Annotated in this window: 53 protein-coding genes (2 of these 53 running past the window's edge); 15 read left to right on the forward strand and 38 right to left on the reverse strand. The window is 64.1% G+C overall.

The genetic code is table 11. From position 1 onward, the window contains the following. Both J2X44_RS10110 and J2X44_RS10115 read left to right on the forward strand, forming a co-directional pair. A protein-coding gene (locus tag J2X44_RS10110) for an acetyl-CoA C-acetyltransferase (RefSeq protein WP_310083297.1) crosses the window boundary here: on the forward strand, nt 1-977 show its 3' portion. Its footprint begins 274 nt before the window's first position; the window shows 977 of its 1251 coding nt (coding positions 275-1251); its start codon lies beyond the left edge, outside the window; the stop codon is at nt 975-977. Between the two features lie 3 nt (nt 978-980). Then, the gene (locus tag J2X44_RS10115) at nt 981-2111 is read left to right on the forward strand and encodes a CaiB/BaiF CoA-transferase family protein (protein ID WP_310083300.1); all 1131 of its coding nucleotides are present in this window, start codon (nt 981-983) and stop codon (nt 2109-2111) included. 104 nt (nt 2112-2215) lie between these two features. On the opposite strand, the gene J2X44_RS10120 is transcribed toward J2X44_RS10115, so the two are convergent. Next, nucleotides 2216-2911 (reverse strand): acyl-CoA dehydrogenase family protein, encoded by a 696-nt coding sequence (locus J2X44_RS10120; protein WP_310083303.1) that lies wholly within the window; start codon nt 2909-2911, stop codon nt 2216-2218. After that, nucleotides 2908-4047 carry an acyl-CoA dehydrogenase family protein gene (locus tag J2X44_RS10125; protein WP_310083305.1) on the reverse strand — a complete coding sequence of 380 codons (1140 nt, stop codon included), beginning with the start codon at nt 4045-4047 and terminating at the stop codon, nt 2908-2910. The genes J2X44_RS10120 and J2X44_RS10125 overlap by 4 nt, the downstream gene beginning before the upstream one ends. Nucleotides 4048-4097: 50 nt before the next feature. Between J2X44_RS10125 and J2X44_RS10130 the strand changes: the two genes are divergently transcribed. Both J2X44_RS10130 and J2X44_RS10135 read left to right on the forward strand, forming a co-directional pair. Further along, complete coding sequence (locus tag J2X44_RS10130; protein ID WP_310083308.1) at nt 4098-4901, forward strand: crotonase/enoyl-CoA hydratase family protein; 804 nt, start codon at nt 4098-4100, stop codon at nt 4899-4901. Nucleotides 4902-4903: 2 nt separating this feature from the next. Continuing rightward, entirely contained in the window at nt 4904-5686 is a 783-nt protein-coding gene (locus tag J2X44_RS10135; RefSeq protein WP_310083312.1) for a tyrosine-protein phosphatase, read from the forward strand. A 106-nt stretch (nt 5687-5792) separates the two neighbouring features. Here J2X44_RS10135 and J2X44_RS10140 read toward each other — a convergent pair whose 3' ends face one another. Genes J2X44_RS10140 through J2X44_RS10180 form a run of 9 tightly spaced genes read right to left on the reverse strand, consistent with a single transcriptional unit; the run spans nt 5793 to nt 13912 of the window. Further along, nucleotides 5793-7118, reverse strand: coding sequence for an amidohydrolase family protein (locus J2X44_RS10140; protein ID WP_310083314.1), 1326 nt, complete (start codon nt 7116-7118; stop codon nt 5793-5795). A gap of 53 nt (nt 7119-7171) precedes the next feature. Beyond that, on the reverse strand, nt 7172-7909 hold the full coding sequence (locus J2X44_RS10145) for an HAD family hydrolase (RefSeq protein WP_310083317.1): 738 nt from the start codon (nt 7907-7909) through the stop codon (nt 7172-7174). After that, the gene (locus J2X44_RS10150) at nt 7906-8826 is read right to left on the reverse strand and encodes an aminotransferase class IV (RefSeq protein ID WP_310083320.1); all 921 of its coding nucleotides are present in this window, start codon (nt 8824-8826) and stop codon (nt 7906-7908) included. Before J2X44_RS10150 ends, J2X44_RS10145 begins: the two co-directional genes overlap by 4 nt. A gap of 48 nt (nt 8827-8874) precedes the next feature. Continuing rightward, on the reverse strand, nt 8875-9300 hold the full coding sequence (locus J2X44_RS10155; protein ID WP_310083323.1) for a hypothetical protein: 426 nt from the start codon (nt 9298-9300) through the stop codon (nt 8875-8877). Nucleotides 9301-9345: 45 nt separating this feature from the next. Further along, nucleotides 9346-9996, reverse strand: coding sequence for a phosphatase PAP2 family protein (locus J2X44_RS10160; protein ID WP_310083326.1), 651 nt, complete (start codon nt 9994-9996; stop codon nt 9346-9348). 39 nt (nt 9997-10035) lie between these two features. Continuing rightward, entirely contained in the window at nt 10036-10629 is a 594-nt protein-coding gene (locus J2X44_RS10165; RefSeq protein WP_310083328.1) for a hypothetical protein, read from the reverse strand. Between the two features lie 21 nt (nt 10630-10650). Then, complete coding sequence (gene lpdA / locus J2X44_RS10170; RefSeq protein ID WP_310083330.1) at nt 10651-12045, reverse strand: dihydrolipoyl dehydrogenase; 1395 nt, start codon at nt 12043-12045, stop codon at nt 10651-10653. Next, nucleotides 12045-12581 (reverse strand): hypothetical protein, encoded by a 537-nt coding sequence (locus J2X44_RS10175; RefSeq protein ID WP_310083332.1) that lies wholly within the window; start codon nt 12579-12581, stop codon nt 12045-12047. Before J2X44_RS10175 ends, lpdA begins: the two co-directional genes overlap by 1 nt. After that, entirely contained in the window at nt 12578-13912 is a 1335-nt protein-coding gene (locus J2X44_RS10180) for a pyruvate dehydrogenase complex dihydrolipoamide acetyltransferase (RefSeq protein ID WP_310083335.1), read from the reverse strand. The genes J2X44_RS10175 and J2X44_RS10180 overlap by 4 nt, the downstream gene beginning before the upstream one ends. A 173-nt stretch (nt 13913-14085) precedes the next feature. On the opposite strand from J2X44_RS10180, the gene J2X44_RS10185 reads away from it, so the two are divergent. After that, nucleotides 14086-14541: a universal stress protein gene (locus J2X44_RS10185; protein WP_310083337.1), complete on the forward strand. Its 456-nt coding sequence runs from the start codon at nt 14086-14088 to the stop codon at nt 14539-14541. 110 nt (nt 14542-14651) lie between these two features. On the opposite strand, the gene J2X44_RS10190 is transcribed toward J2X44_RS10185, so the two are convergent. Genes J2X44_RS10190 through phaR form a run of 3 tightly spaced genes read right to left on the reverse strand, consistent with a single transcriptional unit; the run spans nt 14652 to nt 19064 of the window. After that, nucleotides 14652-16955, reverse strand: a complete 2304-nt coding sequence (locus J2X44_RS10190; RefSeq protein ID WP_310083340.1) for a VacB/RNase II family 3'-5' exoribonuclease — start codon at nt 16953-16955, stop codon at nt 14652-14654. After that, the gene (proS, locus tag J2X44_RS10195; protein ID WP_310083341.1) at nt 16956-18482 is read right to left on the reverse strand and encodes a proline--tRNA ligase; all 1527 of its coding nucleotides are present in this window, start codon (nt 18480-18482) and stop codon (nt 16956-16958) included. It lies immediately after the preceding gene. A gap of 45 nt (nt 18483-18527) precedes the next feature. Continuing rightward, the gene (phaR, locus tag J2X44_RS10200; RefSeq protein WP_310083343.1) at nt 18528-19064 is read right to left on the reverse strand and encodes a polyhydroxyalkanoate synthesis repressor PhaR; all 537 of its coding nucleotides are present in this window, start codon (nt 19062-19064) and stop codon (nt 18528-18530) included. Nucleotides 19065-19601: 537 nt separating this feature from the next. Here phaR and J2X44_RS10205 point away from each other — a divergent pair. Further along, the gene (locus tag J2X44_RS10205; protein ID WP_310083346.1) at nt 19602-22592 is read left to right on the forward strand and encodes a TonB-dependent receptor domain-containing protein; all 2991 of its coding nucleotides are present in this window, start codon (nt 19602-19604) and stop codon (nt 22590-22592) included. A 72-nt stretch (nt 22593-22664) separates the two neighbouring features. On the opposite strand, the gene alr is transcribed toward J2X44_RS10205, so the two are convergent. Both alr and J2X44_RS10215 read right to left on the reverse strand, forming a co-directional pair. Then, nucleotides 22665-23726: an alanine racemase gene (alr, locus tag J2X44_RS10210; RefSeq protein WP_310083348.1), complete on the reverse strand. Its 1062-nt coding sequence runs from the start codon at nt 23724-23726 to the stop codon at nt 22665-22667. Nucleotides 23727-23771: 45 nt separating this feature from the next. Continuing rightward, on the reverse strand, nt 23772-25394 hold the full coding sequence (locus J2X44_RS10215; RefSeq protein WP_310083351.1) for an MFS transporter: 1623 nt from the start codon (nt 25392-25394) through the stop codon (nt 23772-23774). A gap of 96 nt (nt 25395-25490) precedes the next feature. Here J2X44_RS10215 and J2X44_RS10220 point away from each other — a divergent pair, with 96 nt between their 5' ends. Next, a complete protein-coding gene (locus J2X44_RS10220) occupies nt 25491-26261 on the forward strand; it encodes a cyclase family protein (protein ID WP_310083354.1) in 771 nt (256 codons plus the stop codon). A 201-nt stretch (nt 26262-26462) separates the two neighbouring features. Here the strand turns inward: J2X44_RS10220 and J2X44_RS10225 are convergent, their stop codons facing one another. The 8 genes from J2X44_RS10225 to J2X44_RS10260 all read right to left on the reverse strand — a co-directional run bounded on the left by J2X44_RS10225 (nt 26463) and on the right by J2X44_RS10260 (nt 35189). Then, the gene (locus J2X44_RS10225) at nt 26463-26870 is read right to left on the reverse strand and encodes an MAPEG family protein (protein WP_310083357.1); all 408 of its coding nucleotides are present in this window, start codon (nt 26868-26870) and stop codon (nt 26463-26465) included. 158 nt (nt 26871-27028) lie between these two features. Then, nucleotides 27029-29035 (reverse strand): acetyl/propionyl/methylcrotonyl-CoA carboxylase subunit alpha, encoded by a 2007-nt coding sequence (locus J2X44_RS10230; RefSeq protein WP_310083360.1) that lies wholly within the window; start codon nt 29033-29035, stop codon nt 27029-27031. 16 nt (nt 29036-29051) lie between these two features. Beyond that, nucleotides 29052-29417: a hypothetical protein gene (locus tag J2X44_RS10235; protein WP_310083362.1), complete on the reverse strand. Its 366-nt coding sequence runs from the start codon at nt 29415-29417 to the stop codon at nt 29052-29054. Further along, nucleotides 29414-30415 carry a biotin synthase BioB gene (bioB, locus tag J2X44_RS10240; RefSeq protein ID WP_310083364.1) on the reverse strand — a complete coding sequence of 334 codons (1002 nt, stop codon included), beginning with the start codon at nt 30413-30415 and terminating at the stop codon, nt 29414-29416. Before bioB ends, J2X44_RS10235 begins: the two co-directional genes overlap by 4 nt. After that, nucleotides 30412-30777: a hypothetical protein gene (locus J2X44_RS10245; RefSeq protein WP_310083367.1), complete on the reverse strand. Its 366-nt coding sequence runs from the start codon at nt 30775-30777 to the stop codon at nt 30412-30414. The genes bioB and J2X44_RS10245 overlap by 4 nt, the downstream gene beginning before the upstream one ends. After that, nucleotides 30777-32924, reverse strand: a complete 2148-nt coding sequence (gene scpA / locus J2X44_RS10250) for a methylmalonyl-CoA mutase (protein WP_310083369.1) — start codon at nt 32922-32924, stop codon at nt 30777-30779. Before scpA ends, J2X44_RS10245 begins: the two co-directional genes overlap by 1 nt. A 195-nt stretch (nt 32925-33119) precedes the next feature. Then, the gene (gene mce / locus J2X44_RS10255; protein ID WP_310083371.1) at nt 33120-33557 is read right to left on the reverse strand and encodes a methylmalonyl-CoA epimerase; all 438 of its coding nucleotides are present in this window, start codon (nt 33555-33557) and stop codon (nt 33120-33122) included. Between the two features lie 99 nt (nt 33558-33656). Beyond that, nucleotides 33657-35189 carry an acyl-CoA carboxylase subunit beta gene (locus tag J2X44_RS10260; protein WP_310083374.1) on the reverse strand — a complete coding sequence of 511 codons (1533 nt, stop codon included), beginning with the start codon at nt 35187-35189 and terminating at the stop codon, nt 33657-33659. A gap of 109 nt (nt 35190-35298) precedes the next feature. Here J2X44_RS10260 and J2X44_RS10265 point away from each other — a divergent pair, with 109 nt between their 5' ends. Next, the gene (locus J2X44_RS10265) at nt 35299-36708 is read left to right on the forward strand and encodes a short-chain fatty acyl-CoA regulator family protein (protein ID WP_310083378.1); all 1410 of its coding nucleotides are present in this window, start codon (nt 35299-35301) and stop codon (nt 36706-36708) included. Nucleotides 36709-36828: 120 nt separating this feature from the next. Here the strand turns inward: J2X44_RS10265 and gor are convergent, their stop codons facing one another. Beyond that, on the reverse strand, nt 36829-38175 hold the full coding sequence (gene gor, locus J2X44_RS10270; protein ID WP_310083380.1) for a glutathione-disulfide reductase: 1347 nt from the start codon (nt 38173-38175) through the stop codon (nt 36829-36831). A 109-nt stretch (nt 38176-38284) separates the two neighbouring features. Beyond that, complete coding sequence (pgi, locus tag J2X44_RS10275; protein ID WP_310083382.1) at nt 38285-39790, reverse strand: glucose-6-phosphate isomerase; 1506 nt, start codon at nt 39788-39790, stop codon at nt 38285-38287. 267 nt (nt 39791-40057) lie between these two features. On the opposite strand from pgi, the gene lepB reads away from it, so the two are divergent. From lepB to era, 3 genes are read left to right on the forward strand one after another with little or no spacing between them, the layout of a single operon-like run. Next, on the forward strand, nt 40058-40876 hold the full coding sequence (gene lepB, locus J2X44_RS10280) for a signal peptidase I (RefSeq protein WP_310087002.1): 819 nt from the start codon (nt 40058-40060) through the stop codon (nt 40874-40876). Then, complete coding sequence (rnc, locus tag J2X44_RS10285) at nt 40873-41553, forward strand: ribonuclease III (RefSeq protein ID WP_310083383.1); 681 nt, start codon at nt 40873-40875, stop codon at nt 41551-41553. The genes lepB and rnc overlap by 4 nt, the downstream gene beginning before the upstream one ends. After that, complete coding sequence (gene era / locus J2X44_RS10290) at nt 41550-42443, forward strand: GTPase Era (protein WP_310083386.1); 894 nt, start codon at nt 41550-41552, stop codon at nt 42441-42443. The genes rnc and era overlap by 4 nt, the downstream gene beginning before the upstream one ends. A gap of 105 nt (nt 42444-42548) precedes the next feature. Here the strand turns inward: era and J2X44_RS10295 are convergent, their stop codons facing one another. The 4 genes from J2X44_RS10295 to J2X44_RS10310 all read right to left on the reverse strand — a co-directional run bounded on the left by J2X44_RS10295 (nt 42549) and on the right by J2X44_RS10310 (nt 48087). After that, nucleotides 42549-43673, reverse strand: coding sequence for an alpha/beta fold hydrolase (locus J2X44_RS10295; RefSeq protein WP_310083388.1), 1125 nt, complete (start codon nt 43671-43673; stop codon nt 42549-42551). A 138-nt stretch (nt 43674-43811) separates the two neighbouring features. Next, on the reverse strand, nt 43812-46379 hold the full coding sequence (gene topA / locus J2X44_RS10300) for a type I DNA topoisomerase (RefSeq protein ID WP_310083391.1): 2568 nt from the start codon (nt 46377-46379) through the stop codon (nt 43812-43814). Between the two features lie 83 nt (nt 46380-46462). Beyond that, nucleotides 46463-47488, reverse strand: coding sequence for a VWA domain-containing protein (locus J2X44_RS10305; RefSeq protein WP_310083393.1), 1026 nt, complete (start codon nt 47486-47488; stop codon nt 46463-46465). After that, the gene (locus J2X44_RS10310) at nt 47449-48087 is read right to left on the reverse strand and encodes a hypothetical protein (protein ID WP_310083395.1); all 639 of its coding nucleotides are present in this window, start codon (nt 48085-48087) and stop codon (nt 47449-47451) included. Before J2X44_RS10310 ends, J2X44_RS10305 begins: the two co-directional genes overlap by 40 nt. Before the next feature lie 148 nt (nt 48088-48235). On the opposite strand from J2X44_RS10310, the gene J2X44_RS10315 reads away from it, so the two are divergent. Then, on the forward strand, nt 48236-49216 hold the full coding sequence (locus J2X44_RS10315) for a 2OG-Fe(II) oxygenase (protein ID WP_310083398.1): 981 nt from the start codon (nt 48236-48238) through the stop codon (nt 49214-49216). A 6-nt stretch (nt 49217-49222) separates the two neighbouring features. Here the strand turns inward: J2X44_RS10315 and dprA are convergent, their stop codons facing one another. After that, nucleotides 49223-50308: a DNA-processing protein DprA gene (dprA, locus tag J2X44_RS10320; protein WP_310083400.1), complete on the reverse strand. Its 1086-nt coding sequence runs from the start codon at nt 50306-50308 to the stop codon at nt 49223-49225. Further along, entirely contained in the window at nt 50305-50925 is a 621-nt protein-coding gene (gene plsY, locus J2X44_RS10325; protein ID WP_310083403.1) for a glycerol-3-phosphate 1-O-acyltransferase PlsY, read from the reverse strand. The genes dprA and plsY overlap by 4 nt, the downstream gene beginning before the upstream one ends. 214 nt (nt 50926-51139) lie before the next feature. Here plsY and murI point away from each other — a divergent pair, with 214 nt between their 5' ends. Then, nucleotides 51140-51943, forward strand: coding sequence for a glutamate racemase (gene murI / locus J2X44_RS10330; protein ID WP_310083406.1), 804 nt, complete (start codon nt 51140-51142; stop codon nt 51941-51943). Between the two features lie 3 nt (nt 51944-51946). Here the strand turns inward: murI and J2X44_RS10335 are convergent, their stop codons facing one another. Further along, nucleotides 51947-52471: a hypothetical protein gene (locus J2X44_RS10335; protein ID WP_310083407.1), complete on the reverse strand. Its 525-nt coding sequence runs from the start codon at nt 52469-52471 to the stop codon at nt 51947-51949. Between the two features lie 201 nt (nt 52472-52672). On the opposite strand from J2X44_RS10335, the gene hemA reads away from it, so the two are divergent. Together hemA and J2X44_RS10345 are read left to right on the forward strand one after the other, a co-directional pair. Then, entirely contained in the window at nt 52673-53893 is a 1221-nt protein-coding gene (hemA, locus tag J2X44_RS10340) for a 5-aminolevulinate synthase (protein ID WP_310083410.1), read from the forward strand. Continuing rightward, nucleotides 53890-54582 carry a nitroreductase gene (locus tag J2X44_RS10345; protein ID WP_310083412.1) on the forward strand — a complete coding sequence of 231 codons (693 nt, stop codon included), beginning with the start codon at nt 53890-53892 and terminating at the stop codon, nt 54580-54582. The genes hemA and J2X44_RS10345 overlap by 4 nt, the downstream gene beginning before the upstream one ends. A gap of 161 nt (nt 54583-54743) precedes the next feature. Here the strand turns inward: J2X44_RS10345 and J2X44_RS10350 are convergent, their stop codons facing one another. From J2X44_RS10350 to J2X44_RS10370, 5 genes are all read right to left on the reverse strand, one after another. Beyond that, the gene (locus J2X44_RS10350; protein ID WP_405053403.1) at nt 54744-55256 is read right to left on the reverse strand and encodes a fasciclin domain-containing protein; all 513 of its coding nucleotides are present in this window, start codon (nt 55254-55256) and stop codon (nt 54744-54746) included. A gap of 125 nt (nt 55257-55381) precedes the next feature. Beyond that, nucleotides 55382-56089: an anti-sigma factor domain-containing protein gene (locus J2X44_RS10355; RefSeq protein WP_310083418.1), complete on the reverse strand. Its 708-nt coding sequence runs from the start codon at nt 56087-56089 to the stop codon at nt 55382-55384. Beyond that, nucleotides 56082-56660, reverse strand: a complete 579-nt coding sequence (locus tag J2X44_RS10360) for a sigma-70 family RNA polymerase sigma factor (protein WP_310087005.1) — start codon at nt 56658-56660, stop codon at nt 56082-56084. The genes J2X44_RS10355 and J2X44_RS10360 overlap by 8 nt, the downstream gene beginning before the upstream one ends. A 105-nt stretch (nt 56661-56765) precedes the next feature. After that, nucleotides 56766-57209 carry a hypothetical protein gene (locus tag J2X44_RS10365; protein ID WP_310083421.1) on the reverse strand — a complete coding sequence of 148 codons (444 nt, stop codon included), beginning with the start codon at nt 57207-57209 and terminating at the stop codon, nt 56766-56768. A 49-nt stretch (nt 57210-57258) separates the two neighbouring features. Beyond that, on the reverse strand, nt 57259-57671 hold the final stretch of the coding sequence (locus J2X44_RS10370) for a pyridoxal-phosphate dependent enzyme (protein WP_310083424.1). It continues 577 nt past the right edge of the window; the window shows 413 of its 990 coding nt (coding positions 578-990); its start codon lies off the right edge, out of view; the stop codon is at nt 57259-57261.

The following is a 57671-nucleotide window of genomic DNA, read 5'->3' on the forward strand; positions in this document are numbered from 1 at the left end:
GCGGCGGCGGCATCACCTCGGTCAATCTCGCCGCCGCGACCGTGATGAGCGGCATGGAAGATTGCGTCATCGCGGGCGGCACCGAGATGATGAGCTATACCACCGCTTATGCTGCAGAACAGGCGAATGCCGGGCTGCCGCAGCGCCTGATGGGCTCGGGCCACGAAGCGCTCGACGAACTCCATCCCCAATCGCATCAGGGCGTGTGCGGCGATGCGATCGCGACGATCGAAGGCATCAGCCGCGAGGCGCTCGACGCGCTGGCGCTGGTCAGCCAGCAACGCGCCGACCGCGCGATCAAGGAAGGCCGTTTTGAGAAATCAGTCGTCCCGGTGCTCAACCCCGATGGCAGCATTGCGCTCGATCATGAGGAATTCCCGCGCCCCGAAACCACGGCTGAGGGTCTGGCGTCGCTCAAACCCGCCTTCACCGGCTTGGCCGATTTCGATCTTGGCGGCGGGTTCACGTTCCGCAAACAAATCAATCGCCGCTATCCCGATGTCGAAATCCAGAATTTCCATCATGCAGGCAACTCGTCGGGCGTGGTCGACGGCGCTGCCGCAATCCTGCTGGCGTCAAAGGATTATGCCGACAAGCACGGCCTGAAACCCCGCGCGCGCGTCGTGGCCTATGCCAATATCGGTGACGACCCGACGCTGATGCTCAACGCCCCGGTCCCCGCGGCCAAAAAGGTGCTCGAAAAGGCCGGGCTGACCAAGGACGACATCGACGTCTGGGAAATCAACGAAGCCTTTGCCGTCGTCGCCGAAAAGTTCATCCGCGACCTCGATCTCGACCGCGAGAAGGTGAATATCAATGGCGGCGCGATGGCGCTCGGCCATCCGATCGGCGCGACGGGTTCGATCCTGATCGGCACCGCGCTCGACGAACTCGAACGCTCGGGCGGTCGCTATGGCCTGGTGACGATGTGCGCCGCAGGTGGCATGGCGCCCGCGATCATCATCGAGCGGCTGTAAGTCATGACGGGACCGCTTCAAGGCATCCGGATCATCGAGTTTGCCGGGATCGGTCCCGGTCCCTTTTGCGGCATGATGCTCGCCGACCATGGCGCCGAGGTGATCCGTATCGATCGCCCCGGCGGTTTCATGGACCCGCGGGATCCGCTCAGTCGCAACCGGACCTCGATCGCGCTCGATATGAAAAGCCCCGATGCGGTCGAGGTCGTGCGCGACCTGTGCAAAAGCGCCGACGGGATAATCGAGGGCTATCGCCCCGGCGTGATGGAACGTCTTGGACTTGGCCCCGACGTGCTGCTCGCCGATAATCCCCGGTTGATTTATGGGCGCATGACCGGCTGGGGCCAGTTCGGCCCCTATGCCCACGCCGCCGGGCACGACATCAATTATATTTCGCTGTCTGGGGTGCTGCACGGCATCGGTCGCGCGGGCGAAAAGCCGGTGCCACCGGTCAATTATGTCGGCGATTTCGGCGGCGGCGGCATGATGCTCGCCTTCGGCATGACGAGCGCACTTGTCCACGCGGCCAAGACCGGCGAGGGTCAGGTGATCGATTGCGCGATGACCGACGGCTCGGCGTTGCTCGCGGGGATGACCTGGGGTTTTAATGCCGCGGGCCGGCTCAAGGACGAGGCGGGGGTCAACATGCTCGACGGCGGCGCGCATTTCTATGACAGCTATGTCTGCGCCGATGGCAAGTTCATCTCGATCGGATCGATCGAACCACAATTCTATGCATTGCTGCGCGAAAAGACCGGACTGACCGACGATCCTGATTTCGATGCCCAGATGGTCCCGTCGCAATGGGGGCCGCTGAAGGAAAAGCTGACCGCGCTGTTCCTGACCAAGACGCGCGACGAATGGTGCGCGATCATGGAGATGACCGACGTCTGTTTCGCACCGATCCTGTCGCTGGCGGAAGCGCCGCAGCATCCGCACAATGTGGCGCGCGAGACGTTTTTGGAGGTCGGCGGCGTGGTGCAGCCCGCACCGGCGCCGCGTTATTCAGCGACGTCCAACGACACCCCGCGCGCCGCGCCTGCGGTTGGCACCGATGGCGATGCGGTGCTGGCCGGTCTTGGCTATGATGCGAGCAAGATCGCGGCGCTGCGCGACGGCGGCGCGGTGCGTTAAGCTATCTCGTCATTGCGAGCGCAGCGAAGCAATCCAGAGCCTGCGTAAACCGCTCTGGATTGCTTCGCTGCGCTCGCAACGACGGCCATGTTTGCACGGTTCGATCACCGCACCGTGAGCGCTTCCCACAATCCGCGTCCGCGAAGTCCAGCAACCTGCCGCCCCAGCCGCGCCGCCCAATAAGCATCATTCCCCTGCTCGCCGCGCCAGCGCATCAGCGCGATGGTCACGCGGTTAAGGTCATATTCGCGGGTAAAACCGATCGCCCCATGCACCTGATGTGCGATTGCGGTGACGACCCCGACCGCGCGGTTGGCGCGCAGTTTCGCCGCAGCGATTTCGAAACCCGCCGCCGACGGGTCGAGACCCACAGCGTCCAGCCGCGCCGCTAATGCCCCTGCCGCCGCCTCGACCGCGCGCACTTCGCACGCCATCACCGCCAGCGATTGCTGCACCGCCTGAAATTTGCCGAGCGGTCGCCCGAATTGGTGGCGCGTGTTCACATGCTCGATCGACAGCACCAGCGCCTGCCCCATCGCGCCCGCCATCAGGCTGACGGTCGCCGCGGGCTGCAACGCATCGCTGGCGATCAATGCGGCAACCGGCAGATCGGGGATGATCACCCCGGCGATCTGCAACACCGCGTTGACGTCACCCCAGTCGCCGCCAAAACCGCCGTCGGCCTCCGGCACCAACAACAATGCAAACCCGGCCTCCTCGACCGGCGCGATCCCCGCCGTCACCGCCTCGGCAAACACCGCGCGGGCGGTGTCGCACAGCATCTCGCGCGCCGCGCTCATCGCAGGCCCAATCCGCGCGCGATGATCCCGCGGATCACCTCGCGCGTCCCGCCGCGCAGTGAAAAGCTGGGTGACGCGATCAGTAGCGCGCGCAGCAACCGGCCAAGGTCGCCCGGATCATCCCACGGACAATCGACGATCGCCTGCACGCGGCGCGGCATCTCCTGCTCGAACGCATTGCCGAGTTCCTTGACCACCGACGCCTCGACCATCGGATCCTCGCCTACCGCCAGCTTGGCCGCCGTCGACATCGACAATTGCCGCAGCGTCCACATTTCGGCGGTCAGCTCGCCGATCAGCACTGCGACTGCGGGGTCAGGATCGGCGCCCGCGGCATCGATCAGCGTGGCCAGAAGCGCATGGCTCGACAGATAGCGTTCCGGCCCCGATCGTTCGAGGCCGAGTTCGGCGGTGACCTGTTGCCACCCCTGCCCGCGCGTCCCGACCAGCGCGCCGTGCGGCACGAGCACATCGTCGAAAAACACCTCGTTGAAATCATGGTGGCCCGCCATGTCGATGATCGGGCGGATCGTGATGCCTGGGGTGTCGAGATCGATCAGCAGCTGGCTCAATCCCGCATTGCGCTCGCTGCCCTCCTCGGTGCGAACCAGCGCGAGCATGACGTGCGAGAAGTGCGCGCCGGTGGTCCAGATTTTCTGGCCGCTCACCCGCCAGCCCTCGGCGGTTTCGCGCGCGGTCGTCCGCACCGCTGCCAGGTCGGACCCCGCTCCCGGCTCGGACAGGCCGATGCAGGCATAAAGCTCGCCCCGGGCGATCCCCGGCAGATAGCGTTCGCGCTGTTCCTCGCTACCGTAGCGTAAGATCAGCGGCCCTGTCTGGCGATCGGCGATCCAGTGTGCCCCCACCGGCGCCCCCGCCGCCAGCAGTTCCTCGATGATGACATAGCGTTCCAGCGGATGACGATCGCCGCCGCCGTAGCGCGTGGGTAACGTCATCCCGATATAACCCGCAGCGCCAAGCGCGCGGCTGAAATCGGCATCGAAACTGGCCCAGCAATTGGCGCGCGCGACGATGTCGCCCTGCGGCTGATTCACCGCAAGCCATGCCCGCAATTCGGCGCGCAGTGCGCCGATATCGCCAGGTGGATCGAAGGGATAGAGCGCAAAGCCTTGCATGTCCCGTCAGCCATGCAATAGCCTTTGCCAACAGGAAAGGAATTTTCAGCATGGGCGAGTTTCTGAGTGTCGAACGGCGGGGCAAGATCGCGATCCTGACGATGATCAAGCCCGAAAGCATGAACGCGATCGGCACCCACGACGATTGCCAGGACATCATCGACACCCTCCGCAACCTCGGCGACGACCGGGGGGTCAGCGCGATCATTCTGACCGGCAGCGGCAAGGCGTTTAGCGCCGGCGGGAACCTCAAAGGCATGCAGGACCGCACCGGCATCGGCGTGCTCGACCAGCCCGATTCGACGCGCAGCAATTATCGCAAGGGGGTGCAGGCGGTGATCCGCGCACTGATGGATTGCGAAGTGCCGATGATCGCTGCGGTCAACGGCCATGCGATCGGGCTGGGCTGCGATCTCGCCTGCACCTGCGACATCCGTATCGCGGCGGAAAGCGCCAAATTCGCCTGCAGTTTCATCAAGGTCGGCATCGTCCCCGGCGATGGCGGCGCCTGGCTGCTCCAGAAAGTGCTGGGCTACCCGCGCGCTGCGGAACTGTTCCTGACCGGTGACCGTTTTGACGCGGCGCAGGCAAAGGAATATGGTCTGGTTACGGACGTCGTCCCCGACGCGGAACTGCTCGACCGCGCGGTTGCGATTGCCGAACGGATCGTGTGCAATCCGCCCCGCGCGCTGCGCCTGACCAAAAGGCTGCTGCGCGAGGCGCAGCATAGCCGGATGAGTGACATTTTGGAGCTCAGCGCCGCCTATCAGGCGATCGTCCACGAGACGGCCGACAACCGGGAGGCGATCAATGCCTTCGTCGAAAAACGTCCCCCGGTGTTTACAGGAGACTGACCATGATTGCCGAGCGCGTCCTGCCCCTGACGGGCGTCCATAATTTCCGCGATTACGGCGGCTATGCGGTCGAGGGCGGCGGGCGACTGCGCAGCGGGATGCTGTGGCGATCGGCGCATCATCAGGATGCGAGCAACGACGATCTGGCCGCAATCGACAAGCTGGGGATCGAGACGATCATCGATCTGCGCGGCGACGACGAGCGCGCCGCCCATCCGTGCAAGCGATCCGAAGGCTTTTCGGCGCGGGTCCTGTTCGCCGACGGCAATACGGCGGGCCTCGCCCCGCATCTGCAGGCAGCCCAAGGGGCAATCGACAATGAAACTGCGCGGGCGCGGATGATCGATACCTACGCCGGGATGCCATACCGCCCGGTTCTCGTCGCCACATTGCGGCTCTACCTCGCCGCGCTCGCCGAATATGACGCGCCCAGTCTGGTCCATTGCGTCGCGGGCAAAGACCGCACCGGCTTTGCCGTCGCGGTCGTCCACCGGCTGCTCGGCGTGCATGAAGATGACCTGATGCACGATTATCTGCTGACCAACAGCGCGGGCAAGATCGAAGAGCGCATTGCCCAAGGCGGCGACTTGATCCGCGCGCGGTATAACGCCGACATCCACGATGATGCGATCCGCACCTTGATGTCGGTGAACCCGATCTTCCTTGACGCCGCGCTTGTGACGGTGCGCCGCGACCATGGCGACGTGGCGACTTATGCCGAGGCGGTGCTGAACTTTACGCCCGAAATGCGCGATGCGATCGTGGATAAGCTGGTGGTGTATTGAGCCAACCGTCGCCCCCGCGAAGGCGGGGGCCGCTGGACGTCTACGCCTTCATCGCTGAACAGGGCCGACAACGGCCCCCGCCTTCGCGGCGGCGACGATTACTGGCCTACTCCCCCTTCACCAGCACCCCGCCCTTGACCACCGCATCGACGCTTTCCAGCTGTCGCACATCGGTCAGCGGATCCCCATCGACCGCGACCAAATCCGCATAACGCCCCACCGCAATCGCTCCGACGTCCCTTTCGCGCCCCAGCGCCTCGGCAGCGTTTTTCGTCGCAGCTTGAATGGCCTGCAACGGGGTCATCCCATATTCGACCATGACGCGGAACTGGCCGCCGACCTGGCCGTGCGGCATCACGCCAGCGTCGGACGCGAAAACCATCCGCACCCCGGCGCGGTGCGCCTTGCGGAAATTGTCGCGCTGGATCTGCGCGATCTCGCGATCCTTGCGCAAATTATCCTCAAGGACGCCGTTCTTCGCGCCCTCGGCTTGCGTATATTCGGTGTTGAAGATGTCCATCGCGAACCACACCGGCTGCTTGCGCGCTACCGCCATGCGGATGCCCTCGTCATCGACCAGGCTGGCATGTTCGATCGTATCGATCCCCGCAGCAATCGCGGCGCGAATGCCCGCCCCACCATGCGCGTGCGCCGCGACGCGCAGCCCCCATTGGTGCGCCTCGTCGGCGATCGCGCGCAGCTCATTCTCCGGAACTTGCAGCTGACCGGGTTCGGTGTTGCGCGAGAACACCCCGCCGGTCGCACACACCTTGATCACTTCGGCGCCATATTTGCGCTGGCGGCGTACCTGATAACGCAGTTCTTCGGGGTTATCGCCAATCCCCTCTTCCTTCGCATTTTCCTTTTCCATGCTCGGCGGCAGGAAAGTGCTGTCGCAATGCCCGCCCGTCGCGCCCAGCGCATGCCCCGCCGGAACGATGCGCGGGCCGACGGCGTAACCCGCGTCGATCGCCTGCTTCAGCCCGATGTCGTTGCGGTTACCCGCGCCGACGTTGCGGACCGTCGTAAAGCCCGCATCGAGCATGTCGCGGGCATTCTTGACTGCCGTCATGCCCCAGAAACTGTCGGTGAATTCCAGCCCGCGATAGCCGCCGATGTCGGCGGGCCCGTCGAGGTGGACGTGCATGTCGATCAGCCCCGGAACCAGCGTCTTGTCGCCCAGATTGACATGCTTGACGTCGCTGCCCCATCTGATGACGCGGGCGTCGGCGATATTGGTGATGCGGCCATCGGCGCCGACAAAGATCGCGGGATATTCGACCGTCTTGCCGGTCAGCACATCGACGTAGCGTGCCGCGGTGATGACGGTCTGACCGGCGGGTGCCTGTGCTGCCGCCGAGCCAGCAAACAGCGCCGCCGAGCCCAAACCGATTCCCCGAAGAAAACTGCCGAACTTCACTCGCGATTGCATATCTGATCCGCCTGTTGTTGGTGCCCGTCCGATTGATGGCAAAACGGGAGTTGTTAGGATAGCGGAATCTTGTGCTTTGCCAGATGGTCGTAAGCGGGACGACACGCGTCGGCGACGGATTGTTCGACGCGCGTCAGGTCGGGTTGCGGTTTGTCGGGCGCGCCAAAGCCGGTGCTCGATGCCACCGCATCATACCAATGCGTGCCCCAGACGCCGTCAGTCGGGTGCAGCCCCGCCTGCCAGGACAGCATCGCCGGATCCCACCCTATGCCGAGCGCCGCGCACAATTTTTCGAGCATGAGTGGTGGATCGCGCAGGATGTCGGCGCTGTCGATCACCGGCGGGGCATGGCCCAGCCGGTCCGCCTCGCGGTCGAAAAATTCGACCTGCTTGTCGGTCCCCAGATGGTCGGGCCGCACCGCGACGCGCTTGGCGGCATAGCTGGCGACAACGCGCGCCGGATCGCGGATCAGGAACGCGTGGCGCAGGCCCGGCAGGTCGTGGTGCGCGATCGGACCGACCATATGGTGCGCCATATGCTTCTGATACCAGATCGGCGCGCCCGCCGGGTTCGGCCCGGTCATGCTGCGCGCCACGCCGTGCCAGTTGCAGTCCATCGACGCCATGACCGCGTTCATCATCGGCTGCGGATCGCCGGTTTCCTTGAGGTAGGCGCCGTAAAAAGGTTCGTCGGTGACATGCGTGTCGGCGCGGCTGCCGAAACTGCGCATCATTGCGGTCGACAGATTGCGTGGCCCTGACCACATCGCGATGCGGATACAATCGGTCACGGGCGGTCGCGCGCCGCAATGTCACGCTCGACCAACGTTTTGTACAGGCCCTGCAATCGCTCGACCATCGGTCCGCGTCCGTCGGTAAGGACGCGTCCGTCGATCGTGTGTGCCGGAACGACCCCCGCGAAGGTGCCCGTCACAAATGCCTCGTCGGCGCTATGGACCTCGCTCAGCGAGAAGTTCTTCTCATATACCGGGATGCCATTGTCGCGGCAGAGGCGGAGGACATTGCTGCGGGTGATCCCGGCAAGGCAATAATCGCCGCTCGACGTCCACACCTCGCCCTTGCGGACGATGAAGAAATGCGTCGAGTTGCACGTCGCGACAAAGCCGTGCGGGTCGAGCATCAGCGCCTCGTCGGCGCCCGCCTGCGCCGCCTGGATACATGCGGTGATGCAGTTCAATTTGCTGTGCGAGTTGAGCTTAGGATCCTGCACCGCCGGGTCGCCGCGGCGGACATGGACGGTGAACAGCGACAGTCCCTTTTCGACCGTCGCGGGCAGCGGATCCTTATATTCGGCGATGATCACGATCGTCGCGGGCGAAATGACGACGCGGGGGTCCTGATACGGGGTCGAGCGGATGCCGCGCGTGACCATCAAGCGGATATGACAGGCGTCCATGCCATTGCCGTCGATGGTGTCATACAGCCGCTGGGTCAGCGTGGCGCGGTCGATCCCGATGTCCATCGCGATCGCCTTCGCGCCTTCCCACAGCCGATCGAGATGCTGGTCGAGGAAAGCCATGCGGCCGCGATGGACGCGAATCCCCTCCCACACCCCGTCACCCAGCATGAAGCCGCTGTCGAACACCGACACGCTGGCCTCTGCGCGCGGCACCAGCGTGCCATTGACGTTGATCAGGATCGCATTGTTACGCGGATCGGGGACGAAATCGTGGGTGCCTTGCGCCATGCGGCAATCCTAGCCGCTGGCGCGCCCCTGTCGAGCGCGAAGCTGTTGTCAAACCGCCTTGCGGCCAAAACAGCTGGGGCGCGGTGCAAACGGCGGCGGGCTGGCATCGGGACCGTCGCTGGGGGCATCGACCACCGCGCTGGCGTCGCGATTGCGCATATAATTGGCGAAGGCGGCATCGGCGTCGAAGGCTGGCTCGACCACCACTTCGCCGGGTTTGAGCTTGGCGTCGAAACTGGCGCCGGGGACGCGGTTCACGCCGGTGGTCACGCGCAGCAACTTGATGATCAGCGGCAGCGCAAACAGCAGGCCGACGATCGACAGTCCGATTACCGTGGGCCCCAAGCCGATCCCGGCCACGCCCTCGGCCGTTCCGCCGCCGACGCCAACGAAATGATACAGCATGAAGCCGATGTAGATGATCGGGATAAGCGCGCCGATCACGCCCAATATTTTGCCGAGGGAAATATTCATCCTAATGGCCCCAGTTGTTCAGAAGGCCACCTTAACGCCAAGAGTTTACGATTCTCTTAGTGCCGGTGCCGCTGGCGCACTGCGCGTTCCCGCCCACCACGCGCCGCCCAGCGCGAAGGCCGCACCGAGCAGCGTGCCACCGATAATGTCGCTGAGCCAGTGCACGCCCAGCATCATCCGCGAAAAGCCGTTGAGGATGATGATAGCGATCGCCAGCGCCGCCGTGGCCCCGCGCCAGCGCGGCGGCGCGAGCCAGGCGAGCAGCAGATAGACCGCGGCAGCGCTGGTCGCGTGGCCGCTGGGGTATGAAAAGCTGGTCTGGTGATCGAGATGCGGGGCAAGGTCGGGCCGCGGCCGCGCAAAGCCGATCTTGAGCAGGCTTGATGCCAGGTTCGACAGCAGCGACGCGCCGCCCAGCGCCACCGCACAGCGCGGACCGCACCAATGCCAGACGAGCGCGCAGAGCAGAATGACAATGATCCAGCGCGGCAAGCCGCCGCCGACCCAGCTGACGCCCTGCATGAACAGGATCAGCGCGGGCGACGAGGCGCCGGCGGTCATCGCAAGCGATGCGCCGATATGCCGGTCGATCGCATCGGCATGGCCCGCGGCGACGAGCGCGCTGACCAGGATGAAGCACGACAAGGCCGCGATCAACGTGCGGCGGAAAAGCCGGGTGCGGGGATGAATGCTCATTGTGCCGCCGTCTATGGCGAAAGGCTGGCGGCGACGCAATCAGCGGTCGCCAGTCCGCACCTGCGATTTTCGCCAGACTTCGACCTGTGCAGCGAACCGGCGCAATTGTTCCGTGCCGCCGTCGATGTCGTTATCGATCAGCCGGATTTCGCCGATCGTGCTCCCGCTGCGGTAGCTGAGATGCAGGCCGTAGCGTAACCGCGCGGCGAGTCTGGCAGACCGCGGCCCTTCGCCCGGCAAACGGTCGGCACGATCGAACAGCGCCTCCAACACGTTTTCGACCGGCAGGATGGCCGGTACTGGACTGTAGCTTGGGTGGAAATGCAGATTGCCGTTCTCGATCTTCGCCGCGACTTGCCGCGTTGCAACGCGCGCGCCATGTCGGCCGACATAGAAGAGGGCGACGCACCCCGCGCCGATCAGCAAGGGTATCTCGAACGGCGCCAGCGGCCCCCGATCCGGCGGCCGCGTCGGCAGTTCGAGGCCACCGGGCGCGCGAACGACCTGCGTCGGCGCATTGTTCTCCTGATAGCGCAGGCTTGCGAAAAGAAAGGCGGTCACTGCAAAGCCGAGGAAGAACAGCGCCTTGAACGCGCTGCCCGTCCGCGAAAAATACAGGATCGAAGGGTTCAACTGCCCGCCCTCGTCGCCCGTTTAGATATGCAGCGGCCGCCCGAATGCCGCCAGCACGCCCTCGTGCATCGTTTCGCTCAATGTCGGGTGCGGGAAGACGGTGCCGATGAAATCATCCTCGACCAGCTCGGCGGTCTTGCCGATCGTATAGCCCTGGATCAGTTCGGTGACTTCGGCGCCGATCATATGCGCGCCGAGCAGCTCGCCGGTCTTGGCATCGAACACGGTCTTGGTGAAGCCTTCGGATTCGCCGAGCGCGATGGCCTTGCCGTTGCCGATGAAGGGGAAGGTGCCGGCCTTGACCTCGTAGCCGAGTTCCGTGGCCTTCGCTTCGGTCAGGCCGACGCTGGCGATCTGTGGGCGGCAATAGGTGCAGCCGGGGATGTTGCGCGGGTCCATCGCGTGTGGGTGATTGCCCGCAATCGCTTCGACCGAAATCACCGATTCGTGCATCGCCTTGTGCGCGAGCCACGGCGGCGCGGTGACGTCGCCGATCGCCCAGATGCCGGAGACATTGGTGCGGCACATCGCGTCGGTGTCGATATGGCCTTTGGTGGTCTTCACACCAAGCGCCTCAAGCCCGATATTCTCGGTGTTCGGGACGATGCCGATCGCGACGATTGCGTGGCTGAATTCGGCCGATTCGGTCTTGCCGTCCTTGGTCTTGATCTTCGCGGTGACGCCGTTCGCGGTGGCTTTGAGTTCCTCGACCCCGGCGCCGGTGAAGATCGTCATGCCCTGCTTCTTGAGCTGTTTTTCGAGGAAGGCAGACACGTCGGCATCCTCGACGGGGACGAGGCGATCGAGCATTTCAACGACGGTCACGTCGCAGCCCATGTCGCTGTAAAAGCTCGCAAATTCGATCCCGATCGCGCCCGATCCAATGACGAGCAATTTCTTCGGCATTTCGGGCGGGGCGAGCGCGTGGCGATAGGTCCAGATGCGCTTGCCGTCGGCGGGCGCGAACGGCAGGTCGCGGGCGCGGGCGCCGGTGGCGACGATGATATTCTTGGCGGTCAGGGTTTCGGTGCCCTTCTCGCCCTTTACTTCCAGCTTGCCCGGCGCCGTCAGCTTGCCCTCGCCCATATGGACGGTGATCTTGTGCTTCTTCATCAGGAAGGCGACGCCCTGGCTCAGCTGTTTTGCGACGCCGCGGCTGCGCTTCACGACCGCATCGATGTCAGCGCTAATCTGCTGCGCAATCAGGCCATAATCGCCCGCATGCTGCATATAATGATAGATTTCGGCCGACCGCAGCAGCGCCTTGGTCGGGATACAGCCCCAGTTGAGGCAGATGCCGCCCAGATTCTCGCGCTCGACGATCGCGGTTTTCAGCCCAAGCTGCGCCGCGCGGATCGCCGCGACATAGCCGCCGGGGCCGGAACCGAGGACGATGAGGTCGTAGTTTTCAGGCATCAGTCAATGCTTTCCCAAGGAGCTAGGTCAAAATTGAAATCTTCTTTCAGGCGCTTAGAAAGGTTGCGCCAGCCTTCGCTTGTTTTTCGTGTGTCAGAAAAATCGGCGTAGTCATCAAGCGGAACGGTGACATTGATCGTGTATTTCGTTCCTGGGATGAGCCAAGGGCGCCCGCCTTGAAAGGAATCTAAATGTGGTTCGCCCAGAACGACATCCAGCGTGAGATTTAACTCCATCGATTGCACTTGGCTCGCCGCGATAACTTTGTCCAAATCGTGGTGGCCGCCGCCATCTCTAGCTGCGGCTCCGCCCCACATGCTCACATGTCCTAACTTACCTTCTCCAATATAAGAGTTGGTCGTACCGCGACGTGGAAGAGCACGAAGAGATAAGGGAAGGTAAACTGTAAAGAACGGGCCATTCCCATTTCCATGAGGCGAGTTAATTGAAATCCAAGAACCGAAAAACGACCAACGAGCGCTGTGGGACAGATAGATTATTGCATCATTCGCATCTTTTACTTCAACGTCGATCACGCCACCAGCCCCAGCGGGTTCTCCACCAGTTCCTTGAAGGTCTTCATCAGCAGCGCGCCATCGGCGCCGTCGATTGCGCGGTGGTCGAAGCTGCCGGTGGCTGACATGACGGTTGCGATGGCCAGCGCGTCGTCGACGATGTACGGTCGTTTCTCGCCCGCGCCGATCGCCATGATCATCGCCTGCGGCGGATTGATCACCGCGGTGAACTGCTTGATCCCCATCATGCCCATGTTCGAGATGCTGGCGGTGCCGCCCTGATATTCGCTGGGCTGGAGCTTGCCTTCCTTGGCTTTCGCGGCAAGCTCGGCCATTTCGGTAGAGATTTTCGACATCGACTTGCCGCCGGCGTCGGTGATGATCGGAGTGATCAGGCCGCCGGGGATGCTGACCGCGACCGAGATGTCGGCGCGGCTGTACTGGCGCATCACATCGCCGCCGAAGCTGACGTTGCAGGCAGGGACGCGTTCGAGCGCGACCGCGAGCGCCTTGATCAGCATGTCATTGACGCTGAGCTTGACCCCGCGGCTTTCGAGGCTGGCGTTGAGTTCGCCGCGCAGCTTGAGCAGCGCGTCTAGGCGGATATCGACGGTGAGATAGATGTGCGGCGCTTCCTGCATCGACTGGGTCAGGCGGCGCGCAATCGTCTTACGCATGCCGCTGAGTTTGGTGTCTTCGTGCGGGATACCGAAATCGGGGATTGGACCTGCGGCGGCGGTAGCCGGGGTTGCGGCAGGCGCTGCGGCGGCAGGAGCGGCTCCGCCGGCTGCGGCAGCGGGTGCCGCGGCACCTGCCGGGACGCCATCGAGGTCATCCTTGACGATGCGGCCGCCAGGGCCGGTGCCGGTGATCGTCGACAGGTCGATGCCGCGTTCGGCGGCGAGACGCTTGGCGAGCGGGCTGGCCTTGATGCGGTCGCCTGCGTTCGTCGTCCCAGCGGAAGCTGGGACCGCTGGCGTAGGCGCACTGACGGGAGCGGTCCCAGCTTCCGCTGGGGCGACGTCTTTGGCTGGCGCAGGGGCTTCGGCCTTCTCTTCCGGTGCAGTCGCAGACGCCGCCGGAGCAGCCTTCGCGCTCCCCGGATCCTCACCCTCGCCCGAGATCACCGCGATCACCGTGCCAACCTTCACCCCATCGGTGCCCTCGGCGACCAGAATCTGGCTGACCACACCCTCGTCGATCGCTTCGAATTCCATCGTCGCCTTATCGGTCTCGATCTCGGCCAGCAGGTCGCCCGATTTGACGCTGTCGCCTTCCTTGACCAGCCATTTGGCGAGCGTGCCTTCCTCCATCGTCGGCGAGAGAGCGGGCATCTTGAGTTCGATCGGCATGGTAAGGCGTGTCCCCTTAAACGTTGGGCGTCAGTCTTGCAGGCTGCGCCTGCCGCTACGGCTTGTTCCTCGCCTTAAGCCTTGCGTCGGTCAAGGTCTAGCGGGGCAACCTTGCCTTTCATACGAATGTGACGCACTCTTTGCCCCAAGCAAAAAAACGAGGGGTCGGGGCGATGCGGACATATCTGGTGGTGATCGATGACAGTCCCGAGGCCAGCCTGGCGCTGCGCTTTGCGGCGCGGCGTGCCGGGCGGACCGGCGGCGGCGTCATTGTGCTGGCAATCATCCCGCCGCAGGATTTTGTCGCGTTCGGCGGGGTGCAGGCGACGATCGAGGCCGAAGCGCGCGAACATGCCGAAGAACTGGTCGCGGCCGCCGCCGAAGCGGTGGTGCAGGAAGCGGGGGTGACGCCGCAGGTGCTTATCAAGGCGGGCAAGCCTGCCGAAGTCGTGCGCGAGGTGATCGGCGCCGACAACGAGATTGCCGCCCTGGTGCTCGCGACCGCAGCATCGGGCGCGCCCGGGCCGCTGGTCGCGCATTTCACCGGACCGGATGCGGGAACGCTGCCGTGTCCGGTGATGCTGGTGCCGGGCGCAATCGACCTCGCCCGCCTCGATGCGCTGAGCTGAGCTCGCTCTCAAAAATTCGTCATTGCGAGCGCAGCGAAGCAATCCAGGGCGGCCCTTGAACCGCCCCTAGATTGCCGCGTCGCTCCGCTCCTCGCAATGACGAAGGTGGGTCAGCGCCGTCGCCCCTTGTGCTTGATATTCGCCGGTCGGCCGCGCTTGCCGACTATGTGTTTGCCCGCCTTGTCCTTCATCCCGTCGCGCCGCGGCGGGCGGTTACGATAGCCGCCCTCGGGCGCATCGGGCAGTTCAAAGCGCAACGCGCCGCTGACCGGATTGGCGTCGATCAACCGCAGGTCGAGCCGCTGGCCGGTGGTGAAACTGACACGGCCATGCTCGCTATCCAGGCTGCGCGCCGCCTCGTCATAAAAGAACCGCTCGCTGCCCAGCGTCGACACCGGGACCAGCCCGTCACCGCCGAGCCCGTCGACGGTGGCAAAAAATCCGAAGGGCTGCACCCCGGTGATCCGCGCCTGAACAATCTCGCCCTTTTTGGCAGACAGATAGGCCGCAACATAACGATCGACCGTCTCGCGCTCGGCCTCCATCGCGCGGCGTTCGAGCGCGCTGATCGCCTCGCCGATCCGCGACAGCCCCTTGGCGTCGGCTTCGCCCAACCCGGTGCGTTCGGGCAGCCCCTTGGGCTTGCCGGGGACTTCGAGCTTGTAGCCGTCCACCAGCGCGCGGTGGACGATCAGGTCGGCGTAGCGGCGGATCGGCGAGGTGAAATGCGCGTAGCTGCCGAGCGCGAGGCCAAAATGCCCGGCATTGGCCGGGCCATAATAGGCCTGTGTCTGGCTGCGCAAAATCGCCTGCATGATCTCGGGCAACCGGTCGTCTTCGGAAAAGCCGTCGATCAGCCGGTTGAACACTGCGGGGGTGATGACCTGCCCAAGCGCGAAGCTCTGTTCGAAGGTTTCGAGATAATCCTTCAGGCTGACCAGCTTTTCGCGGCTCGGCGGCTCGTGGATGCGGTACATCACCGGCGACTTCTTCGCCTCCAAGGCCTTCGCCGCCGCGACGTTCGCTGCGATCATATAATCCTCGATCAGCCGCATCGAATCGAGCCGGTCGCGGACACGGATTTCGGCGATCCCGCCCTGCTCGTCGAGGATCACCTGCCGTTCGGGCAGGTCGAGGTCGAGCGGCGCGCGGGCGGCGCGCGCGGCGGCAAGGAGTTTCCAGCAAGCCCACAGATACTTGAGCCCGGGGAGCACGTCGGCGTCCCAGCCATCGCGCGCGTCGTCAGCATCATAAGCCACCTGGGCATGTTCATAGGCGATGTTCGCACGCAGCCGCACCAGCGCCCGCGTGAACCGCCATGACGTCACTTTGCCATGCTTGTCGATAACAAGGTGGCACGCCATCGCCGCCCGGTCCTGCCCGGCTTTCAGCGAGCAGACGCCCGCCGACAGCGTTTCGGGCAGCATCGGCACGACCTGGTCGGGAAAATAGACGCTATTGCCGCGCCGCCTCGCCTCACGGTCGAGCGCGCCGTCGGGACGCACGTAAAAACTGACGTCGGCGATCGCGACGATGGCGCGGAATCCGCCTTTGTTCGGCCCGTCGGTGTCGGGCTCAGCCCACACGGCATCGTCATGGTCGCGTGCATCGATCGGGTCGATCGCGACGATCGGCAGGTCGCGCAAATCCTCGCGGCCGTCGGGAGTCAGTGGCAGCTTGGCCGCAATCTCGGCCTCGGCGAGCGTCTCGGCGCCGAAGACATGCGGGATTTCGTGGCGCGCGATCGCGATCATGCTGAGCGCGCGCGGCGCGAACGGATCGCCAAGCCGCTCGACGACCTTCGCCTTGATCGCCGGGCCGCGTCCGGTCAGTTCGGCGCGCACCAGGTCGCCGATATGGGCGTCGCCCTTGTCGGCCACCGCAAAATCGTAGCGCGCGCGCTTGTCGGCCGGGCGCAGCCACAGGATCGGTTTGCCGCCCGGACCCATGTCCTCGACCAGCACGCCGATCACCGTCTCGCCGCCCGCTTGCAACCGCTTCATCGGATGGGCAACATGGCCGCTGCCGCGCTCCTCGGTGCGCGCCAATATGCGATCGCCGACTCCCAGCGCGCCTTTGCGGCCCTGTTCCACCACCCGCAGGCGCGGCGCGGGGCCGGCGGCTTCCCAATGCTCGGGAACCGCCCAGACCGTGCTGCCGTCGATCGACATCACGCGCAGCACCGTGACCCGCGGCAGGCCGCCATGCTTGTGGAATGCCCGCCCCGACGCCAGATCGACGAGCCCTTCGTCGGTCATGTCCTTGAGCAAAGCCTTCAGCGCGATTTTCTCATTGCCGTGCAGCGCAAAATGCTTGGCAATCTCGCGCTTACCGACCGCCTCCTGGCTCTCTTCGATAAGGCGCAGGATCTGCTCGCGGCTGGGCAGGCCAGCGGGCTGTTGCCGTTTGGCCAATTAATAAGTCCGCCCGATGAGCACGCGTTCGACGGCGGGCTCGCCGGTGAAGAAGCAATTGCCGTCGGCGGGTGCGGCGTCGAGGGGGGTGTTGCGCATCGTCAGCTTGAGCGCCTTGAGTTGCTCGACGATCTTGTCGAGCCCGGCGCCCGTCGGACGCGCCCATTGCACTTCCACCCAGCCCACAAATTTGTCGTCGCCTTTGAAATGGGCGGTGAGATCGCTGACGTCGCGGCGGATATTGGCGTCGAGACGCTGTTTGGCCTCGGCGTGCAGGCTCGCCTGGATGTCCTCCAGCATCGCCACCGCTTCGGCGACAAAATCACCCTTCGCGATGAACGCCGCATTGAGCTTGCCATCGTCCTTGTACAGCCGGTCGCGGCGGATCACCGCGACGTTGCCGCCCGCCATGTCGCGCGGACCGATCTCGAGGATGATCGGCGCGCCCTTCTTGACCCAGCCCCAGCGCTTGGTCTGCGCCTTGTTGGCACCCGCGTCGAGCAGCACCCGCACGGGTTCGCGAAACGCATCGAGCGCCTTCAATTCGGTTTCGATGCCGCGGCAATAATCGAGGATCGCGGCGTCCTCGTCATTGTCGCGCAGCATCGGCACGATGACGATCTGGTGCGGCGCGATGCGCGGCGGGCAGCGCAGGCCGTCGTCGTCGCCATGCGTCATGATGACGCCACCGATCATTCGCGTCGACACGCCCCAGCTGGTCGTGTGGCACAGGCTGTGGCCGCCGTCCTTGTCCTGGTAGCGGATGCCCGCGGCCTCGGCGAAGCCGGTGCCGAGGTAATGCGACGTCCCGGCCTGCAACGCCTTGCCATCCTGCATCATCGCTTCGATCGAATAGGTTGCGACCGCGCCGGGAAAACGCTCGTTCTCGGGCTTTTCGCCCGCGACAACGGGCATCGCCAGCACATCTTCGGCGAAGGCGCGGTACATTTCGAGCGCGCGCAGCGTTTCGGCCATCGCGTCATCCTTGTCGGCATGCGCGGTATGGCCTTCCTGCCACAGAAATTCGCTGGTGCGCAGGAACATGCGGGTCCGCATTTCCCAGCGCACGACATTGGCCCATTGATTGACCTTCAGCGGCAGATCGCGCCAGCTTTGCACCCAGCGGCTCATCGCGGCGCCGATCACCGTCTCCGACGTCGGGCGGACGATCAGCGGTTCCTCCAGCTTCGCCTCGGGATCGGGGATCAGCTTGCCCTTGCCGTCGCCGATCAGGCGGTGGTGAGTGACGACCGCCATTTCCTTTGCAAAACCATCGACATGATCGGCTTCCTTCTCAAAGAAGCTCAAGGGGATGAACAGCGGGAAATAGCAATTCTGGACCCCGGCATCCTTGATCGCGGCGTCCATGACCGTCTGGATGCGTTCCCAGATGCCATAGCCCCACGGCTTGATCACCATGCAGCCGCGAACTCCGGACTCTTCGGCGAGGTCGGCTTCGGCAATGACATCCTGATACCAAGCCGCGAAATCGGCCTGCCGGGTTACGCTAAGCGCATGTTTGACCATGAAATATCCGTCATATCTGTCGTGCAGGCGGGGAGCCGCCTGGTGTTACTTGTTGGCGAGCTCCGCCTTGAGCGCGGCCACTTCGGCCTTGAGCGCGGCAATCTCGGCGTCTTTTGCCTTGCTGGCTCCGGCGCCTGGAATGAAGGCACCCGCGGCCTGTTGGAACATCTCCATATTGCGGCGGGTCAGTTCGGCGAGCGGGTTCGACCCGAGCACGCCGTCGAATGCGGCACGGACATCCTGCTGGTTCTTGCGGAACGCGGTCATCGACGCTTCCAGATATTGCGGAACCATCGACTGCATCTTGTCACCATACATGCCGATCAGGTGGCGCAGGAAATTGACCGGCAGCAACGTTTCGCCGCGCGTTTCCTCGTCCATTATTATCTGCGTCAGCACATTATGCGTGATATCGTCGCCGCTCTTGGCATCGACAACCCGGAATTCGCGGCCATCGCGAACCATCGCACCCAAATCTTCGAGCGTGATGTAGCAGCTGCGTTCGGTATCATAGAGCCGCCGGTTGGCGTATTTCTTGATCGTGACGACGCCGTCGTCCGCCGTCGTCTTGGACTTTGCCATGCCTGTTTTGCTCCCATCGCCCGCCACGCAATCGACTGATCGTGCCGGACGGACCTATCCCTAAGGTCAATAGCATCAATTTATGATGCATCGCAACATGGCGTCGATCTTCCGCGCCGATTCGGCGGTTTGGCGCTTTTTGCGGTGAAACGAGTGCACCGCGCCGGGGCTTGCTGTGCTGATGACCCTTTCCGTCTCATCGAGTGGGTTCTCGCCGAGTTAAGCAAGATCGTTTCTCATGAAACCGATCGACCGACATAAACGAAGGCTGGGACGCATTGCTGCAATCAGTTCGTTTCACCTGCCGCCCAGATACACCGATCAGCGCCCACATTCCGCGGCCCGTAGTTTGTTGCAAAAATGGCACAGCGGCCGACGCGATGCGTACCGGTGTAAGATTTATGCCATCAAACTCTTGTGCGGACGTCACTTTCACGCTTTCTTGTGGCCAAGCCGTCCTCCTACTCTGTGGGACGGGCAACCGGGGAGTATAGAATGATTAAGTCGCACCTGCTTATAGGTGCCGCTGCGTTTGCAGTGGCTATTTCCGTTTCGCAGCCAGTTTTTGCTCAGGAAACGCCTGCCAATTCCACCGACTGCGTCGACGCCAACGCTGATGGCGTCTGTGATACCGATCAGACGACCGCGCAGGGTTCGGACATCGTCGTTACCGGCTCGCGCATTCGCCGCGACGAGTTTTCGACCGTCGAACCGATCACCGTCGTGACCTCGGAAGAAATCACCCAGGGTGGTTTCAACAGCGCGGCTGACGCGCTGCAGAGCTCGGAAGTCACCGCTGGTGCCGGGCAGATCAACAACTTCTATGGTGGCTTCGTCACCGCAGGCGGCACCGGCGCCAACACGCTCGGCCTGCGCAACCTGGGTCCGGCCCGCACGCTCATCATGCTCAACGGTCGCCGCCTGGCACCGGCTGGTACGCGCGGCAACGTGCTTGCCGCCGATCTTAACGTGCTGCCGACCGCGATCATCGACCGTATCGAAGTCCTGAAGGCGGGTGCGTCGTCGGTCTATGGTTCGGACGCCGTCGCCGGCGTGGTCAACATCATTACCGACGCCAAGGTGCGCGGCCTGACCATCGATGCGCAGGTCAACGTTCCCGAAGTCGGCGCCGGCGTCGATCGCCGCGTTGCCGCGACCTTTGGTTTCGGCACCGATCGCCTGAACATCATCGGCTCGCTCGAGTATCGCAAGCGCGATGCCCTGCGTCTGAATGACGTCGATTTCACCAGCTGCCCGATCCCCGGTTTCAAGCTCGATGCCGGATCGCCCTTTGGTTCGGACGATCCGTTCCCGCTCGGCGACCCGCGCAACTGCTTTACGATCGATAACGGCGGCGTGACCATTAACACGCTCGGCCTGCCGAACCGCTCGGGGATCGGCCGCACCAGCGGTGCGCCAGGCATCTTCAACCGCTTCGTGCCTTCCGCTGGCGCTGGCGGCGGCACCCCTGGCTATCTGGGCGTCGGCACCTACGACCGTGACTCGTTCGATCCGGCGAGCCAGGAAGAAGAGCTGATTACCCCGGTCGAAACCTACACCGGGTTCCTGTCGGGCACCTATGATGTGGGTGGTTTGGGCAATGCGCAGGTCTATGGCGAACTGCTCGCGACCCGCCGCAAATCGTCTTCGCTGCTCTATCGCCAGCTCTCGCTCGATTATTTGCAGAACAGCCCGCTGGTTCCGATCGAATTCCGCAGCGGCGTGTTCGCCAACCCGACCAACACGTCGAGCGGCCAGAACATTGCGGCTCGCGCCTTCATCGGTTTCGGCCTGACCGATTCGTCGCAGAAGGTCGATTATGTTCGCGCCGGCGGCGGTCTGCGCGGTGACTTCTTCCTGCCCGGATGGCGCTATGACGCCTATGTCGGCAAGTCGTGGACCGACGGCACATACGAGCAGGATTCGTTCCTGATCGACCGCCTCGCTTTCGCAACCGACGTGGTGCAATTGCCGAACGGCACGATCCAGTGCCGCAGCCAGGCATCGAACCCGAGCTGCGTCGCCGCTCCGCCGCTGAATGCCGCCACGATCGGTGGTCAGCTGCCGCAAGCGTTCCGCGATTACATCCTGGTAAACACGATCGGCACCACCAAGTTCCGCGAATCGACCGCAATCTTCAACATCGACGGTCCGATCTTCTCCCTGCCCGGCGGCGACGTGCAGCTGGCACTGGGTGCGGAATATCGCAAGCAGCGTATCGACGATACGCCCGATGACAACGCGATCCGCGGCAATCTGCTCGGCCTCACCGCCGGCACGCCGACGCGCGGTTCGGACAACGTCAAGGAAGTGTTCGGCGAAATCTTCGTCCCGATCCTTGCCGACCGTCCGTTCTTCCACAACGTCAACCTGAACGCATCGATCCGCTACACCGACTATGCGTCCTATGGCAGCGACATCACCTACAAGGTTGCTGGCGAATGGGAGTTCTTCCGCGGTTTCGGTATCCGTGGCAGCTATGGCACGTCCTACCGCGCTCCGGCGCTGTCGGAACAGTTCCTGGGTGCGACCAGCGGCTTCATCGCCGCGGGTAACGATCCTTGCGATGCTGACAACTTCCCGCGGGCCAACGGCCAGCCGAACCCGGGTGCCTACACCCCGGCGCAGCAACAGCGGGCGGCCAACTGCGCCACCATCGGCCTCAACGTCGCGACGTTCCAGCAGAACAACGGCATCACGTCGTTCACCCGCGGTGGTGCGGAAACCGGGCTGTCGGCGGAAACGTCGCGCAACTGGTCGGTCGGTGCTGTTGTCCAGCCTCGGATCTCCAGCACGACGACGCTGGCGCTGGCGCTCGACTATTTCGACATCAAGGTGTCGAACGGCGTGTCGGCTCTGAGCGGCACGACGATCCTCAACCGTTGCTACAATGACGTCGATTTCAACGCCAACGAGGGCTTCTGCCGCTTCGTTACGCGTGACGCCAACAACATCCTTTCGGTGACCAGCGGGTTCGTGAACCTGTCGGAAGACATCGTGAAGGGTTATGAATTCTCGGGCCGGTTCGCGACGGATCTGTTCGGTGGTCGGTTCACGTTCAACGCGAACGTGACGAAATACACCGAACAGTCGGACCGCACTTTCCCCGAAGAAATCCTGTTGGACGCCAACGGCACCACCAACGTCCCGGATTGGGTCGGCAACTTCGATGCGACCTATCGCACCGGCGCGACGACTTTCCGTTACGGCGTGTCGTGGTTCGACAGCAGCAGCGGCACCGCTGAGTACAACCAGACGAGCCGCACCACGGGTGTCGTGAACCAGGCCGCGGTTGATCAGCTCAACGAATTCTACCAGATCGAAGTGCCGGATTATTTCCTGCACAGCGCATCGGTGCAGTTCGATATTGCCGACAACTTCGAAATGACCCTCGGCGTGCGTAACCTGTTCGACAAGCAGCCGCCGAAGATCACCGTGTATTACACGACGATCGGCAACGCTCCGCTTTACTCGGGCTATGACTACACCGGCCGTCAGTGGTTCATTAACACGAACTTCAAGTTCTGATCGGAACGAGAACGACCAAAAGAAAGGGCCCCGGGAGACCGGGGCCCTTTTTCATTTCCGCGCCGCAAAATATCAGTCGTTCGTGTCGCACGTCCATCGACGGTCGAACCGGGGACCAAGCCCGGTGAGCAATTCATATTGCGACAGGCCGCAGCGCGCGGCGATGCCCGGCAGGTCATAATCGAGACGCAGCCACTCGCCTTCACCCACCCCGGCCGCGTCGCTGACGTCGAACGCGATCAGGTCCATCGATACCCGTCCGACGAGCGGCAGTGCCTGTCCCTGCCATGTTGCGCCGCCGTTTCCGGCATGACAACGCAGATAGCCGTCGGCATAGCCCATATTGACCACCGCGATCCGACTGTCGCGCCGCGCGGTCCAGGTCGCGCCATAACCGACCGTCTCGCCCGTCGGCACCGTCCGCACTTGCAGCACCCGCGCGCCGGGAAAGACGACCTGCCGGATATGCCCTGCCGCCTCGCCGCGCGGCGTGCCGCCATAAAGCGCGATCCCAGGCCGCGTCAGGTCAAAACCATAGTCGGTACCCAAACAGATGCCCGCGCTGTTCGCCAGGCTATAACGCCGCGCCGGAATCCGGTCGCGCACCGTCCGAAAGGACGCAAGTTGCCGCGCGTTCTGATCGCTGTCCTCGTCAGCCGAGGCCAAGTGACTGAGCAATGTCTCGACAGCGAGGCCATCGAGCGCACCGCTGAGCGCCTCGTCGATCCGCAAGCCGAGCCGGTTCATGCCCGTGTCGATCATGACGTCGCACGGTCGCCCCTCGCCTGCATCGCGCCAGCGTCGCACCTGTTCGACGCTGTTCAGTACCGGACGCACCGGAAGCAGCCGTGCGGCGACCATATCGCCCGCACCCACCCCGTGCAGGACCGACAGCGACACCCCTACGGGCAAAGGCATCAGCGCGGCGGCTTCGGCCCAGGTGGCAACAAAAAAATCGCGGCAGCCCGCGGCGGCCAGATGGCGCATCACCTCGCGTGCGCCCAGACCATAGCCGTCGGCCTTGAGCGCCGCGCCGCACGCCGCCGCACCGCCCTGTGCCGCCAGCCAGCGCCAGTTGGCGACCAGCGCGTCGCGGTCGAGATGCAGGCGAAGCGGTGACGGCACGGCAATCATGGCTGTGCCCCTATACGGGTTCGCAGTCGCCGCCAATGGGCTGGATCAGGCCGCCGGCGGCGCCGCTGACGGCTGCTTGTCCCACTGCCCCTCGACCGGATCCTTCAGCATGAAGGCGGTGACCAGAAACGCCACCAGCACCACGCCCCATGTGTACCACAGCCCGGCATAGGCATCGCCGGTCTTGGCGATGATGAAGCTGGCGATCAGCGGCAGGAAACCGCCGAAATAGCCGGTCCCGATATGATAGGGAATCGACAGCGATGAATAGCGGACATGCGGCGGAAACATTTCCGACAGCAGCGCCGCGACCGGGCCATAGGTAAAGCCCGACAGCGCGCTGAGCCCCAGCAGCGCAAGGAAGATGATGGCAATGCTGCCCCAGCCCGGCACCTGTTTGACAAAATCATAGCCGCTCGCCTCAAGCGCGGGTTGCAGCAGCGCCGGATCGTCGCTCGCCACCTCGCGATCGCCGATGCGGATTTTCACGCTGTCGAAGCCGCTGTTGGTCTGAACGACGGTGTATGGCACGCCCAGCTTGGTGAGTTCGCCCAGCGTCTTGCCGCACGCGGTTTCCTGTTTCTGGGCAAAGGGGTCGAAACTGCACTGCGATCCGGTGACGGTCACCGGCGTCCGCTCCGCCGCGGCGGTCAGCGCCGGATTGCCGACGCTGCCCATCCACCAGAACAGCGGGAACAGCAGCACCAGCGTCGCCGCATAGCCCCAGACGATCGGCTTCTTGCGCCCGACCCGATCGGACAGATGTCCGGCCCAGATGAAAAAGCCCATGCCGACCGCGGCGGCCACGCCGACGATGATTTCGGCGGCGGTATCCTCGACCTTCATCGGACCTTTCAGGAAGGCGAGGCCCGAGAACATCGCGGTGTACCAGATGACAGTCAGGCCGGCGGCGATGCCGAACAGCGCGATGAAGATGCGGCGCGGATTGCCGGGATAGGTGAAACTTTCCTTCAGCGGATTCTTCGCCAGTTCGCCCTGCTCCTTCATCGCCTTGAACACCGGGCTTTCGGACAGCTTCAGCCGCATCCACAGCGAGATGGCGAGCAGGATCAGCGACAGCAGGAACGGCACCCGCCACCCCCAGCTTTGCCAGACCGCGTCGGGCATCAACGCCTTGCACCCCAGCACCACGATCAGGCTGAGCACAAAGCCGCCGACGACGCTCGCCTGAATGAAACTGGTGTAAAATCCGCGCTTTCCGGGCGGCGAATGTTCGGCGACATAGACCGCCGCACCGCCATATTCGCCGCCGAGCGCCAGACCTTGCAAAATTCGCAGCAGTATGACGATGATCGGCGCCGCAATGCCGATCGTCGCCGCCGACGGGATCATGCCAACGCCCGCGGTCGCAATTCCCATCAAGGTGACGGTAACAAGGAAGGTATATTTGCGCCCTAACCGGTCGCCGAGGAAACCGAATAGGACCGCACCGAGGGGGCGGAAGCCGAAGCCGACGGCGAATCCTGCCCACACCAGCAATGTTTCCAGCGTCGCATTGTCGCTAGGGAAAAAGGCCTTGCCGATGATCGCGGCCAACGTGCCGTAGATGAAGAAATCATACCATTCGAACACGGTCCCCGCCGACGAGGCGGCGATGACCATGCGGATTTCTTTCTGGGTCGGTTCGTAAACGGCAGCGTCGCTCATGCCTTGTCGGTCCCCCAAAATTACGTGTTTTTCTGGCGTCCGTCATAACCGCTGTTCCGTCTTGCACAAGCAGGCGTGTGCGCGCAGCATTGCGATATGACCAAATTCATCGACCTGTCGATCCCGATCACCAACGACGTCGTGTCCGACCCGCCGGTGATGCGCCCGAACATCACCTATATGACCCACGAGAATACGTGGGAGCAGATCGCGATGTTTTTCCCCGGTCTGACCAAAGAGGATTTGCCCGATGGCGAAGGCTGGGCGGTCGAAAGCCTGACGCTCAGCACCCACAACGGCACCCATATGGACGCGCCATGGCATTATCATTCGACGACCGACAACGGCGCGTCCCCTGCCCCGTCGATCGACGAAGCGCCGCTCGACCTGTTCTATCGGCCCGGCGTCAAACTCGACTTTTCCGATCGCCCGCACGGCCATGTCGTCAGCGGCGCCGAGGTAGAAGCCGAACTGGCGCGGATCGGGCACGACCTGCAACCGCTCGACATCGTGCTGATCCAGTCGGGCGCGGTATATGGCACCGACAATTTTACCGATCAGGGTTGCGGCATGGGCGCCGAGGCGACGCTGTATCTGACCGAACGCGGCGTCCAGGTGGTTGGCACCGATGCGTGGAGTTGGGACGCGCCGTTCAGCCACACGGCGCGGCGCTGGGCCGAAACGCGCGATCCGTCGATTATCTGGGAAGGCCATAAGGCGGGGCGCATTCGCCCCTATTACCAGATTGAAAAATTGACCAACCTGGGTGGGGTTCCGGCGACGGGCTTCAGCTTCAGCTGCTTTCCGGTGAAGATCGAGCGCGCGAGCGCCGGATGGATCCGCGCGGTGGCGTTGGTGGAGGATTGAGGACTGGTCGTTCCGCGCCGCATAACGGTATGACCGCTAGCGATCAGTAGCGGACGTTCGCTGTTTTTTACTTCGTCATTCCCGCGAAAGCGGGAACCCAAGGGCGTGCGTCGGCTGATCCCACCCTGGGTTCCCGCTTTCGCGGGAATGACGAGGGTGGGGAATGTCCGCTTTCCACCCCAAAGCCGCCCTTCAGCTCAATTAGAGATTCACCGCCGCCAGCATCCACAGCGTCCACCCGCCCAGCACCAGCAGCGTGATCCACGTCGCGATGACGCCGATCTGACGCGGCACGGGCGGCTTGCCGGGTTCAATCACGGCGTGCAGCCCGGCGATATGCGCGACGCGGCCGATCAGGAACAGCGCGCCGATCACCATCAACGCCATATGATTGGCGCGCGCGGTTTCCAACAGCCCGAGCAGGATGACGACGATCGGCGCATGTTCGGCCAAATTGCCGTGGCTGCGGCTCGCCGCGATCAGCTTGGCGTCGCCATGATCGCCGAAAGCGGCTTTGAGCCGCAGCCGCTGGCGCACCGTCAGTATCGCGGTGAACAGCAGTAACAGCGCGCACACGGCGGCGACGAAGGCGGTTACCGGCAAGGTCATTTACTATCTCCCCCAAGCCCCCTCGTTCGCCGTCATTGCGAACTTAGCGAAGCAATCCAAGGCGGTTTACGCTACTCTGAATTGCTTCGCTACGCTCGCAATGACGATGGTGTCAAAACAGCGGCGCCCGTTCCAACCCTGTCCCTGCAAAGGCCCAGCTACTCCATCTCCAAAATCACCGCATCGACCGCCAGGCTGTCGCCCTGCGCCGCGTTGACGCTTTTCACTGTTCCCGATTTCTCGGCCCGCAGGATATTCTCCATCTTCATCGCCTCGACCGTCGCGAGCGGTTGACCCGCTTCGACCTTGTCGCCCTCGCCGACGTGCAGCGCGACGAGCAGGCCGGGCATCGGACAAATCAGGAATTTCGACAGGTCGGGCGGGATCTTTTCAATCATATGACGAGTCAGCGGCGCGACGTGCCACGGCAGCACGCGCACATCGTGAATGCGCCCGCGCGTCGTCATCCGCCAGCCGGTGCGCGTCTTCGCAACCTTGACGGCCAGTTCGCTGCCGTCGATCTCGGCAATCACCAGCCGGTCCCCCGGCGTATATTCCAGCGCGATGTCGAGCTTGTCGCCGTCAACCTTGATATGTTTGTGGCCCAGCTTCACCTTATGCTCGGTCCCGCCAACGGTCACCTGCCACTTGGCGGGCGGATCGAGCCGGTCGCCGAGCTGACCATCGGTGCGCCGCGCGCGATCGGCTTCGGCGCTCGCCATAAAGCCCGCGATGGCGGCGAGTGCGCGGACGATATGATCCGCGGTCGCGGCGCCGTGGAAGCCGTCAGGATATTCCTCTGCGATGAAGCCCGTCGTCAGCTCGCCCGAGCGGAAGCGCGGGTGCTGCATGATCGCCGACACGAAATCGATATTATGCCCCAGCCCTTCGATCTCGAACCGGTCGAGCGCCGCGATCTGTAGGTCGGCGGCTTCGTCGCGCGTCGCGCCCCAGGTCACGAGCTTGGCGATCATCGGGTCGTAGAACATCGACACCTCGCCGCCCTCCTCGACCCCGGCATCGACGCGCACGCCATCCTCGCCGCGCGCGTTGCCCGCCCAAGCCGGTACGGGCGTGCGATAGCGCACGAGCCGCCCGGTCGAGGGCAGGAAACCGCGATAGGGATCCTCGGCATAGACGCGGTTCTCGATCGCCCAGCCGTCGATCTTGATGTCGTCCTGCGTCATTTCGAGCTTTTCGCCCGCGGCGACGCGGATCATCTGCTCGACGAGGTCGATACCGGTGATCGCTTCGGTCACCGGATGTTCAACCTGTAGCCGCGTGTTCATTTCGAGGAAGTAGAAGCTCTCGCCGGTCGGGTCGGCGCCGCTGACGATCAGTTCGACCGTGCCCGCGCTATAATAGCCGACCGCCTTCGCCAGCGCGACGCATTGCTCGCCCATCGCCTTGCGCATCGAGGGGGTGACGAAGGGCGACGGCGCTTCCTCGACCACCTTTTGATGGCGACGCTGGATCGAACATTCGCGTTCGTTCAGATATAGAATATTGCCGTGTTGATCGCCGAGGATCTGGATTTCGATGTGGCGCGGATTGAGGATGAATTTCTCGATAAACACCCGGTCGTCGCCGAACGAATTCAGCCCCTCACGCTTGGTCGCCTCGAACCCTTCGCGAACATCCTTTTCGTCATAGGCGAGCCGCATCCCCTTGCCGCCGCCACCCGCCGACGCCTTCATCATCACCGGATAGCCGATCTCGTTCGAGATCTTTACCGCATGTTCGGTATCGTCGATCTCGCCCACGAAGCCGGGGACGACATTGACGCCGGCCTCCAATGCGAGCTTCTTTGATTCAATCTTGTCGCCCATCGCAGCGATCGCGTTCACGGGCGGCCCGATGAAGGCGATATTTTCCTTGGCGAGCGCCTCGGCAAAGCTGGTGCGTTCGGACAGGAAGCCATAGCCCGGATGCACCGCCTCGGCTCCGGTCGCCTTGCACGCGGCGATGATCTTGTCGGCGACCAGATAGGATTCGGACGCCGGCGACGGTCCGATATGCACCGCCTCGTCGGCCATCTGGACGAAGGGCGCGCGCGCGTCGGCGTCGGAATAGACGGCCACCGTCGCGATGCCCATGCGCCGCGCGGTCTTGATGACGCGGCAGGCGATCTCGCCGCGATTGGCGATCAGGATTTTCTTGAACATTTTGCCTAACTTCCAATCATTGCGATGTTTGAGAGGCAGTGAACTTCGTCCAGCGCCGCTCTAGCTTTTCGATCTTTTTGAATTCGGGCGTGCCCGATTTATCAATGGAGACGAGCCACTTATGAAAGTCATTCCGCACGAACTGCTGGCCCAGATCTGTCAACTGGGACCAACGGATCGTAAGATCCGGTCGGCGTTCCACCTTAAGGTCGCCTGACAGCAGGCCCTTCTCCACCAGAAACTCAGCAAAGACGTACTGACTTTCTGCCGCCTCGCGATTCCAGTTTGGGTCGGGTCGTTCTCCGGCCTCTTCCGATATCGTAACCTTTACCGCTAACATGCTCGGTACATCGATCACGATGAAATCGCTCGGGTCGTTCACTCCGCCGCCTCCATCCGCATCGGCTCTTCGCTTTCCATCGGCCGCAGCCCTAGCTTCGCGAACAGCGCCGCATCCTTGCTGTCGCCGGCATTGGCGGTCGTCAGCAACTTGTCACCGGTGAAAATGCTGTTTGCGCCCGCCATGAAGCAGAGCGCCTGCGTCGCTTCCGACATGCTTTCGCGGCCTGCCGACAGGCGCACCATGCTCAGCGGCATGGTGATGCGCGCGACGGCGATGGTGCGGACGAACTCGATATCGTCGATCTTGGCGAGCGGGGTGTCGGCGAGCATATCGCCAAGCACGGTGCCCTTCACCGGCACCAGCGCGTTGATCGGCACGCTGCCCGGATGTTCGGGCAGGGTCGCGAGCGCGTGGATAAATCCGACGCGGTCGGCGCGCGTTTCGCCCATGCCGACGATCCCGCCGCTGCACACATTGATGCCAGCGCTGCGCACTTCCTCCAGCGTATCGAGCCGTTCCTGAAAGGTCCGCGTCGTGATGACGTTGCCGTAATTTTCCGGCGAGGTGTCGATGTTGTGGTTGTAATAATCGAGCCCCGCCACCGCGAGCGTCTGCGCCTGTTCCTTCGTCAGCATGCCCAGCGTCATGCAGGTTTCCATGCCCATCGCGCGCACGCCCTCGACCATCTCGACGATCGCGGGCATGTCGCGGTCCTTGGGGTTGCGCCAGGCGGCGCCCATGCAGAAACGCTGCGATCCCGAATCCTTCGCCTGCGCCGCCGCCTGCAACACTGCGCGCACGTCCATCAGCTTGGTGGCCTTCAGCCCGCTGTCGGCGCTTTTGCTTTGCGAGCAATAGCCGCAATCCTCGACGCAGCCACCGGTCTTGATGCTGAGCAAGGTGCACAGCTGGATTTCGCCGCGCGAATGGTGGCGGCGGTGGACGCCCTGCGCTTCCCACATCAGTTCGTCGAACGGCAGGTCGAAGAGGGTAGCGATTTCCTCGCGGGTCCAGTCGGTGCGGGTTTCGGTGGTCATACTGCATTCTCCGGTTTCGACGCGTTCGCCGCGTTACAGCGCTCGACCACGTCCAAAATTTCGTTGGCGGACATCATTTCAGTCCCAATCACGACGCAGACATTCTGGTAGCCATTTCTGCCATGGACGGTGAGCACCTCGCCGTCGAACGTCAGCTTTTCCACCAATCCATATCCGCGCTTCGTATCCCCGTTGGTCGCGACGAACAGCCCCGTCAGACCAAGGGCGCGATCCTGCTCACCCTCTTCACCGAATGATATCAAAATGTTCGTCGAGCCGCCCCCATCAACGCTGTCCGCGAGCGCCAGAACCCAGCCGTCCTCCACGGACGAAAACGAAATGTGGGAAGCAACAAACTGCACTACGCGGCATCCTCCAGCGGCGGCATGTTGTGGCCGAGCAGGCGCAGCACGTCGGCGGCGCATTCGACGACGTTGCTGCCGGGGCCGTAGATGCCCTGCACCCCGGCGTCGCGCAGATAGTCGTAATCCTGCGGCGGGATGACGCCGCCCGCGATCACCTTGATGTCGGTGCGGCCGGCTTCGCGCAGCTTGCCGATCAGTTCGGGGATCAGCGTCTTGTGGCCCGCGGCGAGGCTCGACGCGCCGACGACGTCGACGCCATTGTCGAGCGCGAGCACGACGGTCTCCTCGGGGGTCTGGAACAGCGGACCCGACACAACGTCGAACCCCATGTCGCCGAACGCCGACGCGATGACGTTGGCGCCGCGGTCGTGTCCGTCCTGTCCCATCTTGGCTACCAGCAGCTTGGGTTTGCGGCCGAGTCGCCGCGTGACCGCCTCGACCCCGTCGAGCACCTGCGCCCAGCGCGCGTCGCCCTCATAGGGCGCGGCATAGACGCCCTTCACCGGGGTCGGCTGGGTGGCATAACGGTCGAAGCTTTCCTCCATCGCCGACGAAATCTCGCCCAGCGTCGCGCGCGCCCGCGCTGCCTCGACCGCGAGCGCCAGCAGGTTGTTCTCGATGCTCGACGGCTTTGCCGCGCCATCGCGCAGCGCCGTCAGCGCCGCCTGACACGCTGCCTCGTCGCGCTCGGCCTTGGTCTTCCTGATCCGCGCGATCTGGCCTTCGCGCACCTTGGCGTTGTCGATGTCGAGCGTTTCGAGCAGATCCTCGTCCTTCAGGCGATATTTGTTCACGCCCACGATGACATCGTCGCCGCGATCGACCCGCGCCTGCCGCGCCGCCGCCGCGGTCTCGATCATCGCTTTGGGCCAGCCCGCCGCGACCGCTTTCGCCATGCCGCCCTCGGCCTGGACGCGGTCGATAATCTCCTGCGCCTTGTCGACCAGCTCCTGCGTCAGCGCCTCGACATAGTACGACCCGCCGAGCGGATCGACGACCTTGGTCATCCCCGTCTCTTCCTGGATCACGATCTGGGTGTTGCGCGCGATGCGGGCGGAGAAATCGGTCGGCAGCGCGATCGCTTCGTCGAGCGCATTGGTGTGCAGCGACTGGGTGCCGCCCAGCATCGCCGCCATCGCCTCGATCGTCGTGCGCATCACATTGTTGTACGGATCTTGCTCGGTCAGCGAGACGCCCGACGTCTGGCAATGGGTGCGCAGCATCTTCGACCGCTCGTCCTGCGCGCCAAGCGTCGTCATCGCGCGGTGCCACAGCACCCGCGCCGCGCGCAGCTTGGCGATCTCCATGAAGAAATTCATGCCGATCGCGAAAAAGAAGCTCAGCCGCCCGGCAAACTTGTCGATGTCGAGCCCCGACGCGACGCCATATTTCACATATTCCATGCCGTCGGCGATGGTGAACGCCAGCTCCTGCACCTGCGTCGCACCGGCTTCCTGCATATGATAGCCAGAGATCGAGATGCTGTTGAACTTCGGCATCTCGCGCGACGTGTAGCCAAAGATGTCGCTGATGATCCGCATGCTCGGTTCGGGTGGATAGATATAGGTGTTGCGGACCATGAACTCCTTCAGGATGTCGTTCTGGATCGTCCCGTCGAGCAGCTTGCGATCGACCCCCTGCTCCTCGCCCGCGACGATGAAGAACGCCAGGATCGGGATCACCGCGCCGTTCATCGTCATCGACACCGACATCTGATCGAGCGGGATGCCGTCGAACAGGATCTTCATATCCTCGACACTGTCGATGGCGACCCCCGCCTTGCCGACGTCGCCGGTGACGCGCGGGTGGTCGCTGTCATAGCCGCGGTGGGTGGCGAGGTCGAAGGCGACGGAGAGGCCTTTCTGGCCCGCGGCGAGGTTGCGGCGATAGAAGGCGTTCGATTCCTCGGCGGTCGAAAAGCCCGCATATTGCCGGATCGTCCACGGCCGCCCCGCGTACATCGACGCGCGAACGCCGCGCGTGAACGGCGCAAAGCCGGGCAGGCCGGGATCTTCGCGCACGTCTTCGGCCGTATAGAGCGGCTTAACGTCGATCCCCTCTGGCGTCGCCCAAGTGAGGTCCTTGCCCTTCACTTCCTTGTCGGCGGCGGCAGCCCATTGGTCGATGGTCGGTTTGTCGGTCATAATCAATCCTTACTCCCCTCTCCCCTTGAGGGAGAGGGTTGCGAAAACTTGGCAGCTCGCTGCCTAGTTGAAGCTGGGTGAGGGGTATGCGGTCCACAGGACCGCGCGAGCTTCGCTCGCAACCCCTCATCCAAGTCCGGCTAGTTCGCTGCGCTCACAAGCCTCCCTATCCTTCTCCCTCAAGGGGAGAAGGTTTTAATGCCCCTTCGGCGTCTCCATAATCTCGGTCAGCACCCCGCCCATATCCTTGGGGTGCAGAAAGAAAATCAGCGTCCCATGCGCCCCGATCCGCGACTCCCCCAGCACCCGCTTGCCCAGCGCCTCGAACGCCGCCTTGGCCGCATGAATGTCAGGCACCTCGTAACAGACATGATGCTGCCCCCCTGCCGGGTTCTTCTCCAGAAACCCCGCGATCGAGGTGTCGCCCGGCAGCGGCTCGATCAACTCGATCTGCGTGCCGTTCAGCGCCCCGTCGGCACCGGGCGTATCGACGAAACACACCTTCACCCCCTGCTCGGGCAGGTCGAACGGCGCATGAATATTAGTCGCGCCCATCACGTCGCGGTAAAAGACGATGCTGTCGGCAATCGACGGCGTCGCAACGCCGATATGGTTGAGGCGGCCTAGTTTCATTTCGCATAATCTCCAGCTTCGTCATCCCGGACTTGATCCGGGACCCATAACCACGGCGTTGCATGGACCCCGGATCAAGTCCGGGGTGACGATAAACAATCACAGTGGAATATTGTCATGCTTCTTCCACGGGTTTTCCAACTGCTTGTTCCGCAGCTTCCGGAGCCCCAGCGCGATCCTTTTGCGCGTATTATGCGGGTGGATGACCTCGTCGATATACCCCCGCGACGCCGCGACGAACGGGTTGGCAAAGCGGTCCTCATATTCCTTCGTGCGCTGCGCGATCTTTTCGGGGTCGCCCATGTCGGCGCGGAAGATGATCTCGACCGCGCCCTTCGCGCCCATCACCGCGATCTCGGCGGTGGGCCAAGCGTAGTTCAAATCGCCGCGCAGATGCTTTGACGCCATCACGTCATAGGCGCCGCCATAGGCCTTACGCGTGATCACCGTGATCTTGGGCACCGTCGCCTCGGCATAGGCGAACAGCAGCTTCGCGCCATGTTTGATGATGCCATTATATTCCTGCGCGGTGCCGGGCAGGAAGCCGGGTACGTCGACGAAGGTGATGATCGGAATTTCGAACGCGTCGCAGAAACGGACGAAACGCGCGGCCTTCTTCGACGAATTGATGTCGAGCACCCCCGCGAGCACCAGCGGCTGGTTGGCGACGATACCGATCGTGCGCCCCTCGATCCGCCCGAAACCGCAAATGATGTTGCCCGCATGGGCAGGCTGCACCTCGAAGAAATCACCCTCGTCGACGGTTTTGCGGATCAGCTCGTGCATGTCATAGGGCTGGTTCGCATTGGGCGGGATCAGCGTGTCGAGGCTGGGTTCGGCGCGGTCGAACGGGTCGCTCGTCGGGCGGACCGGCACCCCGCTGCGGTTGTTTTCGGGCAGATAGTCAAAGAAATCGCGCGTCGCCAGCAGCGCCTCGATGTCATTTTCGAATGCAATATCAGCGACCGAGCTTTTGGTCGTGTGGGTGATCGCGCCGCCCAGTTCTTCCTGCGTGACCACCTCGTTGGTCACCGTCTTGACCACATCGGGGCCGGTGACGAACATATAGCTGCTGTCTTTCACCATGAAGATGAAGTCGGTCATCGCGGGGCTGTAAACCGCACCGCCCGCGCACGGCCCCATGATCAGGCTGATCTGCGGCACCACCCCCGACGCCAGCACATTGCGCTGGAACACCTCGGCATAGCCGCCCAGCGACGCGACGCCCTCCTGAATGCGCGCGCCGCCGCTGTCGTTGATCCCGATGATCGGCGCGCCGACCTTCATCGCATTGTCCATGACCTTCATCATCTTCTGGGCGTGGCGCTCGGACAACGAGCCGCCAAAGACGGTGAAGTCTTGGCTGAAGACATAGACGAGGCGGCCGTTGATCGTGCCCGATCCGGTGACAATCCCATCGCCGGGGATGATCTGGTCCTGCATCCCGAAATCGGTGCAATTATGCTCGACATAGGTGTCGAGCTCTTCGAACGACCCCTCGTCGAGCAGCACATCGAGCCGTTCACGCGCGGTAAGCTTGCCCTTGCTGTGCTGCGCATCGATGCGCTTTTGCCCGCCGCCCAAGGCAGCGGCGGCGCGGCGGCGTTCCATTTCGGCGATATTGGCGGACATTCAGATCTCCCAACGCACTTTAAAACGTCGTCTGCCTGCTTAGAGCCGCGCAAGCAAATGCGAATTTGCAAAGTTGCAAAGTGATAGTTTGCAAACTAATTTGCCGCCGATGGTCCCAAACCGACTCTACGCTGGGCGGCAACTTCGCCAACTTCGGGAATCCCGCAACCTCCGCCAGTCCGACTTCGCCGCGCAGCTTGGCATCTCCGCTTCGTATCTCAGCCAGATCGAGCATGACGACCGCCCGCTGACCCCCGCCCTCCTCGACCGCCTGCAAAAGCTGTTCCCGCTCGAATGGGAGGAAGTCGCCGCCGACACCGGCGATCGCCGCGCGGGCGCGCTCCGCGAAGCCGCCGCCGATCCGCTGTTTGCAGCAACTCCCCTACCCCCGGACCAACTCGAACGCGCCGCGCTCCAGCAACCGCAGCTCGCCGACCAGTTCGTCGCGCTCCACGCCGCCTATCGCCGCGCCGGACAGCGATTGCAGATCATCGACGAAGCGCTGACCGGCGGGACTGCCGAGGGCAGCCGCCTGCCATGGGAGGAAGTGCGCGACTGGTTTCACGATGCAGGCAATTATGTCGACAGCATCGACCGCGCCGCCGAGGCGCTGGCTGGGCAGCTGCGCGGCAAGGATCCATCGCCCGCGATCGAGACGATCGAACGGCGGCTGCGCGACGCGCTCGGCATCTCGATCGTTTATACCCAGACGCAAAGCCTGCGCGATTTCGACGCGACGATGCGCCATCTGGTGATCGATCCGTCGCAACCCGCCGAAAGCCGACGCTTCCAGCTGGCGCACCAGCTGGCGGCGCTGGCCTTGGCGCGCGAGATCGCAGCGGTAGTCGAAGCGTCCCCGCTACGGACCGCGGCAGCACGCCAATTGCTCCACGTCGGGCTTGCCAACTATGCCGCAGGCGCGGTGCTGATGCCCTACGCCCCGTTCCGCGCCAGCGCCCGCGCGGTGCGTCACGACATCGACCGCCTGCGGATGGACTATGGCGTCAGCTTCGAACAGGCGTGCCATCGGCTCTCGACGCTCCAACGCCCCGGCGCGCGCGGTATTCCGATGTTCTTCTGCCGCGTCGATATGGCGGGCAACATCACCAAGCGGCACAGTGCGACGCGGTTGCAGTTCGCGCGCTTCGGGGGCGCCTGCCCGCTGTGGATCGTTCATGAGGCGGCGGCGATCCCGGACCGCATCCTGTTCCAGCTCGCCGAAACCCCCGACGGGCTGCGCTATGTGTCGATGGCGAAGGGGCTGGTCAAACCGTCGGGCAGCTATGCGCGCATCCCGCGCCGCTACGCCGTCGCCTTGGGGTGCGAAGCGCAATATGCGGGGGATTTCGTCTATGCCGACGGCGTCGATGTTGGCGCGCCACAAGCCGCGACGCGCATCGGCCTGTCATGCCGCATCTGCCCGCGCGACGATTGCGATCAACGCGCGTTTCCGCCGAGCGATCGGCCGATTTTGGTCGATCCGGATCGGCGGGACGTGGTGCCGTATCGGATTGGGTAGCGAGAGAAGTCCGCCCCAAGCTCCGTTCGTGTCGAGCGAAGTCGAGACACGCCGAGTTCGCGCTCGGCTTCACATGTCTCGACTTAGCTCGACACGAACGGAAATCAGGCGGTTCCTAGCCTACTTCAACAACACCAGCTCCTCCGCCATGCTCGGATGCAGCGCCACCGTCGCGTCGAAATCGGCCTTGGTCAGTCCCGCCTTCACCGCGACCGCCGCCGCCTGCAAAATCTCCGGCGCGTCGGGGCCGATCATGTGCAGCCCGACGACCTGGTCGGTCGCCTCGTTGACGATCATCTTGTACAGCGCGCGTTCGTTTCGTCCCGCGAGGACATTTTTCATCGCCCGGAAATCGCTCGTGTACACGCGCACCGTGCCGAGCTTGTTGCGCGCCTCGGCCTCGGTCATCCCGACCGCGCCGATCGGCGGGTGGCTGAACACCGCGCTCGGGACATTGGCGTAATCGACCACGGTCGGCTTGCCGCCGAACACGCTGTCGGCAAAGGCCTGCCCCTCGCGGATTGCCACGGGGGTCAGCTGGATGCGGTTGGTGACGTCGCCAACGGCATAGATGCTGGCGACCGACGACTGGTTGGTATCATCGACCTTGATCGCGCCCTCGTTGTCGAGTTCGACCCCGACCTCCTCCAACCCCAGTCCCTTGGTGTTCGGCACCCGGCCCGCGGCGACCAGCACGATGTCGGCGTCGATCGGATCGCAGTTGCCCAGATGGACGGTCAGCGAACCGTCCTCCTTCTTTTCGATCGACTCGAACGGCGCGTTGAAGCGGAATTCGATGCCCTTGGTCATCGAGATTTGCAGCAGGCGGTCGCGGATCTGCTCGTCATAGCCGCGCAGGATCGTGTCGCCGCGATTGACGATCGTCACCTTGCTGCCGAACTCGTTGAAGATACCGGCGAACTCGTTGGCGATATAGCCGCCACCCGCAATCACGACGCGCTTCGGCAATTTGTCGAGGTGGAACACCTCGTTCGAGGTGATCGCATGTTCGCTGCCAGGAAACTCCGGCACGAACGGCCAGCCGCCGGTTGCGGTCAAAATGCGTTCGGCGGTGATTTCCTGCCCGTCGGCCAGCCGGACCTTTTGCGGGCCAATAATCGTCGCGCGTGTCTTGAACAGCGTGACCTTATGATTTTCCAGCGTCTGGCCATACAGTCCTTCGAGCCGGGTGACCTCGGCCAGCACATTGTCGCGCAGCCGGTCCCAGTCGAATTTGCAGTCGGGCACGTCCCAGCCGAAATGGCGCGCATCCTTCAAATCTTCGGCAAAATGCGCGCCGTAAACGAGCAGCTTCTTGGGCACGCAGCCGCGGATGACGCAGGTGCCGCCAACCCGATGCTCCTCGGCCACCGCAACGCGCGCGCCATAGGAAGCGGCGACGCGCGAGGCGCGAACCCCGCCCGACCCGGCACCGATGACAAACAGGTCGAAGTCGAAATTGCTCATGTGGGAGACCCCTGAAATGGAATTGGCTGGCATTCGCAGCCCGCGCCTATGTGGTTACGCGGGCCGCCGATGCCAATCGATTTTTGCGCTTACAGACAGTGGCGCGGCCTCATTCGCCAAGCGCCGCGGCCATCAACGCCTGTGTCGCCGGGTCGAACTCCACGGTCCCCTCGGCCAGTCCCTTGGCCATATCCTTGCCCAGCTCGACCCCGAACTGATCGAACGGGTTGATCCCCAGCAGCACCGCATTGGCGAACACGCGATGTTCGTAAAAGGCGATCAGCGCGCCCAGCGCGTGCGGGGTGACTTGGTCGAAGAGGATCGTCGTCGATGGCCGATCGCCCGGATAGTTGCGCGCGCCATCCTCGCTCGCCCGCCCCGCCATCAGCGCCGCACCCTGCGCGATGCAATTGGCGACGAGCGTTTCGTGATGCGCGTCATCGAGCAAATGGTCGGGCTCGCGCGCGACGACGAACTCGACCGGGACCAGGTTGGTCCCCTGATGGAGCAGCTGGAACACCGCGTGCTGCGCGTCGGTGCCGACCCCACCCCAGGTGATCGGCGCGCTGTGCTGGGTCAGCGGCTTGCCATCGAAGGTCACCGACTTGCCGTTTGATTCCATCTCCAGCTGTTGCAAATAGCTCGGCAGCAACCGCAGCCGCTCGTCATAGGCGAACACCGCGCGCGTCTGACAGCCCAGTCGATTGGCGTAGAGCTGATCGACGAATGCCGCCAGCAGGCCGACATTGTCCGCGCCGTCGGTCAACCGGAAATGCCGGTCCATTTCAGCCGCGCCCTCCAACAGATCCTCGAACGCATCCCAGCCGAGCGCCAGCGCGGCGGGAAAGCCAATCGATGACCAGAGCGAATAGCGACCGCCCACCGTTTCATTGAACGGCAGAATGCGTGTTTCATCGATGCCCCATTCGATTGCGCGATCGGGCATTGCGGTCAGCGCGATGAAGCGACCGAGCGGATCATTCACTCCCGCCTCATCAAGCCATTGTAGCGCCGAGTTGGCGTTCATCAGCGTTTCGGTGGTGGTGAATGTTTTCGACGCCACCGCGACCAGCGTATGTTCTGGGCTGAACTTGGCAAAGACTTCATCGAGCGCCGCGCCATCGACGTTCGACACCACCGCGACGTCATAGCGGTTGCTGTGGCGCCCGAGCGCGTCGACGAGCAGGTCGGGACCGAGCGCCGAACCGCCGATGCCGATGTGAAGCAAATGGCGGATTTCGCCGAACGCGCCCGCCTCGATCGCATCGATCATCATCCGCATCCGTTGATGCAGCGCCTGCGCCCGATGCACCGATTCTGGCGCGCCGTCGCCGCGCTCGGCGCTATGTTCGGCGGCGCGGTTCTCGGTCGGGTTGGCGATGCCACCCGAAAACAGCGTCTTGCGGCGTCCTTCGAAATCCTGCGCTGCGGCCAGGTCGGACAGGATCGCCACTGCCGCGTCATCCAGATGCGTCTTGGCAAAGTCAAAACGGATGTTCGCCACGCTGCGCACCAGCGCCTGCAACCGCGCGTCCGGATCGACGCTGACCAGGTCGGTCAGCTTCTGCGACCGCCAGTCAGCGAGCGCCTGCCAGGCTTGGTCTGCGGTGGGCATGCGAAATTCCTCTTAAGTCCGTTCGTGTCGAGCGAAGTCGAGACACCGGGAGGTCATGCGCGACCCATGGGTATCTCGACTTCGCTCGATACGAACGGGGATGAGATGTCGGCCCCTCTCTAAGCATCCCGCCCCTGCGACACCAGCGTCATCCGCCGATATTTGCTTGACGTGGCAACCTATTCATCGCCAAGGCGCGGCATGACTGAAGCCAGCTTTACCGCCGATAACGCGCCCGCCAGCCCGTCCGCGCCGACCCCTGCACCGGTGTCCGCAAAAGAAGAGGCGGTCGACACCATCCGCTTCCTCGCACTGCTCGCGATTGCGGTGCTGATTTTCCGCAGCTTTTTCCTGTCGCCGTTCAACATTCCGTCGGAATCGATGCAGCCGCGGCTGCTGATCGGCGACTATCTGCTCGTCAACAAAATGGCCTATGGCTATTCGAAATATAGCCTGCCGTTCAGTGCGCCGCTGATCCCCGGGCGGATTTTCGCGCGCACGCCAGAGCGCGGCGACGTCGTCGTGTTCAAGGCGCCCCCGGTCGCCGACAATGATTATATCAAGCGCGTCATCGGCCTGCCCGGCGACCGTGTGCAGGTGAAGGGCGGCATCGTCTGGCTCAACGGCGCGCCGCTCAAGCGCGAAGCGATCGCCGATTTCGTCATTCCAGTAACCCAGAACATGATCGAAGCCTCGCGTGCGACGGGCACGCTGCCCTGCTATTCCATGGAATTCGAAGAGGTCGCCGCCGACGGTCAGCGCCAATGCCGTTACAAACAGTTTCGCGAAACGCTGCCGAGCGGCAAAAGCTACAACATCCTGGATATCGCACCGATCGCCGAGGACAATACGCCGCTCGTCGTTGTCCCCGCGGGCCACCTGTTCCTGATGGGCGACAATCGCGACCGCAGTGCCGACAGCCGCTTTCCGGCGATGGAAAATCAGGGCATCGGTCTGGTTCCCGAGGAAAATCTGGTCGGCCATGCGCTGGTCGGCATGTTCTCGACGGACGGATCAGCGAGCTGGCTGAATCCGATCAGCTGGTTCACTGCGGCGCGCTGGAGCCGCATCGGGGACGGTTTTTGAACGATATCCTTGACACCGGGGCGCTCGCCGAGATCATCGGCTGCACCCCGGGCGACCTGGCGCTGTACGAACTGGCGCTGACCCACGGCAGCACCGGGCGCGCCGATTATCAGCGGCTGGAGTTTCTGGGCGACCGCGTGCTCGGACTCGTCATCGCGTCCGAACTCTACACCCGCTTCCCGAACGCCAGCGAGGGCGAGATGTCGTCGCGGCTGCACGTTCTGGCGTCGGGCGCGACCTGCGCCGCGATCGCGCAGCGGCTGAACCTGACCGACCTGATCCGCTTCGGCGCGCAGGCCCGCAACGACGGCGGGCGCTACAGCGATAATATCGCCGCTGACGCGATCGAGGCGCTGATCGGCGCGGTCTATTTGGATCATGGCCCCGACGCCGCGCGCGCCTTCGTCCTTGCCCATTGGGGCGAGATGATCGACGGGCAGGCCGCCGCACCCAAACATCCCAAGGCCGCGCTGCAGGAATGGGCGCTTGCCCGCAAACGCCGCCCGCCCGAATATGAAATCGTCGCCCGCGAAGGCCCGGACCACGCGCCGCGTTTCCGCGTCGCGGTCAGTGTCGGCAAGCTCGCCCGCGCCGAGGCCGAGGGCGCCAGCAAACAGGCAGCCGAAAAAGCGGCCGCGGCGGCCCTGCTCGCCGAACTCGAAGGAATGAAATCATGACCCACCGCTGCGGATTTGTCGCCGTCGTCGGCGCGCCCAACGCGGGCAAATCGACGATCGTCAACGCATTGGTCGGCCAGAAGGTCGCGATCGTCAGCCCCAAGGCGCAGACGACGCGCACCCGATTGATGGGCGTGGCGATGGACGGCGAGACCCAGATCGTGCTGATCGACACCCCCGGCATCTTCGCCCCCACCCGCCGCCTTGACCGCGCGATGGTGGCCGCCGCGTGGAACAGTCTCGATCAGGCCGAAGCGATCCTGGTGATGATCGACGCCGCGGCGAAACTCGGCGAGCGCGCCGAGCGCGTGCTGCAGGGGATCGAGGGGCGGCCCGAAAAGAAGTTTCTGGTGCTCAACAAGGTCGACCTGACCCGCAAGGACAAATTGCTGACGACCGCGACGACGCTCAACGAGCGGGTCGCCTTCGACGAAACTTTCTTCGTCTCGGCCAGCACAGGCGACGGCGTTCCCGAACTGAAGGCGACGCTGGCGAAGCTGATGCCCGAGGGACCGTGGCATTTCCCCGAGGACGAGGTCAGCGACGCCCCCGAACGCATGCTCGCCGCCGAAATCACCCGCGAGCAACTCTACCGCCAGCTCCACGAGGAACTGCCCTATCAGTCGACCGTCGAGACCGAGAAATTCACCACCCGCCCCGACGGCAGTGCCGAAATACATCAGCAGATCCTGGTCGCGCGCGACAATCAGCGCGCAATCATCCTTGGTCACAAGGGCGAGCGCATCAAGGAAATCGGCAGCAAGGCGCGCGGCGAATTGAGCGAACTATTGGGCCGCAAGGTTCACCTGTTCCTGCACGTCAAGGTCAAGGCGAACTGGGACGAGGACCGCGGTGTCTACCGCGACATGGGGCTCGATTGGGTCGATTGAGGACGGGCGACGGTCGCCCTCTATCGTCATTGCGAGCGAAGCGAAGCAATCCAGAGCGGCTTGTCACGCCCTGGATTGCTTCGCTTCGCTCGCAATGACGGATTTCTAAATTCGCCGACAATCATTCGGCGGCGGGTTGCCGTCGAAGCGTGATGTGATCCAGCCGATCGTTTCCTGCGCGCTTTCGCGGGCGCTCGATCCATGGTCGCCGGTCATATCGATCCAGCGTATCGGCGTGCCGCGCCGACACGCCGCCTTGGCGAATTTGCGCGTGACCGCGGGGGCGACGATCGTGTCTTTGCTGCTCTGCGCGATCAGCAGCGGTCCAGGCACCCGCGCCGCATCGACGCTATTGGCGCGGGCGAAGGCGCCGAAGGGTTCGATCTTGGCGATATCCTTGTTCTTCGTCGCGCGGGCGATGGTCAGGATACCCAGGATCGTGCCGAGTTTGGGCTTGGTGTTGAAACTCACGCAGTTGTTTTCGGCCAATCGGCGGATCACCCCCTGATTGGCGCGGCCCGTGATAGCACCCTGTGAAAAACCATAAAGCGTCGACCAGCTATGCAGCGCGAACGATAGCAGCAGCGCCCGCGCGTTCTTGTCACTGCCTTCGCGCAAATTGGCGGCTAGATCGGTCGGCGGCGCTGCTGCCGCGGTGGCGATCAGGGTCAGGTCGGGGGCGTAAGACCGCGCAGCCGTCGCGGTCCATAGCGCGGCATGCCCGCCCTGCGATTCCCCCCAGACGGCAAAGCTGCTGCCCGCCGCGGCGCCCGAAATGTCGCGCGCCGCGCGCACCGCATCGAGCACGGCCTGTCCGGTGTCGGCACCGACCAGAAACGGATGCATCGTCGAGTTCGCCAGCCCGATATAATCGGGCGCGACCACGACATAGCCGCTGCGAACGGCATCCATGCCCGCCGAATATTCGAAGAAATCGGGACTGAGCGACGGCGCGCATTTTTCGGCGACACCCCACGCGCCATGGGTCCACGCGATGACGCGGCGCGGACGCGGCGGGATCGCTTCCATCGGCGCGGCGACGATGCCGGTGACCTGGAAGCGCATGCCGTTACCGTTGGTCGTCCAATATTGCACCCGCCATGCTTGAACGCCCGGCGGGGCATCGCGCATCGGTTCGGCCGAGATCAGCCGCCCCGGCTGTTGCGCCGCAGCGGGCAGCGAGACCATCGACGATAGCGTGAGCAAGAAGGCGGCAAGCAGATAGCGCATGGACGATCTCCCGGATGCGTCACGCTATCATGTTCGAACTCATGCGTCATCCCGGCGAAAGCCGGGATCTCACCCTCGCGCCATGATGCAACGATGAGATCCCGGCCTTCGCCGAGATGACGGTAATGTCGCTGTGATTTATTCCTTGGCCGCGGCCTTCTTCGCCGGAGCCTTCTTTGCCGCAGGCTTCTTCGCAGGCGCCTTCTTCGCCGCAGCCTTCTTCGGCGCCGCCTTCTTCTTCCCCTTCGCCGGTCCCTTCGCAGCGCGTGCGTCGATCAGCGCAATCGCTTCCTCCAGCGTCAGGGCGGCGGGCTCCATCGACTTGGGCAGCGTCGCATTGGTCGTGCCGTCGGTGACATAAGGACCAAAGCGCCCTTCCATCAGCTTCATCTCGCCGCCGCTGGTCGGGTGCGGGCCAAAGGTGTTGAGCGGTTCGGCCTTGGTCCGCCCGCGCCCGCCGCCCGCGGCAGCTTCGGCAATGCGGACGACCGCGGCGTTCATGCCGATGTCAAAGATTTCGGCGGTCCCCGTCAGCTTGGCATATTTGCCGTCGTGGAGCAGATATGGACCGTAACGCCCCAGCCCCGCCATGATGACCTTGCCGCTTTCGGGATGCGTGCCGACCTCGCGCGGCAGGCTGAGCAGGCGCAGCGCGTAATCAAGATCGAAATCCTCGCCCGGAATGTCCTTGGGGATCGAAGATCGCTTCGCCTCCTTGCCATCGCCAAGCTGGATATAAGGGCCAAAGCGTCCGCTGCGCTTCGTCACTTCCAGCCCGCTGTCGGGATCATTGCCCAGCGTTTCGGGTCCGGTATCGGGTTCGCCATTGCCACCCGGCTGGGCGAATTTCCGGGTGAATTTGCAATCGGGGTAATTGCTGCAAGCAATGAACGGGCCGAATTTGCCGCCGCGCAGCGCCAGCTTGCCGGTCCCGCAATTGGGGCAGAGCCTGGGATCGCTTCCGTCGCCCTTGTCGGGGAAAAGATAGGGGCCGAGGAATTCGTCAAGCGCCGCGGTGATCTCAGATGGCTTCTGTTCCATGACCTCACCGGTGCGCGGCTTGAAATCGCGCCAGAACCGGTCGAGCACCGCCTGCCACTGCGCGCGGCCGCCGGACACATCGTCGAGTTCTTCCTCCAGCCCGGCGGTGAAGTCATATTGGACATAGCGTTCGAAAAAACGTTCGAGGAATGCGGTGAGCAACCGCCCGCTTTCTTCCGGCATGAAGCGGTTCTTTTCGACCGTCACATAGGCGCGGTCTTTCAGCACCTGCAGGATCGCGGCATAGGTCGACGGGCGCCCGATGCCGAGCTCTTCCATCTTCTTGACGAGGCTGGCTTCGGAGTAACGCGGCGGCGGCTGGGTCTCGTGGCTCTCGGTATCGACCCCGGTCTTGGCCGGTGCGTCGCCTTTTTCCATCGCGGGCAGCAGACGCGCATCGTCGTCGTCACTGCTCTCGTCGCGGCCCTCGTCATAAAGTGCCAGGAAGCCCGGGAATTTGATCACCTGTCCCGTCGCGCGCAGCATCGTCTTGCCGGTGCCGTCGGTCAGGTCAATGCTGGTGCGTTCGAGCCGCGCCGACGCCATCTGGCTCGCCATCGCGCGCTTCCAGATCAGCTCATACAGCCGCGCATGGTCGCCGCCGCCGGTCTTGTCCTTGCTGAAGTCGGTCGGGCGGATCGCCTCATGCGCTTCCTGGGCATTCTTCGCCTTGGTTTGATACTGGCGCGGCTGGTCGGGGACATAGCCGCCGTCGTATCGCGTCGCGATGGCCTTGCGCGCCGCGCTTATCGCACTGCCGTCCATCTGGACGCCGTCGGTTCGCATATAGGTAATCGCGCCATCCTCATACAGACCCTGCGCGATCCGCATCGTGTGGCTAGCCGAAAATCCGAGCTTTCGCGCCGCTTCCTGCTGCAAGGTCGAGGTCGTGAACGGCGGCGGGGGATTGCGCGTCAGCGGTTTGGTCTCGACCAGATCGACCGTGAAATGCCCCGCCTTCACATCGGCCTCGGCCCCGCGCGCATCGGCTTCGTTGGTGATCGTCAGCCGCTCAATCTTGTCGCCGCGCCAGCGCGCCAGCCGCGCCTTGAACGGCGTCCCCGACATTTCGAACAGCCCGGTGATCGACCAATATTGCTGCGCAACAAAGGCTTCGATCTCGCGCTCGCGTTCGACGATCATGCGCAGCGTCACCGACTGGACGCGGCCCGCCGATTTGGCGCCGGGCAGCTTGCGCCACAGTACCGGCGACAGCGTGAAGCCGACCAGATAGTCGAGCGCGCGGCGGGCGCGATAGGCGTCGATCAGATCATCGTCGAGCGCGCGCGGCGCCGCCATCGCGGTCAGCACCGCGTCCTTGGTGATCGCGTTGAACGTGACACGATCGACTTCGGCAGGCAGCGCCTTTTTGCTGCGCAGCAATTCCTGCACATGCCAGCTGATTGCCTCACCCTCACGGTCAGGGTCAGTCGCGAGGATCAGACGGTCGGCGCCCTTGGCCGCGTCCTGAATTTCCTTCATCCGCTTGGCCTTGTCGGGATACAGCAGCCACTGCATCGCAAAGCCGTCGTCGGGATCGACCGACCCGTCCTTGGGCGGCAGGTCGCGGACATGGCCATAGCTGGCCAGCACCTTGAAATCGCGCCCCAGATATTTCTCGATCGTCTTCGCCTTGGCGGGCGATTCAACAATTACCAACTGCATTAAAAACTATCCCCGTCACCGGCTCTCACATGTACGCGCGAGGGTGGCGGGGATAGCTTGGCTCCGTCAAGCCGGATTTTTCGTCACCCGTCCTGCCATTTGAAATCGGCGGGCAGGACGCATTTGCCCGCGTCATATTTGCCGACGCTGCGGATGATTTCCTGTTCCTCTGGCTCGACGCGGCGGCCGCTGATCTGGGTATCGATCACGCGGCGGACCAGCGCGTCGAGTTTGGTCACCAGATAACAATCGATCGCCGGCGGCGCGTGCGGATTGCCGACGCCGCTGTCGTCGGTCAGGAACAGGTAGCGCGACTGGGTTGCCGCCGCCATCGCGCGCATCGCATATTCGGCCTTGTCGGCCACTCCAGACGCGGCAACCGGGGTGATGTGGATGCGCAGGGCGCGCGCCGCTTCGGCGGCTTGCCAGGTCCGCCCGAACAGTTGATCATGCGGCGGCGCGTCGGCAACCAGCAGCAGCGACTTCACCGCATCGGGCCGCCAGTCCTGCCCGACCGCCCGGATCAGCGCTTGATCCATCGCCTCGGGATAATCGCCGCCGCCGTTGGCCTGCTGCTGCGCCAGCGCGCCCTGCACCCGCCCGACATCACGATCGAACGCCACTGTCCGTGTGACATAATCGTCGCCGAGGTCGCGGTAAAAGACGAAGCCGATGCGGATATCGAGATTGCGGTGTCTGGCAGAGATCGACGCGATGATCGATCGCAGTTCGGATTGCAGATAGTTGATCTCGTCACCCATACTGCCCGTGGTATCCACCACCAGCATCAGGTCGAGTTTGGTGACCTTGGTTGCCGCCTGATTGGCGGTTAGCCCGACCGACTGGCCGCCAGCGGCATTGGCAACCAGCACCGGACGCGCATCGGCGATGGTGCGCCCGGCCTTGCGTGCGGTGACCGTGATTCTCTCGCTCAGCCGGTCGAGGCCTGGAAAGAAAACCGCGCTGCCGTCGGCCTGCGTTGCCATCGTGATGCTGTTGCCATCGCTGCACGTCACCACGACGTCGGCAAAGGGGATCGGCTGGCCATTGCGGTCATTGACCTTGACCGTCACCACCCGCGTCGTGTCGACCCGCGGCAGGCTGCGCACCTCCTGCCCAGATCGCCGCTACGGCTCACATAGGCGGCGTAGAGTTCGGGATTGAGCAGATCGTCGTGCTCGCCGGCGGTCAGGATACCGGACTGTGGCTGCGGCCGTGGATAGGTCCGCCGCGGGGATGGCGGCATGACGCGCGCGTCGGCGGTCGATCCTGGCACCGGCGGCGCGTCTGATGCATCGGCCCGCAGTTCTTCCGTCCCGATCACGGTCACCGGGCTGGCCGATTCCAGCATCGGCGACCGGATACGGCTGCCAGTAACCATCACCTCGGCCGTGCCGTCGTCATCGATATAGGCAGGCGGAGGCGGCGCCATCGGCGCTGGCGGTGGAGGCGGCGGCGGTGGAGGCGGTGGCTCGGAGGCCAAACCGGCATCGCGGTCGCGCTTGGCTGCGCCGGTGGCTCTCACCGTCGCGATGGATTGCTGTTGCGGTGGCTGAACTTCGGGATCTAGCCGAGGCAGCGGATCGGCGGTACGGCAGAAACCCTGCACTGGCGACCCATACGTCTGGGTCGCCGTAACCGGCATTGGACCGACGCTGGTCATCAAAATCGCGAACACCGTCGCCGATGTCAGAAATTTGCTTTGCATGAACGCTCCCCGGTCCTCGCCACTGCAGTTGATGCGGACCCGCACGTCGATTGCGACCGCTGCGGTGAACCATGCGTGAATTGTGCCCAGCCGACTGTGGCGGCGATCACATTGTCATCGCCGATGTGGCTGCGCTAAGGAGCGGCGCATGGTATCGCAGCATCGCTCCCAACAACCGCATCCGATCCTTGCCCGCGCGGAGGCACTGGCGGGCTCCGGACGACGCGACGAAGCCGTGTTGCTGGTCCGCCAGCTTGCGGCGCAGCGCGATCCCGACGGCCTGTTTGCGCTGGGTCGCATGTTGTGGGGCGGCGGGCTGATCGCAGTCGATCCAGTGGCAGCGCGGCAGCAGTTTGCGCTGGCGGCGCAAGCCGGCCATCGCGCCGCGCGCGTTCTGACCACAAATTTGCTGGCCAGCGGCATCGCCGGGCCGCGCGATTGGCCGACCGCGTTGACCCGGCTGGCGAGCGAAATTGCCATCGATCCGCGCCGGAAGGCGCAGATCGATCTGCTAGGGCGCATGTCGCTGACGACGGGCGGTGATCCCGAAAAACTGCGGGAGGGCGAGCGGCTGGCGGCAACGCCCGACGTCTTGCGCTTCGCGGGCTTTTGCACCGCTGCCGAATGTGCCTATCTGGTCGAGGTGGGTGGCCGCGGGTATCGCGCCGCCGAAATCCGCGATGGTCGCGGCGGCACCCGGCGCGATCCGATCCGCGACAGCGACGAGTTTACCATCCACTGGCTGATCGAGGATCCGGTGGTCCATGCAATCAATCGCCGCATCGCCGCGGTGGCGGGCAGCGATACCGATCGCGGCGAAGCGATGCAGCTGCTGCGCTATCGCCCCGGCCAGCAATATCGCGCCCATTATGATTATAATCCGACGTTGGAGAATCAGCGCAGCCTGACCGCGCTCATCTACCTGAACCATGATTACAAAGGCGGCGAAACCGCGTTCGTCAAAACCGGCCTGAAGGTCAAAGGACGCAAGGGCGATCTGCTGTTGTTCCGCAACACGCTGCCCGACGGCGCGGTCGATCCGATGTCCGAACATGCCGGTCAACCGATCGTCAGCGGCACCAAATTCATCGCTTCGCGCTGGATCCACGAGCGAAAATTCGTGCCTTGATCGACATCAGGCGCGGCTGACCCGCGCCCCGGCATGGCGTTCGATACGCCCGGCCAGTTCCAGTTCGAGCAGCACGAGCTGGACCGCTGCCGCTGCGTGCCCCGACTGGCGCACCAATTCATCGACCGCAACCGGCGTCGGGCCGAGCAAGTCGATCACCGTCCGGCGCGCACCATCGCCCGTAACGTCCCCCACCGCCGCGAGGGTGTAACGCTGCACAGGTTCACGGACCATGCGAGCATCGATCGATCCCACTGCCTCGATCACGTCGTCGACGGACTGGATCAGCGTCGCCCCCTCGCGAATCAGCAGATTGCAGCCCTGCGCGCGCGGGTCGAGCGGCGATCCGGGGACCGCCATCACCTCGCGCCCATAATCCCCAGCCCGGCGCGCGGTGATCAGCGATCCTGACCGCGGCGCTGCCTCGATCACCACCGTCCCGTGCGCCAGCCCGGCGATGATCCGGTTGCGCGACGGGAAATGACGCGCCAACGGCTCGCTGCCCGGCGGCTGTTCGGCGATCAGCAACTGGTCGGTCGCGATCTTTTCCTGGAGCGCGGCATTTTCGGGCGGAAAGGCGATGTCGATGCCGCTGGCGATCACTCCCACCGTCGATCCGCCAAGCGCGCCGATATGCGCCGCGGTATCGACGCCGCGCGCCAGCCCGCTGACCACCGTCACGTCGCGCGCCGTCAGATCGGCGGCGAGTTGACGCGCGAACCGGCACGCGATCGCCGAGGCATTGCGCGCGCCGACGATTGCCACGCACGGGCGCCGCAGCATCGCGGCGTCGCCGCGCACGACGATCACCGGCGGAGCGCCTTCGACTTCGCGCAGCAGCGGCGAATATTCGGGCTCGTCGCTGAAAACATGCCGCGCGCCAAGGTCGGCCGCGCGGGCAAACTCACGCTCTGCCACATCGGCGGGCGCGATCCGCGCCTTGCCCGCCCCACCGCGCAGGACGAGATCGGGCAGCGCGTCGAGCGCCGCCTCGCCCGATCCGAAGCGCTGCATCAGCTGATGCCAGCTGACCGGCCCGACATGCGGGGTGCGGATCAGCCGCAGCCGTGCCAGCCGCTCGGCTGGGGTCATGCGCCCCCAACCTCTTTCGCGCCGTCTTTCCTGGCACCGATCCGCGGCTCGGTCCCGGCGCGCAGCCGCGCGATATTGTCGCGATGCCGCCACAGCACGATCACCGCCAGACCCGCGAGACCGATGGCATAGACCGGATGACCGAACGCCAGCGCCGCAAGCGGCGCCGCGACCGCCCCCAGCATCCCGCCGAGCGACGAAATCCGCAGCACCAGCACCGCGCCGATCCACACCGCGGCAAAGACCAGCCCGATCGGCCAGGCCAGCGCGAGCGTCAGACCGAGCAGCGTTGCCACGCCCTTGCCGCCGCGGAGCTTCAGCCACACCGGGTAACAATGGCCGATCATCGCCGCCGCGCCCGCGATCATCGCGCCCTGGTCGCCAGTTTCGGGCAAAAATTGCCGTGCCAGCAACACCGCCACCGCGCCCTTCGCGCCGTCGAGGATCAACGTCGCCGCTGCCAGCCCCTTGCGCCCTGTCCGCAGCACATTGGTGGCGCCGATATTGCCCGATCCGATCTGCCGCAGATCGCCCGCGCCGAACAGGCGCGTCAGGATGACGCCAAAGGGGATCGAACCGAGCAGATAGCCCATGGCAATCAGCGATAAAGTCGTCATGGCAATCCTTGCTCCGTTCGCGGCGATAGTGGCGAAGTTGGTGGGCGCGATCAATGGTTTCGGCTACCGATAAGGTCAGAATGGACAATTACCGTCGCCCCCGCGCAGGCGGGGGCCGCTGGACAGGTAGCGTATGACCGATGGCGGCCCCCGCCTGCGCGGGGGCGACGGTTAGGTAATTGAGCCCCGCCCTCCCCCCTGCTAGTCGCCGCGCATGAACCCAGCACCCGACGCCCCCATCCTCTTTTTCGACTCCGGCCTCGGCGGCCTCACCGTCCTTGGTCCAACCCGTGCGCTGCTGCCCACCGCGCCGATCGTTTATGCCGCCGACTATGCCGGGTTGCCCTATGGCCAGAAAAGCGAGGCTGAACTCGCGGCGCGCGTCCCGGCGCTGCTTGGCCGCCTTGTCGAACGCTATCAGCCGCGGCTCGCGGTGATCGCCTGCAACACCGCCTCGACGATCGCCCTTACCCACGTCCGTGCCGCGCTCGACCTGCCGATCGTCGGCACGGTGCCCGCGATCAAACCTGCCGCGGCCCTCACAAAAAGCGGGGTCATCGGGGTGCTCGGCACCGAAGCGACGGTTCGCCAGCCCTATGTCGACGACCTCAGCGCGCGCTTTGCGGGCGGCACGACCGTGCTGCGCCACGGCAGTCCGGGCCTGGTCACCGGTGCCGAGGCCAAGCTGCACGGCGAACCGGTCGATCGCGCCATCATCGCGCGCGCCATCGCCGGGCTGCGCGATCAACCAAACGGCGATGCGATGGACGTGATCGTCCTCGCCTGCACCCATTTCCCGTTGCTGGCGGACGAATTGCAGGCCGCCGCCGGTCCGGGTGTCACATTGATCGACGGCGCCGACGGCATCGCGCGGCGGATCGCCGACCTGACGCAGGGTCAGCCCTGGCCCACCACCGCAACCCCCGGCCTGGCGGTATTCACCCGCAGCGCCGACCGCCCGCCGCCGCCACTGGCGACGCTGGCGCCCTATGGCATCGACCGGATCGAGACGATCTGATTGCTATTCGCGTCCCGCGGCGCACGCCGCCAACCAGGCGTGATCGTCCGGCGCTGGCCCCTGCGCGCCCAGAGTGCGAACGCGCGGCATCCCCATGCCCGGCTTGACGCCCTTGCAACTGGCGGCGGTGTCGCCCGCTCCGACAAACAGGCGGCCGCGACACTGGAACAGCTTGTCGTCCGAAGCGCCCCAGCCGATTTTCGCGGCATCGCGCGGCGCTCGCCCGGTGCAATAAGTGTCGGTTTCCGATCCCGGATCGCCGCAGATCTTTTCGATCCGCGCAGCATTGCCAGTCACCGTGCCGACAAACCGCTGTTCATAATAGGCGCTGGTCGCAAAATAACGCTGGACCCCGCACACGCGGCGCCCACGCTGCACCAGCAATTTGTAGGAGCATATTTCCGCCTCTCGATATGTCTCACAGGACATCCACGCGCCTTCGAAAGGCGCAGGGGCCCACGCCGGGGCAGGTGCCGACACCGCTAGTGCGGCGGCGACCGGCATCAGGGTAACAAGCAAGCGACGCATGATGATCTGGCTCCCATTTGACAGCTTCTGGTCGCGGCTTAGGCGCTAACCGTCAACCTACCGGTGCAATTGATCACAGTGATCGCCTCAATGACTTGCGAATCGTTCGCACTGGATTTTGGCTCCATTCGCCGTTATTGGCCCGCCTGTTAATAGCCGTCCTGAACGAGCGGCGCGGGAACCTGACTGCGGGGCCGGAACTTGAACTATAACGACATCTTCGCTCGCGCGATCGACCGGCTGCATGAAGAGGGGCGCTACCGCGTCTTCATCGACATCCTGCGCAACCGCGGCGCCTTTCCGAACGCACGCTGTTTTGCAGGGCACAATGGCCCCAAGCCGATCACCGTCTGGTGTTCGAACGACTATCTTGCGATGGGTCAGCATCCGAAGGTCGTCGAAGCGATGGAAGCGGCGTTGCACGACGTCGGCGCCGGTTCGGGCGGCACCCGCAACATCGGCGGCAACACCCATTACCATATCGACCTCGAGCATGAGCTTGCCGACCTGCACGGCAAAGACGGCGCTCTGCTGTTCACGTCGGGCTATATCTCCAATGAGGCGACGCTCGGCACGCTTGGCAAATTGCTGCCGAACTGCATCATCTATTCGGACGAATTGAACCACGCCTCGATGATCGCGGGCATTCGCAATTCGGGCTGCGAAAAGCGGGTGTGGCGCCACAACGACCTCGCCCATCTCGAAGAATTGATGGCGCAGGACGATCCCGAAGCCGCCAAGCTGATCGCTTTTGAAAGCGTCTATTCGATGGACGGCGACGTCGCCCCGATCCACGCGATCTGCGATCTCGCCGAAAAATACAACGCTCTCACCTATTGCGACGAAGTCCATGCCGTCGGCATGTACGGCCCGCGCGGCGGCGGCATTACCGACCGCGACGAGGCCGCCGACCGGGTGACGATCATAGAGGGGACGCTGGGCAAGGCGTTCGGCGTCATGGGCGGCTACATCGCCGCCGACAAGAATATCATCGACGTCATCCGCAGCTATGCGCCGGGCTTCATCTTCACGACCAGCCTGTCGCCGGTGCTCGTCGCCGGGGTACTCGCCAGCGTTCGCCACTTGAAGCAATCGAGCGTCGAGCGCGAAGCGCAGCAAGCCGCCGCCGCCTATCTCAAGGCGAGCTTCCGCGACGCCGGTCTGCCGGTGATGGATTCGACGACACACATTGTGCCGTTGATGGTCGGCGATCCGGTGCGCGCGAAAAAGATCAGCGACATATTGCTCGCCGAATATGGCGTTTACGTCCAGCCGATCAATTTCCCGACCGTGCCGCGCGGCACCGAACGGCTGCGCTTCACCCCCGGGCCAGCGCATGACGAAGCGATGATGCGCGACCTGACCGAGGCGCTGGTGGAAATCTGGGGCCGGTTGGAACTGGGGCTGGCGAAAGCCGCGTGAGCGACGCGATCGGTTTTGACGACGTCGTGACGGGACGCCGCTCGATCCGCGGCTTTCTGGACAAGTCTGTCCCCAAAGCCCTGATTGCGGAGGTCATCGAGATCGCGATGCGCGCGCCCTCGTCCTACAACAATCAGTGCTGGAATTTTTCGGTCGTCACCGGCGCCCCGCTCGACGCGATCCGCCGCGGCAACACCGACGGCATTTTGGCGGGAAAGCCCGACAGCCGAGAATTTCGGACCTTCACCGTCGTTCCCGACGAGCATCGCGGCCGCCAGATCGAAGTCGCCAAACAATTGTTTGGAGCGATGGGCATCGAGCGCGACGACAAGGACGGGCGGCAGGATTGGGTGCTGCGCGGCTTTCGCCAGTTCGACGCGCCGGTCAGCATCGTCGTCACCTACGATCGCGTTCTGCTCGGCAGCGACATCGCGCCGTTCGATTGCGGCGCCGTCACCAACGCGCTGGTCAACGCCGCCTGGTCGCGCGGGCTCGGCTGCGTGATCAACAGCCAGGGCATCATGCAAAGCCCGGTGGTGCGCGAACACGCCAAAATCCCCGACGATCAGGTGATCATGATCTGCGTCGCGCTCGGCTGGCCCGACGAAGACTTTCCCGCCAATGCGGTGGTGTCCAACCGCAAAAGCGTCGAGGCCGCAGCGCGGTTCGTGGGGTTCGACGAAGCCTGATCGTCGCCCCCGCGTAGGCGGGAGCCGCTGCCGTCATGCGGCAGCGAAGCTGAGCAGCGCCGCCAACGGCCCCCGCTTTCGCGGGCGCGACGCTTTGCGCCGCAATGCGGCCCGTCCCGGGAGGGAGTTGGACGGACCGCACCTGTTACCGGACGAAGGGGTTAGCCCGGCAGCAATACGCCGTCGACGACATGGATGACGCCGTTCGACTGCTTCACGTCGGCGATGGTGATCTGCGCCTGGCCGCCCTTGGCGTCGGTCACATACCATTTGCCATCCTTGCCCCACACGGTCAGCTTGGCGCCCTGAACCGTGGTCAGCACGGCCTTGCCGCCGTTCGCCTTGGCATTGGCGGCCAGATCGGCGGCGGTCAGGGTGCCGGGCACGACGTGATAGGTCAGCACTGCGGTCAGAGTGCCCTTGTTTTCAGGCTTCAGCAGCGTGTCGACAGTGCCCGCAGGCAGCTTGGCGAACGCGGCATTGGTCGGGGCGAACACGGTGAACGGACCTGGGCTGGCAAGCGTATCGACCAGGCCAGCGGCCTGCACCGCGGCGACCAGCGTCGTGTGATCCTTTGAATTGACGGCATTTTCGACGATGTTTTTCGTCTCATACATCGCGGCACCGCCAACCATCGGGTTGGCGAGCGCGACGCCGCCCCCGGCAACCATCATCAAAACAGCGAGCGACGCGGAGAGTTTGGAAAGTTTCATCATACGATCCTCTGGTTTCTGGCAGCCCGGAAATGCAGACTGCGCCGCAGCTACGGCGGCCACCCGGCGGCGGATGCACGGCTGCGTCAGATCGTGATGATTTTTCCCGAAGCCACCGCAACGCCGCTCGGCGCCGGATGCGGCGTCTTTGACACCGGCTCCATCGTGATCGCCAGCGTTGCACCTTCGGTCATCAACAGACGGTGCGGCGGCGGCATCGTCATTTGGGCCTCTCCCGCATGACCAATCTGGCCAAGCGAGACGGGCGGGCCGCCCTCGGGGATGACCCACAGCTCGGGCGCCAGCGTTCCGGGTTCAAAGCCGTGGATACGTAGCTGCATCAGCCCATTGCTCTGGTTATAGCGCGCCAGCACCAACGGCCCCGCCGCGTCGCTCTCGATCCGCGCCACCGCGAGTTGCGGTGCATCGGGGGTCGGCGTCGGCACCAGCTGGGTGATGAGCACAAATGCCAGCGCGGCTGCGACAGCACCCGACAACAGCGCCCCGGCGCGCCAACGACGCAGGCGCGTTTCGATTGCAACAACCTTATCGGCGGGGGCATCCGCCAGCTGCCGCTCTATGCTGCTCCATACTGCAGCACTAGGTTCGGCATCGGCCCACTCGCCGTGCAGCGGCGCCAGCTTCGCTTCCCACGCCGCTACAAGCGCGGCGAAAGCCGGATCGCTGAGCGACAGCCGCAATGCATCGGCGCGCGCCGACCCTTCGAGCAGGCCCAGCCCCAGTTCAGCGGCGAGTGCGTCGCGTTCCTCGGCAGGCGTCAGATGGTCATCCATCGCCAAGACAATCCTTCAGGCGCAGCAACCCGCGCCGTATCCAGCTTTTCATCGTCCCCAGCGGCACATTTTCGCGTTCGGCCAGCTCGGCATAGGTCGATCCGTCGAAAAAGGCAGCGCGGATGCACAAGCGGGTGCGATCTTCGAGTTCGCCCAAGCAGCGGTGCAACTGCTCGCCCTCCTCCGCCGCCACCAGCGACTGGTCGGCGCGCGGTGCATCGTCGGCCACCGCCAAGGCCGCTTGTTCGGGCAGGGTGTCGCGAATCGCCCGGCCCGCAACCGACCGCCGCCAGTCGATCGCGGCGTTGCGCGCGATCGTCGCCAGCCAGGTGATCGGGCTGGCGCGCCCGGCATCGAACTGCCCCGCGCGCTCCCACACCTTGATATAGACGGTCTGCAAAACATCCTCCGCGCTGGCCCTCTCACCGCAGATACGGAGGCAAATTCCAAATAGTTTCGCGGCGGTCATGTCATAGACTTGGCGCAGCGCCGCGCGGTCGCCGCGTCCGACCATCGCCAATGCCGCCGCCAGTCGCGTTCGCGCCTCGTCGGCACCTGATGACCATTGCATATCGCTCACAACGCCAAGTCGTAGTGAAGTGGCGGGATTATACAAGCGGCGGCGGCGGGTTAGCGGCGCCGCCGCACCCCCGACGATGCCAAAGGATGCGCGGCATCAATCGCGGCAATAGCCTTCGCCGTCCTTGACCTTGAGGCAATCTTTCTTGCCCGCCAGATATTTCAGGCCCGTCGCGTCGCCGGTCGAGGCCGTCAACGTCAGGGTCTCACCGCCACGCGTGAACGTAATGCCGCCGTCGCCGTCGCTGCCATCATAGGTGCCCTTGGTGTCGAGGTCGGACTGCATCTCCAGCTTGTATTTGCCGGGTTCGGCGGTCGTGATCGTCGCATACATGCCCTCGACCCCCGTCCATTTGCCCGCCCACGCCGCGTAGCGATGCGATGCCGCAGCCGGACCGGCCGCATCGGCGCCTTCGGACGGCGCGGCTTCGACCGGTACTTCGGTCGTCGTCGGTTCGGCGGGTGCCGGCGCTTCCGCCTTTTCGCAGCCTGCCAGCACCACCAGCGCCGCGGCGCTCGCCCAGATCAAACGCTTTTGCATATCGCTTCTCCTCTGCCGTCCCAACGCGCCCGCGCTGATATATATCCCATTACCCCGTCAGTATCTCCGCATAATGCTGCGGATCGACATTCCCGCCTGACAGGGTGACCAGTGTCGCTTCGCCCAATTCCACCTTGCCTGCCAGCACAGCCGCCAGCGCCGCCGCGCCGCCGGGTTCGACGACCAGATGTAGCCGTTCGAATGCGACGCGCATCGCATGGCGCACCTCCTCGCGCGTCACGACCACCCCGCGAACGCCGCGCGCCTGCAATACCGCAAAATTGATCGGCCATGTCTGCGGCGTCTGCAAGGCATCGCATTCGGTCGGATAGGCCAGATCCTCGACAGCCAGAATTTTTCCCGCCGCCAGGCTGCGCGTCACATCGTCCCAGCCTTCGGGTTCGACCGCGATAATCTCGGCGTCGGGGCAAGCCAGCGCCAGCCCGGCGGACAATCCGCCAC

The organism is Sphingopyxis sp. BE259, assembly GCF_031457495.1.
In the GTDB taxonomy this organism is placed as follows: Bacteria; Pseudomonadota; Alphaproteobacteria; order Sphingomonadales; family Sphingomonadaceae; genus Sphingopyxis.

Excerpts from the sequence above, each read along its gene's own strand:
- J2X44_RS10265 (WP_310083378.1), top strand. The coding sequence starts at position 35,299 with ATGGTCCCAAACCGACTCTACGCTGGGCGGCAACTTCGCCAACTTCGG.
- plsY (WP_310083403.1), bottom strand. The coding sequence starts at position 50,925 with ATGACGACTTTATCGCTGATTGCCATGGGCTATCTGCTCGGTTCGATC.
- J2X44_RS10135 (WP_310083312.1), top strand. The coding sequence starts at position 4,904 with ATGATTGCCGAGCGCGTCCTGCCCCTGACGGGCGTCCATAATTTCCGC.
- J2X44_RS10315 (WP_310083398.1), top strand. The coding sequence starts at position 48,236 with ATGGTATCGCAGCATCGCTCCCAACAACCGCATCCGATCCTTGCCCGC.
- J2X44_RS10215 (WP_310083351.1), bottom strand. The coding sequence starts at position 25,394 with ATGAGCGACGCTGCCGTTTACGAACCGACCCAGAAAGAAATCCGCATG.
- J2X44_RS10365 (WP_310083421.1), bottom strand. The coding sequence starts at position 57,209 with ATGCAAAAGCGTTTGATCTGGGCGAGCGCCGCGGCGCTGGTGGTGCTG.
- J2X44_RS10260 (WP_310083374.1), bottom strand. The coding sequence starts at position 35,189 with ATGTCCGCCAATATCGCCGAAATGGAACGCCGCCGCGCCGCCGCTGCC.
- J2X44_RS10335 (WP_310083407.1), bottom strand. The coding sequence starts at position 52,471 with ATGCGTCGCTTGCTTGTTACCCTGATGCCGGTCGCCGCCGCACTAGCG.
- J2X44_RS10295 (WP_310083388.1), bottom strand. The coding sequence starts at position 43,673 with ATGCGCTATCTGCTTGCCGCCTTCTTGCTCACGCTATCGTCGATGGTC.
- J2X44_RS10360 (WP_310087005.1), bottom strand. The coding sequence starts at position 56,660 with ATGCAATGGTCATCAGGTGCCGACGAGGCGCGAACGCGACTGGCGGCG.
- murI (WP_310083406.1), top strand. The coding sequence starts at position 51,140 with ATGAACCCAGCACCCGACGCCCCCATCCTCTTTTTCGACTCCGGCCTC.
- era (WP_310083386.1), top strand. The coding sequence starts at position 41,550 with ATGACCCACCGCTGCGGATTTGTCGCCGTCGTCGGCGCGCCCAACGCG.
- bioB (WP_310083364.1), bottom strand. The coding sequence starts at position 30,415 with ATGACCACCGAAACCCGCACCGACTGGACCCGCGAGGAAATCGCTACC.
- J2X44_RS10220 (WP_310083354.1), top strand. The coding sequence starts at position 25,491 with ATGACCAAATTCATCGACCTGTCGATCCCGATCACCAACGACGTCGTG.
- gor (WP_310083380.1), bottom strand. The coding sequence starts at position 38,175 with ATGAGCAATTTCGACTTCGACCTGTTTGTCATCGGTGCCGGGTCGGGC.
- J2X44_RS10155 (WP_310083323.1), bottom strand. The coding sequence starts at position 9,300 with ATGAATATTTCCCTCGGCAAAATATTGGGCGTGATCGGCGCGCTTATC.
- J2X44_RS10350 (WP_405053403.1), bottom strand. The coding sequence starts at position 55,256 with ATGATGGTTGCCGGGGGCGGCGTCGCGCTCGCCAACCCGATGGTTGGC.
- J2X44_RS10180 (WP_310083335.1), bottom strand. The coding sequence starts at position 13,912 with ATGCCGATCGAACTCAAGATGCCCGCTCTCTCGCCGACGATGGAGGAA.
- J2X44_RS10125 (WP_310083305.1), bottom strand. The coding sequence starts at position 4,047 with ATGCAAGGCTTTGCGCTCTATCCCTTCGATCCACCTGGCGATATCGGC.
- J2X44_RS10310 (WP_310083395.1), bottom strand. The coding sequence starts at position 48,087 with ATGCAAAGCAAATTTCTGACATCGGCGACGGTGTTCGCGATTTTGATG.
- phaR (WP_310083343.1), bottom strand. The coding sequence starts at position 19,064 with ATGGCAAAGTCCAAGACGACGGCGGACGACGGCGTCGTCACGATCAAG.
- J2X44_RS10230 (WP_310083360.1), bottom strand. The coding sequence starts at position 29,035 with ATGTTCAAGAAAATCCTGATCGCCAATCGCGGCGAGATCGCCTGCCGC.
- J2X44_RS10150 (WP_310083320.1), bottom strand. The coding sequence starts at position 8,826 with ATGGCGCAAGGCACCCACGATTTCGTCCCCGATCCGCGTAACAATGCG.
- J2X44_RS10160 (WP_310083326.1), bottom strand. The coding sequence starts at position 9,996 with ATGAGCATTCATCCCCGCACCCGGCTTTTCCGCCGCACGTTGATCGCG.
- J2X44_RS10185 (WP_310083337.1), top strand. The coding sequence starts at position 14,086 with ATGCGGACATATCTGGTGGTGATCGATGACAGTCCCGAGGCCAGCCTG.
- J2X44_RS10115 (WP_310083300.1), top strand. The coding sequence starts at position 981 with ATGACGGGACCGCTTCAAGGCATCCGGATCATCGAGTTTGCCGGGATC.
- mce (WP_310083371.1), bottom strand. The coding sequence starts at position 33,557 with ATGAAACTAGGCCGCCTCAACCATATCGGCGTTGCGACGCCGTCGATT.
- alr (WP_310083348.1), bottom strand. The coding sequence starts at position 23,726 with ATGATTGCCGTGCCGTCACCGCTTCGCCTGCATCTCGACCGCGACGCG.
- J2X44_RS10140 (WP_310083314.1), bottom strand. The coding sequence starts at position 7,118 with ATGCAATCGCGAGTGAAGTTCGGCAGTTTTCTTCGGGGAATCGGTTTG.
- topA (WP_310083391.1), bottom strand. The coding sequence starts at position 46,379 with ATGCAGTTGGTAATTGTTGAATCGCCCGCCAAGGCGAAGACGATCGAG.
- proS (WP_310083341.1), bottom strand. The coding sequence starts at position 18,482 with ATGGTCAAACATGCGCTTAGCGTAACCCGGCAGGCCGATTTCGCGGCT.
- J2X44_RS10355 (WP_310083418.1), bottom strand. The coding sequence starts at position 56,089 with ATGGATGACCATCTGACGCCTGCCGAGGAACGCGACGCACTCGCCGCT.
- dprA (WP_310083400.1), bottom strand. The coding sequence starts at position 50,308 with ATGACCCCAGCCGAGCGGCTGGCACGGCTGCGGCTGATCCGCACCCCG.
- pgi (WP_310083382.1), bottom strand. The coding sequence starts at position 39,790 with ATGCCCACCGCAGACCAAGCCTGGCAGGCGCTCGCTGACTGGCGGTCG.
- J2X44_RS10225 (WP_310083357.1), bottom strand. The coding sequence starts at position 26,870 with ATGACCTTGCCGGTAACCGCCTTCGTCGCCGCCGTGTGCGCGCTGTTA.
- J2X44_RS10130 (WP_310083308.1), top strand. The coding sequence starts at position 4,098 with ATGGGCGAGTTTCTGAGTGTCGAACGGCGGGGCAAGATCGCGATCCTG.
- lpdA (WP_310083330.1), bottom strand. The coding sequence starts at position 12,045 with ATGCCTGAAAACTACGACCTCATCGTCCTCGGTTCCGGCCCCGGCGGC.
- scpA (WP_310083369.1), bottom strand. The coding sequence starts at position 32,924 with ATGACCGACAAACCGACCATCGACCAATGGGCTGCCGCCGCCGACAAG.
- J2X44_RS10120 (WP_310083303.1), bottom strand. The coding sequence starts at position 2,911 with ATGAGCGCGGCGCGCGAGATGCTGTGCGACACCGCCCGCGCGGTGTTT.